Source organism: Pseudomonas sp. B28(2017), from assembly GCF_002113025.1.
Taxonomy (GTDB): domain Bacteria; phylum Pseudomonadota; class Gammaproteobacteria; order Pseudomonadales; family Pseudomonadaceae; genus Aquipseudomonas.
On record NZ_NEJH01000019.1, the window covers coordinates 1 to 57,671 of the forward strand.

54 protein-coding genes and 2 pseudogenes (1 of these 56 running past the window's edge) are annotated in these 57,671 nt (G+C 58.5%); 36 read left to right on the top strand and 20 right to left on the bottom strand.

All coding sequences use genetic code 11. The features are described 5' to 3' along the window. Positions 1–678: 678 nt before the first annotated feature. Both CAF65_RS26645 and CAF65_RS26650 read right to left on the bottom strand, forming a co-directional pair. Entirely contained in the window at positions 679–1,251 is a 573-nt protein-coding gene (locus tag CAF65_RS26645; RefSeq protein WP_085718969.1) for a DUF2214 family protein, read from the bottom strand. Between the two features lie 282 nt (positions 1,252–1,533). Continuing rightward, complete coding sequence (locus CAF65_RS26650; protein WP_085718970.1) at positions 1,534–1,965, bottom strand: glycine zipper domain-containing protein; 432 nt, start codon at positions 1,963–1,965, stop codon at positions 1,534–1,536. Between the two features lie 354 nt (positions 1,966–2,319). Here CAF65_RS26650 and gltS point away from each other — a divergent pair, with 354 nt between their 5' ends. The 6 genes from gltS (at position 2,320) to CAF65_RS26680 (ending at position 10,066) form a co-directional block, all read left to right on the top strand. Continuing rightward, positions 2,320–3,534 (top strand): sodium/glutamate symporter, encoded by a 1,215-nt coding sequence (gene gltS, locus CAF65_RS26655; protein ID WP_085718971.1) that lies wholly within the window; start codon positions 2,320–2,322, stop codon positions 3,532–3,534. Positions 3,535–3,676: 142 nt separating this feature from the next. Continuing rightward, a complete protein-coding gene (locus CAF65_RS28930) occupies positions 3,677–4,018 on the top strand; it encodes a hypothetical protein (RefSeq protein ID WP_085718972.1) in 342 nt (113 codons plus the stop codon). Positions 4,019–4,178: 160 nt separating this feature from the next. Continuing rightward, positions 4,179–5,918, top strand: coding sequence for a dipeptidase (locus CAF65_RS26665; RefSeq protein ID WP_085718973.1), 1,740 nt, complete (start codon positions 4,179–4,181; stop codon positions 5,916–5,918). A gap of 712 nt (positions 5,919–6,630) precedes the next feature. Then, positions 6,631–7,278, top strand: a complete 648-nt coding sequence (locus tag CAF65_RS26670; RefSeq protein ID WP_085718974.1) for a hypothetical protein — start codon at positions 6,631–6,633, stop codon at positions 7,276–7,278. Between the two features lie 107 nt (positions 7,279–7,385). Then, positions 7,386–7,592 (top strand): co-regulatory protein PtrA N-terminal domain-containing protein, encoded by a 207-nt coding sequence (locus CAF65_RS26675; RefSeq protein WP_057396381.1) that lies wholly within the window; start codon positions 7,386–7,388, stop codon positions 7,590–7,592. Between the two features lie 347 nt (positions 7,593–7,939). After that, a complete protein-coding gene (locus tag CAF65_RS26680; protein ID WP_085718975.1) occupies positions 7,940–10,066 on the top strand; it encodes a TonB-dependent receptor domain-containing protein in 2,127 nt (708 codons plus the stop codon). 102 nt (positions 10,067–10,168) lie between these two features. Here the strand turns inward: CAF65_RS26680 and CAF65_RS26685 are convergent, their stop codons facing one another. Continuing rightward, complete coding sequence (locus tag CAF65_RS26685; protein ID WP_085718976.1) at positions 10,169–10,999, bottom strand: oxidoreductase; 831 nt, start codon at positions 10,997–10,999, stop codon at positions 10,169–10,171. Positions 11,000–11,129: 130 nt separating this feature from the next. Between CAF65_RS26685 and CAF65_RS26690 the strand changes: the two genes are divergently transcribed. The 4 genes from CAF65_RS26690 to CAF65_RS26705 all read left to right on the top strand — a co-directional run bounded on the left by CAF65_RS26690 (position 11,130) and on the right by CAF65_RS26705 (position 16,022). Further along, the gene (locus tag CAF65_RS26690; RefSeq protein WP_085718977.1) at positions 11,130–12,032 is read left to right on the top strand and encodes a LysR family transcriptional regulator; all 903 of its coding nucleotides are present in this window, start codon (positions 11,130–11,132) and stop codon (positions 12,030–12,032) included. A 71-nt stretch (positions 12,033–12,103) separates the two neighbouring features. Then, positions 12,104–13,381, top strand: coding sequence for a flavohemoglobin expression-modulating QEGLA motif protein (locus CAF65_RS26695; RefSeq protein WP_085718978.1), 1,278 nt, complete (start codon positions 12,104–12,106; stop codon positions 13,379–13,381). Between the two features lie 164 nt (positions 13,382–13,545). Next, positions 13,546–15,099 (top strand): DUF3300 domain-containing protein, encoded by a 1,554-nt coding sequence (locus CAF65_RS26700; protein WP_085718979.1) that lies wholly within the window; start codon positions 13,546–13,548, stop codon positions 15,097–15,099. Between the two features lie 80 nt (positions 15,100–15,179). Next, a complete protein-coding gene (locus tag CAF65_RS26705; RefSeq protein ID WP_085718980.1) occupies positions 15,180–16,022 on the top strand; it encodes a DUF2950 domain-containing protein in 843 nt (280 codons plus the stop codon). Positions 16,023–16,036: 14 nt separating this feature from the next. Here the strand turns inward: CAF65_RS26705 and CAF65_RS26710 are convergent, their stop codons facing one another. Further along, on the bottom strand, positions 16,037–16,537 hold the full coding sequence (locus tag CAF65_RS26710; RefSeq protein WP_085718981.1) for a GNAT family N-acetyltransferase: 501 nt from the start codon (positions 16,535–16,537) through the stop codon (positions 16,037–16,039). A gap of 160 nt (positions 16,538–16,697) precedes the next feature. Here CAF65_RS26710 and CAF65_RS26715 point away from each other — a divergent pair, with 160 nt between their 5' ends. From CAF65_RS26715 to arsH, 4 genes are read left to right on the top strand one after another with little or no spacing between them, the layout of a single operon-like run. After that, on the top strand, positions 16,698–17,045 hold the full coding sequence (locus CAF65_RS26715; RefSeq protein WP_085718982.1) for a metalloregulator ArsR/SmtB family transcription factor: 348 nt from the start codon (positions 16,698–16,700) through the stop codon (positions 17,043–17,045). Positions 17,046–17,068: 23 nt separating this feature from the next. Continuing rightward, positions 17,069–18,352, top strand: coding sequence for an arsenic transporter (locus CAF65_RS26720; RefSeq protein ID WP_085718983.1), 1,284 nt, complete (start codon positions 17,069–17,071; stop codon positions 18,350–18,352). 29 nt (positions 18,353–18,381) lie between these two features. Next, positions 18,382–18,852: an arsenate reductase ArsC gene (locus CAF65_RS26725; RefSeq protein ID WP_085718984.1), complete on the top strand. Its 471-nt coding sequence runs from the start codon at positions 18,382–18,384 to the stop codon at positions 18,850–18,852. Positions 18,853–18,863: 11 nt separating this feature from the next. Then, positions 18,864–19,559, top strand: a complete 696-nt coding sequence (gene arsH, locus CAF65_RS26730) for an arsenical resistance protein ArsH (protein ID WP_085718985.1) — start codon at positions 18,864–18,866, stop codon at positions 19,557–19,559. A gap of 218 nt (positions 19,560–19,777) precedes the next feature. On the opposite strand, the gene merR is transcribed toward arsH, so the two are convergent. After that, entirely contained in the window at positions 19,778–20,176 is a 399-nt protein-coding gene (merR, locus tag CAF65_RS26735) for an Hg(II)-responsive transcriptional regulator (protein ID WP_085718986.1), read from the bottom strand. 148 nt (positions 20,177–20,324) lie between these two features. On the opposite strand from merR, the gene CAF65_RS26740 reads away from it, so the two are divergent. Further along, the gene (locus CAF65_RS26740) at positions 20,325–20,543 is read left to right on the top strand and encodes a GDCCVxC domain-containing (seleno)protein (RefSeq protein ID WP_085718987.1); all 219 of its coding nucleotides are present in this window, start codon (positions 20,325–20,327) and stop codon (positions 20,541–20,543) included. Positions 20,544–20,790: 247 nt separating this feature from the next. On the opposite strand, the gene CAF65_RS26750 is transcribed toward CAF65_RS26740, so the two are convergent. The 3 genes and pseudogenes from CAF65_RS26750 to CAF65_RS26760 all read right to left on the bottom strand — a co-directional run. Continuing rightward, a complete protein-coding gene (locus tag CAF65_RS26750; RefSeq protein ID WP_085718989.1) occupies positions 20,791–21,177 on the bottom strand; it encodes a YkvA family protein in 387 nt (128 codons plus the stop codon). A gap of 119 nt (positions 21,178–21,296) precedes the next feature. Then, entirely contained in the window at positions 21,297–22,100 is an 804-nt protein-coding gene (locus tag CAF65_RS26755) for an alpha/beta fold hydrolase (protein WP_085718990.1), read from the bottom strand. 217 nt (positions 22,101–22,317) lie between these two features. Next, positions 22,318–22,491: pseudogene (locus CAF65_RS26760) on the bottom strand (IS110 family transposase); the annotation flags it as partial. A 107-nt stretch (positions 22,492–22,598) separates the two neighbouring features. On the opposite strand from CAF65_RS26760, the gene CAF65_RS26765 reads away from it, so the two are divergent. Next, positions 22,599–23,024, top strand: coding sequence for an N-acetyltransferase (locus CAF65_RS26765; protein WP_085718992.1), 426 nt, complete (start codon positions 22,599–22,601; stop codon positions 23,022–23,024). 283 nt (positions 23,025–23,307) lie between these two features. On the opposite strand, the gene CAF65_RS26770 is transcribed toward CAF65_RS26765, so the two are convergent. Continuing rightward, positions 23,308–24,273 carry a LysR family transcriptional regulator gene (locus tag CAF65_RS26770; RefSeq protein ID WP_085718993.1) on the bottom strand — a complete coding sequence of 322 codons (966 nt, stop codon included), beginning with the start codon at positions 24,271–24,273 and terminating at the stop codon, positions 23,308–23,310. Positions 24,274–24,580: 307 nt separating this feature from the next. On the opposite strand from CAF65_RS26770, the gene argH reads away from it, so the two are divergent. The 8 genes from argH (at position 24,581) to CAF65_RS26810 (ending at position 33,163) form a co-directional block, all read left to right on the top strand. Next, a complete protein-coding gene (gene argH / locus CAF65_RS26775; RefSeq protein ID WP_085718994.1) occupies positions 24,581–26,008 on the top strand; it encodes an argininosuccinate lyase in 1,428 nt (475 codons plus the stop codon). A gap of 66 nt (positions 26,009–26,074) precedes the next feature. Next, positions 26,075–26,953 carry an amino acid ABC transporter permease gene (locus tag CAF65_RS26780; RefSeq protein WP_085718995.1) on the top strand — a complete coding sequence of 293 codons (879 nt, stop codon included), beginning with the start codon at positions 26,075–26,077 and terminating at the stop codon, positions 26,951–26,953. A gap of 10 nt (positions 26,954–26,963) precedes the next feature. Next, positions 26,964–27,728, top strand: a complete 765-nt coding sequence (locus CAF65_RS26785) for an amino acid ABC transporter ATP-binding protein (RefSeq protein WP_085718996.1) — start codon at positions 26,964–26,966, stop codon at positions 27,726–27,728. Positions 27,729–27,781: 53 nt separating this feature from the next. Next, positions 27,782–28,606 carry an ABC transporter substrate-binding protein gene (locus CAF65_RS26790; RefSeq protein WP_085718997.1) on the top strand — a complete coding sequence of 275 codons (825 nt, stop codon included), beginning with the start codon at positions 27,782–27,784 and terminating at the stop codon, positions 28,604–28,606. Between the two features lie 152 nt (positions 28,607–28,758). Then, positions 28,759–29,607, top strand: a complete 849-nt coding sequence (locus tag CAF65_RS26795; RefSeq protein ID WP_085718998.1) for a polysaccharide deacetylase — start codon at positions 28,759–28,761, stop codon at positions 29,605–29,607. Next, positions 29,600–30,487 (top strand): polysaccharide deacetylase, encoded by an 888-nt coding sequence (locus CAF65_RS26800; protein ID WP_085718999.1) that lies wholly within the window; start codon positions 29,600–29,602, stop codon positions 30,485–30,487. Before CAF65_RS26795 ends, CAF65_RS26800 begins: the two co-directional genes overlap by 8 nt. After that, entirely contained in the window at positions 30,484–31,833 is a 1,350-nt protein-coding gene (locus CAF65_RS26805) for an MmgE/PrpD family protein (RefSeq protein ID WP_085719000.1), read from the top strand. The genes CAF65_RS26800 and CAF65_RS26805 overlap by 4 nt, the downstream gene beginning before the upstream one ends. Positions 31,834–31,984: 151 nt before the next feature. Beyond that, the gene (locus tag CAF65_RS26810) at positions 31,985–33,163 is read left to right on the top strand and encodes an MFS transporter (RefSeq protein ID WP_085719001.1); all 1,179 of its coding nucleotides are present in this window, start codon (positions 31,985–31,987) and stop codon (positions 33,161–33,163) included. A gap of 84 nt (positions 33,164–33,247) precedes the next feature. Here the strand turns inward: CAF65_RS26810 and CAF65_RS26815 are convergent, their stop codons facing one another. The 9 genes from CAF65_RS26815 to CAF65_RS26855 all read right to left on the bottom strand — a co-directional run bounded on the left by CAF65_RS26815 (position 33,248) and on the right by CAF65_RS26855 (position 42,992). After that, positions 33,248–33,589, bottom strand: coding sequence for a DUF190 domain-containing protein (locus CAF65_RS26815; RefSeq protein WP_085719002.1), 342 nt, complete (start codon positions 33,587–33,589; stop codon positions 33,248–33,250). 293 nt (positions 33,590–33,882) lie between these two features. Continuing rightward, the gene (locus CAF65_RS26820) at positions 33,883–34,233 is read right to left on the bottom strand and encodes a copper-binding protein (protein WP_085719003.1); all 351 of its coding nucleotides are present in this window, start codon (positions 34,231–34,233) and stop codon (positions 33,883–33,885) included. Beyond that, a complete protein-coding gene (locus CAF65_RS26825; protein ID WP_085719004.1) occupies positions 34,230–37,388 on the bottom strand; it encodes an efflux RND transporter permease subunit in 3,159 nt (1,052 codons plus the stop codon). Before CAF65_RS26825 ends, CAF65_RS26820 begins: the two co-directional genes overlap by 4 nt. Further along, entirely contained in the window at positions 37,385–38,869 is a 1,485-nt protein-coding gene (locus tag CAF65_RS26830) for an efflux RND transporter periplasmic adaptor subunit (RefSeq protein ID WP_085719005.1), read from the bottom strand. Before CAF65_RS26830 ends, CAF65_RS26825 begins: the two co-directional genes overlap by 4 nt. Then, positions 38,866–40,122 carry a TolC family protein gene (locus CAF65_RS26835; RefSeq protein WP_085719006.1) on the bottom strand — a complete coding sequence of 419 codons (1,257 nt, stop codon included), beginning with the start codon at positions 40,120–40,122 and terminating at the stop codon, positions 38,866–38,868. The genes CAF65_RS26830 and CAF65_RS26835 overlap by 4 nt, the downstream gene beginning before the upstream one ends. A 99-nt stretch (positions 40,123–40,221) precedes the next feature. Further along, a complete protein-coding gene (locus CAF65_RS26840; protein ID WP_085719007.1) occupies positions 40,222–40,563 on the bottom strand; it encodes a hypothetical protein in 342 nt (113 codons plus the stop codon). A gap of 256 nt (positions 40,564–40,819) precedes the next feature. Then, positions 40,820–41,035: a hypothetical protein gene (locus tag CAF65_RS26845; RefSeq protein ID WP_085719008.1), complete on the bottom strand. Its 216-nt coding sequence runs from the start codon at positions 41,033–41,035 to the stop codon at positions 40,820–40,822. 150 nt (positions 41,036–41,185) lie between these two features. Continuing rightward, complete coding sequence (locus tag CAF65_RS26850) at positions 41,186–41,959, bottom strand: ParA family protein (RefSeq protein WP_085719009.1); 774 nt, start codon at positions 41,957–41,959, stop codon at positions 41,186–41,188. Between the two features lie 136 nt (positions 41,960–42,095). Continuing rightward, the gene (locus CAF65_RS26855; protein WP_085719010.1) at positions 42,096–42,992 is read right to left on the bottom strand and encodes a LysR family transcriptional regulator; all 897 of its coding nucleotides are present in this window, start codon (positions 42,990–42,992) and stop codon (positions 42,096–42,098) included. A 127-nt stretch (positions 42,993–43,119) separates the two neighbouring features. Here CAF65_RS26855 and CAF65_RS26860 point away from each other — a divergent pair, with 127 nt between their 5' ends. The 9 genes and pseudogenes from CAF65_RS26860 (at position 43,120) to CAF65_RS26900 (ending at position 52,563) form a co-directional block, all read left to right on the top strand. Then, entirely contained in the window at positions 43,120–43,785 is a 666-nt protein-coding gene (locus CAF65_RS26860) for an RraA family protein (RefSeq protein ID WP_085719011.1), read from the top strand. 10 nt (positions 43,786–43,795) lie between these two features. After that, positions 43,796–44,990: pseudogene (locus CAF65_RS26865) on the top strand (pyridoxal phosphate-dependent aminotransferase). Positions 44,991–45,083: 93 nt separating this feature from the next. After that, entirely contained in the window at positions 45,084–46,343 is a 1,260-nt protein-coding gene (locus CAF65_RS26870) for a cation:dicarboxylate symporter family transporter (RefSeq protein WP_085719012.1), read from the top strand. A gap of 604 nt (positions 46,344–46,947) precedes the next feature. Beyond that, positions 46,948–47,226 carry a DUF2790 domain-containing protein gene (locus CAF65_RS26875; protein ID WP_085719013.1) on the top strand — a complete coding sequence of 93 codons (279 nt, stop codon included), beginning with the start codon at positions 46,948–46,950 and terminating at the stop codon, positions 47,224–47,226. A 276-nt stretch (positions 47,227–47,502) separates the two neighbouring features. Then, complete coding sequence (locus CAF65_RS26880; protein WP_085719014.1) at positions 47,503–48,150, top strand: hypothetical protein; 648 nt, start codon at positions 47,503–47,505, stop codon at positions 48,148–48,150. Positions 48,151–48,257: 107 nt separating this feature from the next. Next, the gene (locus CAF65_RS26885) at positions 48,258–48,464 is read left to right on the top strand and encodes a co-regulatory protein PtrA N-terminal domain-containing protein (protein ID WP_057396381.1); all 207 of its coding nucleotides are present in this window, start codon (positions 48,258–48,260) and stop codon (positions 48,462–48,464) included. 147 nt (positions 48,465–48,611) lie between these two features. Further along, positions 48,612–49,064, top strand: a complete 453-nt coding sequence (locus CAF65_RS26890; protein WP_085719015.1) for a thiol-disulfide oxidoreductase DCC family protein — start codon at positions 48,612–48,614, stop codon at positions 49,062–49,064. A 239-nt stretch (positions 49,065–49,303) separates the two neighbouring features. Then, positions 49,304–51,424 (top strand): TonB-dependent siderophore receptor, encoded by a 2,121-nt coding sequence (locus tag CAF65_RS26895; protein WP_085719016.1) that lies wholly within the window; start codon positions 49,304–49,306, stop codon positions 51,422–51,424. 371 nt (positions 51,425–51,795) lie between these two features. After that, positions 51,796–52,563, top strand: coding sequence for a metallophosphoesterase (locus CAF65_RS26900; protein ID WP_085719017.1), 768 nt, complete (start codon positions 51,796–51,798; stop codon positions 52,561–52,563). Between the two features lie 5 nt (positions 52,564–52,568). Here the strand turns inward: CAF65_RS26900 and CAF65_RS26905 are convergent, their stop codons facing one another. Then, positions 52,569–53,522 carry a LysR family transcriptional regulator gene (locus CAF65_RS26905; RefSeq protein WP_085719018.1) on the bottom strand — a complete coding sequence of 318 codons (954 nt, stop codon included), beginning with the start codon at positions 53,520–53,522 and terminating at the stop codon, positions 52,569–52,571. A gap of 142 nt (positions 53,523–53,664) precedes the next feature. Between CAF65_RS26905 and CAF65_RS26910 the strand changes: the two genes are divergently transcribed. Together CAF65_RS26910 and CAF65_RS26915 are read left to right on the top strand one after the other, a co-directional pair. Next, entirely contained in the window at positions 53,665–54,843 is a 1,179-nt protein-coding gene (locus CAF65_RS26910) for a M20 aminoacylase family protein (protein WP_085719019.1), read from the top strand. A 48-nt stretch (positions 54,844–54,891) separates the two neighbouring features. After that, on the top strand, positions 54,892–56,190 hold the full coding sequence (locus CAF65_RS26915; protein WP_085719020.1) for an MFS transporter: 1,299 nt from the start codon (positions 54,892–54,894) through the stop codon (positions 56,188–56,190). A gap of 43 nt (positions 56,191–56,233) precedes the next feature. Here the strand turns inward: CAF65_RS26915 and CAF65_RS26920 are convergent, their stop codons facing one another. Next, complete coding sequence (locus CAF65_RS26920) at positions 56,234–57,256, bottom strand: GlxA family transcriptional regulator (RefSeq protein ID WP_085719026.1); 1,023 nt, start codon at positions 57,254–57,256, stop codon at positions 56,234–56,236. Positions 57,257–57,376: 120 nt separating this feature from the next. On the opposite strand from CAF65_RS26920, the gene CAF65_RS26925 reads away from it, so the two are divergent. After that, positions 57,377–57,671: the start of an HD domain-containing protein gene (locus CAF65_RS26925; RefSeq protein ID WP_085719021.1), read on the top strand. The gene runs 347 nt beyond the window's last position; only the first 295 of its 642 coding nucleotides appear in the window; it begins with the start codon at positions 57,377–57,379; its stop codon lies off the right edge, out of view.

A 57,671-nucleotide genomic window follows, 5' to 3' on the forward strand; every position in this document is an offset into this window, starting at 1 on the left:
ACCACCGCCACCGCCACCGCCACCGCCACCATCCTTGGCATAGGCACTCGAGTCATGGGAAACGGAGTCCGGTACCAAAACGATGGAAGCCGAGAGGACGCCGCCGATGGCCAGCGCCAGTAAACCTTTCTTGAAAAGCAGGTAAGCGTTCATCGTGCATTCTCCTGATGATTTGCCGCGAGCAGTGCCAACGCAGTTCACGTTGCAAACCGGGAGCGGCAAGGGAGCAACCCGTCAGACTTACAGTCTCTCTTGAATTTTTTCGCGTGGGATTTTTTCCCACATATTGAAATTAACCTTTTTTTGCTCCGGGTCAACTGGCACAAGTAAAAGCCGACCGACGGTTGGGGACACCATCGAATTATCGGGAGGCGGTCAATGGGTCATGGAAAAAGGACGAGTGGTCGAGAGGCCTCTACCACGGGCGATCACCGAGACATGGCGGCTGTGGCAACACCGGAATTGGGCGGTTGGGACGGACCTGGAACATCCCGGTGCAGTTCTTGCGCAGCCGAAGGTCTTCAAACAGGCCAAGAACTCACCCTCTCCCCCTGCTTCCCGGACGAAGGCATCCTGCGCTTACGCAAATGTCCCGTGACTGCAGCCCGATTCGTTGAAGCTCGCCACAATTCAGCAGACTTCGCACAAGCCAACGAACCGGCTGCACGTCATTGATAACTACCCAGGGACCGAGGTCTCTTGCGCACCAACACTGCCCGCCCTGCTGGCGACTGCAAGTGCCACACAACAAGCCAGCAACGAGAATGCGGCGAATGCACCCATCACATGTTGATAAGGCAACACGTGATTCCAGGCTCGGGCCACCCCCAGGAAAGCGGCGAACAGCCAACCGCTCATGGAAAGCGCGCCCAACAAGGCGAGCCGTGTGCGCCCTGCACTGCGCAGTGCAACGAATGAAGCCTTTTGCAGCAGCGGGAAGCCGACTCGATGCAACAATGCACCGTTCAGGCTAAGCAACGCGACAACAGTTACCTTGGCCCAGAGTTTCTGATTGAGCAAATACGCGTCGCCTTCATTGAGGTACCCCTGGAGCACCAGCAACATTCCGCTTGCCCAAAGGGCCAACAGGGAGAGGCTGACGATCCTCTGAGTTTCATCAATGTACTCAAGCCGCGCCTGGTCCAGTGTTTCCTTGCGCCAACTCCAAAGCTTGTGATCCGCCTGCAACACCCTCCCCAGGGCAATACATGTAGCGAGCAGATGACCGTATACGAGAAGCATTTTGAGCATTGCCTTGACCTTATTATTGTTTGGGCGCTGCGTTCCTTGCTTCGCTGATGTTGAAAACTAATGATACAAATTAGCATTTGCGTTTTCAAGACAAGCTTTCAGCAACTTGTGCTGGACCGACCGCAATGCAGTGGTCTTTACACATGGAGATGGTCATTACTGTGGAAGATGAATTGAATGTAGCCGGGTCGCTGGTCTGCGCTGTTGGCGGCAATCAGGGAGGGCGTTAGCCCGCCCCTTTTTGAAACAACTGTCTCGATAGCTCTATCTCATCACCCGCAATCAGTCGTCATGCTTGTGTTTGTGCTTATACTTATTCTTGTTCTTATGCTTGTAGTCGGAATTGTGGTGGTCGTCGTCATCGGCCATATTGTTGCCGATAGCACCACCTGCCGCGCCGCCCAGTCCGGCGCCGATCAAGCCACCGGTGGAACCGCCGACACTGTTGCCGATGATCTGACCGCCCGCTGCACCGAGACCTCCACCAATAGCTGATTCAGTCTTCTTGCCGCTCTTCGCCGTCATTGCGCCCCCAGCCGCGCCGCCTACACCGGCTCCGATCGCGGCGCCCGTGCTACCTCCCATGGCCTGGCCGACCACGCTTCCAAGGGCGCCGCCGACACCGCCACCGAGAGCCGTGTTAGTGGCTTCGCCGGCAAAGGAGTACTGCGATACAAGAAGACTTAACGCTACGACGGAAAATGATTTACGCATCAAACAGACCTATTAGAAATACACAAGAGAACAAAAATTCTGTTGGTACGAAACCGTCAGGTCAACACATTTCCGGCCGTGCATTGATAACGATCTACTCACTGTAGGAGCGAGCACTAAAGTCAAGCATTTGATTGGCCATCGCCAGCGAGATGGCGGCCTATGCCGACACATTGGGTTTTCCCATTTAGGCTAGGCTGTCCTCACTCCTGGCACACAGACGTAGCTGATAATCGGGTGCCATCTGGAAAATTACGGCTGGCATTTGCTGTATCGACCGATTCATTGATACAGGTCTAAACATTGAATGACCGAATCCTGATAATTACTTTCCAGTTTTTAGGTAGGCCTTAAATGACTTCACAGCTTCTGCAGGTTCATGGCCTCGTGAGTTTTACCCTTGCCATCCTCCTGCTTTTCCTCGGCAAAACCCTCGTCCAGCACAACGCCTTTCTCCGTCAATACTGCATCCCCGAATCGGTCGTCGGTGGCTTTGTCTGTGCGGCGGTTACGTCCTTGCTTTACTTCGGCCTGAATATCCAGCTCGAATTCGATCTGCAAGTTCGCGACACCCTGCTGCTCTATTTCTTTGCCGGCATAGGCTTGAAATCGGACATGCGCCAACTACTCAAGGGTGGGCGCCCGCTGCTGATCCTGCTGCTGCTCGCCGCTGTGTTCATTCTCCTGCAGAACTCGCTGGGCATGGGTGTGGCCGAGGCTTTTGGACTCGATCCCAAGGCCGGCTTGATGGTGGGCTCCATTTCCCTCACGGGCGGAGTGGGCACCACCCTGGCCTGGGCACCGCTTTTCGTCGAAAAACTGGGCATCGGTAACGCGCACGAACTGGGCATCGCCAGTAACACCGTCGGCCTGATTGCCGCGTGCGTCATCGGCGGTCCTATCGCCAACCGACTGATACGTCGCTATCAACTGACGCCGTCCCGGGACGCAGACCTGGAAGTCGGCATTCTCGAGCAGCAACCTAGCAAGCCACTGGACTACTACGACGTGCTCTGGGCCTGGATGTGGCTCAACCTGACCCTGATGCTCGGCTATGGGCTCAACCTGCTGCTGGTCGAAGCCGGCGTTACCTTGCCGAAGTTTGTCAGTTGCCTGTTCGCGGGCATTGTCATTCACCACCTCGTTCTCGCCTTTGTGGGCGATCAACGACTGAAAACCTGGAGCGGTGCCAGCCTGGGCCTGTCACTGATCTCCGATATCTGTCTGGGCATGTTTTTGACCATGGCCCTGATGGGGCTCCAGCTATGGCAACTCAGCGGCGCGTTGATGTTCATTCTGTGTGCATTGACCCTGCAAATTCTGCTGACGGTCCTCTATACGTATTTTGTGGTGTTCCGTTGCATGGGGCGCAATTACGAAGCCAGCGTGATTGCTTCCGGATTCGGCGGGATTGCCCTCGGTTCCACGGCGACGGCCATCGTCAACATGTCGACCGTGACGCAAAAGTACGGTGCGGCCCACCAGGCCTTCCTGATCGTGCCGCTGGTGTGTGGCTTTTTCATTGACCTGGTCAATGCCGTGATCATCAGTATGTTCAGTGGTCTATAGAGCCAATCGGACAGGACCAATGCCAAAAACACATGACTCTTTCGATTGAGGAAAAAACCAGCCGAAGCTGGCTGATGTCCTGACCGGGGCCTAAGCTGAATAGACACAACCCTGAACACGCCTCTTGAACAGGGGAACCGGGATGACAGGACAAACTGCGCGCCGACGCTCGTCATGGATCCTGTTTTCCCTGCTCGCCGCCAATCTGGCGCTGCTGGCCGGATGTTCAGGCAAAGCCAGCACGGCTACGGCTATGGCTACAGATCCAGCTACAGATCCAGCTCCAGTTCTAGTGCCAGCCTCAAACACCGGCTCAGTCTGCTTTGCAAAGGCACTCCCCACCGTCGGCGAGGGTGGCCTCGCCTGGGGTGATACTTTGGACATCGCTCGCCAGAAATCCCTGAGTAATTGCATACGCTATTCCGGCCGATCCGGCGGCACTCCGGATACCTGCAAAGTGGTGTTCTCGGAATGTAAGCATTGATCGAGCGGTTTTTCGTTTCTGCGCCGCTTTTGCATTTCTGTGCGACAGATCCCACTTCAGGGGCTCCCGCTTCACACGCTCGTGGTGTTAGCTTGCAAATGTTTCTGATCAAACGATCAGATATTTCTTACAAACCACCTGCAAAGGAATGCCCCCTGCAATGGATTTTTCACTCAAACACCTGGCTGCGACCACCCTCATGCTTGCCAGCCTTTCTTCATTCACCAGCGCTGCCCAGGCCAACATCACGCCACAACAGAGCGCATTCATCCTGAAGTCCTTCAGTGATGCGTCGGTCAAGGATTTCAGGCAGTTCCTGGAAGGTTTGACCAAGAGCGATATTGCCAAAACCGACGACCTCGGCCCAGCCATCCGTGCGTTCCTCGACGACAAGTCGCTTACCGCTGAGCAGCAAAACCGGATCCATCGTTTGCTTGGCCTCTATGCGCGGGTGAAATACGGCAGAGCGGCCACCGAAACCTTGAAGGAGCTGGTGGCCATACCGACCGTGCGTGTGGACGGCGTTGCCCAGCACGACAACCCCGAATTCATCAGGATTGCCGAGAAGATCAAGGGTCTCGCCCAGGCGTTCAACCTGAATTTTCGCAACATCGACAACCGCGTCTATGAGATCTCCCTCGAAGGCACCGGCGAAGAAGTCGTGGGCATTCACGCCCATGCCGATGTGGTGCCAGTGACGCCAGAGAACTGGGTGTTACAGGACGGCACTCGCCTTGATCCGTTCAAGGTCACCCTGGTCGGCGATCGCATGTATGGCCGCGGCACCGAGGATGACAAGAACGGCATCGTGGTGGCGCTCTACGCCATGAAAATCATCAAGGAAGAGCAGCTGTCGCTGGCCAGAAACTTCAAGCTGCTGGTCGACACCACCGAAGAAACAACGGGCGACGCGATCCCCTACTACTTCGAACGCAACCCGACCCCCAACTACAACCTGGCGCTGGATGGTGGTTACCCGGTGGTGATCGCCGAGAAAGGCTACGGCACCGTCATGGCCAGCTTCGCCAAGCGCAACGCTGAAGGCCAGGGCGCGGAAATCACCGCAATGACCGGCGGTATGGCCACCAACCAGATTCCGTCGACATCGGTCGCGACCCTGGTAAGCGACAAGCCCGCCGAACTGGTCGCCAGTCTGCAAAAGGCCGGTGCCGAGTATGCCAAGCGCAACGGCGGCAACTTCGAGGTCGCTGCCAAGGCCGACGGCAAGGACGTCACACTGACGGTCACCGGCGTGTCCGCGCACTCCTCCGAGCCCGAGTCCGGTATCAACCCGGTGGCCAGGATGCTCGACTTCATCAATAGCCTCGACGGCAAGGTAGCACTCAAGCACAACCAGATCACCGACGCTGCCCGCTACGCCGCCGACAACTGGGGGCTGGATTACCTGGGTGGCAAATTGGGTGTCGGCTTTTCCGATGAGTTCATGGGCCCCCTGACCACGTCCCTGACCTATGTCGGGACGGATGACAAAGCCTTCAAGCTCGCAGTGAACCTGCGCGTGCCGAAGGGAAAATCACCTGAAGCACTCAAATCCGAAATCGCTGCAAAGCTGGACACCTGGAGCAAGAAGACCAGGATCGCACCGACCTTCGACCTGTCGATTGCCGAACCGATGTACCGTAACCCCGAAGGTGAATGGGTCAAGGCCCTGCTCGCGGTGGCCAGCGAAAACCTCGGCATGAAACACAAGTTCGGCACCTCCGCCGGCGCCACGTCGGTGCACGAACTGCCTAATGGCGTGCAATTCGGCCTGGCCATGCCGGACGTCAAATACACCGGTCACAACGACAACGAGTTCAAGACCACCGAGCAGTTCCTGCTGGACTTGCAGGTCGTGACCGAGATGATGGGCCGCATCGGGCAATTGCCGAAACTTTGACCCCCAACGGACCCGCCCTTCCGGTGGGTCCGATTCTTGACCGGTGGCGTGTTTGAGGGTTGTTATAAATACAACTCGAATGTCTGGCCATTGGTCGATTACTGCCGGTCACAATATAAAATCATCCACTGTGGCCATGCCGAAAATGTGCTTTTTCGAGGGAGAAATGGCAGTGCTTTTAACTGGTTGGTTAACCCAACCAAGGGGTTTTTCATGACTGATTTGGTCATACCTCTCCAATTTCCCCCATGGAATCCGGAAAAAAACACGAAAAAATCAGCGGTGCTCTCGACTACCTTCCGACGCGCCGAAAAGCCAGTAACGACGCGGTCTGCGTCGCAAAAAATGGCAATACGCCACCAATCATGAACACTGCCGTTGGTCAGTAAAATTGATCAAAAAATGAACGGAGACGGGTTTTTCCGTTCAGAATACGCAGCAGGTGACACGGGCTCTGACCCTCACCTGACCCCAGAAGCGGAAGTTAAACCTCATATGCACCAAGAGTGCGAATGGGGTTTTTTATTACCTGAAAATGGAAGTATCGAATGAATAATAGTTCATTCGTGAAGCTCACTTTTATCTTGGCTGCGTAACGCCGCAAGATTAATTAATAGTAATGGATGGATCTTGACTTTAGTCAGTAACGGCAAACCCCAATCATGCCGTGCCGAGAGTCATGTTGATTCACTATTAGAACAAAGAGGCAACCATGGATCTTAGTATGTTTTCTTCGTCCACCGTGGAATATGTTCGTTTGGGCGTTGTGTATTTCCACCTTATCGCCTGCTGTGTGGCAATCGGCCTGGTCTTGACCAGTGACGTCGCAATGGTCAAGCAACTCCTGAAGGGAGATGCGTCAGGTCACCATGATGACGCGCACATGGATAGCCTGCAAAAAACCGTAGTACTTGCACTTTGGGCGCTCTGGATTACGGGCATTGGTATTGTCGGGATCGATTATGCCGGCAAGGGGATGGAGTATTTCCTTAATCCAAAACTACAAGCCAAGATCGGGATCGTTGTGCTGTTGACCTTTAATGGTTTCCTGTTGCACAGCGCTGTATTGCCGGCGCTGAAAAAAGCCGGTTCGATACTTAATCTTTCCTTCAGCCTGCGCATGCTGGCACTGTTCTCGGGCTCGCTCTCTGCCGTGTCGTGGTTCTATGCCGCCATGCTCGGTGTTGGTCGTCCGCTGGCCTGGAAGTACTCGCTGGTCGAGTTGCTGGCAGCCTATCCGGCTCTCATCGTTGGTGGATTCGCAGCGATGGTACTGCTCACCGCCTATGCAAAAAACAAAGGCACCGAAGGGCGTCTGGAACAAGACACCTGGACCGCACGAAACGCCGCCCTGGCTTGATGGTGAAGCCAGGTTGAACAGGCAGGTTCTGCTTTAGCCAATACATACCGTTATTCGTTATTTACAAATTCTAGTTATTTACCAACTCTCAACTTGAGGAAACCCAAATGAAATCCATGAAAGTTCTCTTCGTAGCCGCCGCTCTGACCGCTTCTTCCCTGGCCATGGCCACAGGTGGCGGTGATCGCACCTTCACTCGCATGGAGTCGGCCCGGAAAGTCTCGATGGAAGCCTTCCAGGTTGCCCAGAAACAGAAAGCTGAAGCCGCTGTAGCTCAAAGCAAAGCCAAGGTCGCCGATCACAGCAACAGCTGATCCGTGTAGCGCGCCCGAGGCCGTCAGAAATGTGCGGCCTCAAGCCTCAAATGCAGCACCCAAGGTGCTGCTGTGTGGGTTTAACCAGGATTCTGGTTACCAGAATCCAATGAGTGGCATCGCCCCGTTGAATCCACAGTCGTAAGCAGCCTTTCGCGAAGGGCTGCTTCACGTCCCGAATCACCGCAGCAAGAATGCGGCCTCCTCCCTCCCCCCCTTTCATGAATCTGCTGCGTTGTCAGGCCGGCATAGCCCGAAATGATTCCTGCGATTGCCATGTGTTTCCTTCGCCCTTTCTTGCGTCGCACTGTTCATTGCCCGTTGCTGTATGTCTGGAGTCTCCCCCAATGCCCTCGCCTGAATCCTTGCCCGCTGTGTTGCTGGGCCTGGCCCTTGTTTGCCCGGCCATGACCGAGGCTCAGGGCCTGGAACTGGGACAAGTGCTGATCGGGGCTGAGGACCAGAGCGACGAAGACCAGGTGATCGAGGCCGCCAAGGCTCGGCTGGCCCAGGTACCCGGCGGCACCAATATGGTCGACCTGCGCCGTCCGTTGCAGGGACGCGTGGCCAGCAACCAGGATGTGCTGGCTTACCAGCCCGGGATCTATGCCCAGTCGGCGGGCAACGAAGGGGTGAAGATTTCGATTCGCGGCTCGGGCATCAACCGTGCACCGGGTGCCCACGCCTCGGGGCTGTACACCATGCTCGACGGTCTGCCTCTGACCGGCCCTGGCGGCACGCCCTATGAATTGCTGGAACCGCTGTGGCTCGAGCATGTGGAAGTGCTGCGCGGCGCCAACGGTTTCGACCGGGGCGCACTGGCCCTGGGCGGTGCCATCGATTACGTCAGCCACACCGGCTACGACTCACCGTTGTTGCAGGTGCGCTACGCAACGGGCAGCCACGGCTACCTCCAGCGCCAAGTCAGTTCCGGGCAAGTGCTCGGCGACTTCGATTACTACGTGGCCATGACCGAGGCAAACGCCGACGGCTACCAGGACCATACGGCCAGCGAGAGCCAGGGCGTCATCGCCAACTTCGGTTATCGCCTCAATTCCGACCTGGAAACACGCTTCTACCTGCGCCACCGGCAGACCGACAACGAGCTCGCGGGACGCGTGACCAAGCACTCCATCGAGCACGACCCTCGGGCGGCCAACCCTACCTACGTGGCTCGGGACGACCGCCGCGACGAGCCCGGCAGTACGTTTATCGGCAACAAGACCACCTGGTACATCGATGACGACTCGAGCATCCAGACCGGCCTTGTCTACCACGATTATCCCATGGACTTGAGTGAGGGCCCCAACCGCCTGAAGGTGGCGTACACGGATGTCAGCGGCACGTTCGACTACAAGCGTCGCGACACGCTGTGGGGTCTGCAAAGCCAAAGCACGCTGGGCCTGCGCGTAACCAGACACCTGCCCAATGCCGGCGCCAGCGAGTTCGTGCGCATCCCCAGCGCTAACACCGCCGGCTACGCGCCGGGCACGCTGATTCGCAACTTCACCTACCAGGGTTCGGACACGGTCCTGCATGTCGGCAATGACCTGGAGATTGCCGACGACCTGTGGCTGACCACCGGCCTCGCCGCCCTCTACACCCGTCGTGAAAGCGATGTCACCTACCCGCAGGAAGGTGGCAAGACCAGCCTGCACGACTGGGACTACGCCTCGCGCGTGGGCATGCGCTACCAATTGGCACCTGACCTGCAACTGTTCGGCAATCTCAGTCGCTCGGTCGAGGCGCCACACCCGTGGTCGCTGATTTATAGCTCCAACATTCGATTCCCCGCCGGCAGCGGTGTCGCCACCGGGGCCCAGCGCGATCCAGTCAAGCTGCAAAACCAGACCGCCACCACCCTGGAAATCGGTGGCCGTGGTGACAGCACTTTGGGGCAGTGGAGCCTGGCCTGGTACTACGCCCAGGTACGCCATGAATTGCTTTCGGTGTTGCCGGATGCCAGCGCCACCACGCCCTACGAGCTCAACGCCAGCCCCACCGTGCACCAGGGCGTGGAAGCCAGCCTGCTGAGCCCGCTTTGGTCGCCGGATGATGGCGGCCAATTGAGCCTGCGCCAGAGCTATACCTTCAGTGACTTCCACTATCGCGACGATGACCGCTTTGGCGACAACCGCCTGCCGGGCCTGCCGATGCACTATTACCATGGCGAACTGCGCTACGACTGGCCACAAGGCTTCTTCGCCGCATTCAACACGCAATGGGTGTCCACAGTGGCCGTCGATTACGCCAACAGCTACTACACCGATCCCTACGCAATATTCGGCGCGACGCTGGGCTACAACGCGCCCAAGGGCGACTGGCAGACCTGGCTGGACCTGCGCAACCTTACCGACAAGCACTATGCCGCCACCGTCACGCCGGGCTACGACGACAAAGGGCTGGACGCCGCACGATCCACGCCCGGTGAAGGCATGGCGATGTACGTCGGGGTGTCGTGGAGTCTGCTCTGAGGCCGGGTTAACCGGCCGCATGATCGCCGTCATCGCACACGCAAAAACCGGGACCCGCCCGGTCTTTGCGAAACCTGTTGAACCGCACGTTACACCGCCACGTCAGACCTTGAAGTCGGTGGACAGCGCCAGCGCTTTCCATTCGGTCAGTTCCGCTTGCACAAAACGGTTTTTCGCCTCGATTCGTGTCACGGTGTCGCTGCCCAGCGCCAGGCGTTGTGGTGGCTTGGGGGCGTTGACCAGCGCGAGCATCGCTTCGGCAAACTTCACCGGATCACCAGGCTGCGCATGATTGGCGCCTTCGGCAAACTGGCGCATCTTGCCCACGGTTTCCTCGTAGTCCGACAGTTCCAGGGCGGTCTTGATCAGCGACTGCTCGTCCAGGAAGTCGGTACGGAAGAACCCGGGCTCGACAACTGTCGCATGGATGCCCAAGGGTGCCAGTTCCTGATGCAGCGCTTCGGTAATGCCCTCCACCGCAAACTTGGTGGAACCGTAGACACCCCAGCCCATGTAGGCCTGATAGCCGCCGATCGACGAGATGTTGATGACATGACCGCTACGCTGGCGACGCATGTGCGGCAGTACGGCACGGGTGACATTGAGCACACCGAACACGTTGGTGGCGAACAGACGCTCCGTTTCGCTGGCACTGGTTTCTTCCACCGCGCCCAGCACACCGAAACCGGCGTTGTTGATCAGCACGTCAATGCGCCCGAAACGCTTGATACCTTCTGCGACAGCCAGATGCGCTTCTTGCTCTCGAGTGACGTCCAGCCGCACGGCGAGCAGGTTCGGGTGATCACCCAGACGGTCAGTGATGTCTTGTGGATTGCGGGCAGTGGCGATAACCGCGTCGCCGGCACGCAGGGCGTGTTCTGCGATGAGGGTGCCAAAACCACGGGAAGCGCCAGTAATGAACCAGGTACGCATTTCAACTCCTCCTGTCAGCGACCCGTGCGACATTGCCGGGCCTTCTCGATGAGTTGATGCGACTTTAAGCTCGTGTTACTGATGCGATAATCCCAGCAAATTTGCATGACTTAGTGAAAGGCGCTCACAAATGACATCCCCCTCCACCGCCGACCTGTCGATTTTCCTGTGCATCGCCCGGCACCTGAACTTCAGTCGTGCGGCAGTGGAACTCGGCCTCACGCCCTCGGCCCTTAGTCACTCATTGCGCGCCCTGGAGAATCGCCTGGGCGTACGGCTGTTCAACCGCACCACCCGCAGCGTGGCCTTGACTGACGCAGGGGAACGACTTTACGCCCGGCTCACACCGGCCTTTCGTGACATCGACGATGCACTGGAAGACCTCAACAACTTTCGCGACAAGCCCTCAGGCAACCTGCGCATCACCGCAGGTCGACAGGCGTGTGAGTTGGTGCTGCTGCCGATTGTCAGCCAGTTCTTGCAGGCGTACCCGGATATCCACCTGGAGATCGTCGAAAGCGACGCCTTGGTGGACGTGGTCGCCGGCGGCTTTGACGCGGGGGTACGCTTTGGCAACCGTCTGGAAGCCGATATGGTTTCACTGCCCATCGGGACGAACATGCGCTCGGTGGTCGTGGGCTCACCAGTATTCTTCGAACGGCATGTCGCACCACACAAACCCGAGGACTTGCATGGCCTGCCGTGCATCCGCCATCGCTTCCCCAGCGGCGCGATGTACCGATGGGAATTCGAACGCGGCGCGATCACCCAGGAAATCGAAGTCAGCGGTCCGCTCACGCTCGGCGATGTCAGCCTGATGATCGGCCCGGCATTGCAAGGCGTGGGTTTGGCCTATGTGTTCGAGGACATGGTCAGCGGGTATCTGGCTGATGCCCGCTTGACCCAGGTGCTGGCCGATTGGTGCCCCTACTATCCGGGCCTGCACTTGTACTACCCGAGCCGCCGTCATGTGCCCGCAGCGCTCAAGGCATTCATCGACTTTGCTCGCTCGGCCCGCCAGCTCAACACGTAGCCAGCTCAACACGTAACTGCGCGCGACGACTAAGCTTTTGTAACGCCACTTCCTCCCTCAAGGAGATATCCATGAGCGCCGCCGCCCTGTCCGAGCTCGATGCCGCCCTGCCCGGCCTGACCCGCAAGATCCGCGTGCTGGATGCCCTGTCCTGGCCGGATGGGGTCGAGGAAGACTTCCTGGCGAAATGGCGCGGCGGGCGGGCTGCGTTACCCAGAGTCGAGTTGCAGCCCCGCGACCACAGCAACGACATCGCCGCCCTGGAAACCTTTATCCGCCGTTGCGATGTGGGGCATCCGGCCGGGAACTACCTCGCCATGACCGCCCGTAGCTATGCCACGGCCGGACACATGCTGGGGGCCATTGGTACCCCGGCGTTTACCCACTATTCGTCGGCGCTGTACCGGCGCCCGGATTTCTATTACACGCGCTTGCAACTGAGCATGCTCGACGCCGCCAATTTCTTCCTCAAGACCACCGACGCCCTGCTGGGCGGTGCACGGATTCCACCGAGCCCGGCCGAGATCCCGGCCAAGGCGTTCGCCGCCTGGCTTCAACCGGAGCTGGACCATTTCTTCGGTGTCGGGCAGATCACGGTCGTGCTCGATCCGAACCTGGCCGCCAAGGCCATCGCCGGATCGAGCCGCATTCGCCTGCGGGCCAGCGCACTGTTCTCGGAGCTGGACAAGAATCAGCTGCTGCAACACGAGGCCTTCGTGCATGTCGCCACGGCACAAAACGGCGCGCGGCAGCCCAACCTCACAAGCCTGGGCCTGGGAGCGCCCCGCACGACCCAGACCCAGGAAGGCATTGCCACCCTGGCCGAACTGTTCACCGGCAGCATGGACATCAATCGCCTGCGTCGCCTGGCCCTGCGCGTACTTGCCGTCCAGCAGGCGCTGGAGGGCGCCGATTTCATCCAGGTGTTCGAAGGTTTTCTGGCGGCCGGGCAGACACAAGAGGAATCGTTCCGCTCAAGCCAACGAGTGTTCCGTGGTGTCGATCTGCGGGGCGGTTCGGCGTTTACCAAGGACGCCGCTTACCTGACCGGACTGCTCGGTGTCCATACTCTGCTGCGTATTGCAATCCGCGATAACCGGCCGGAACTGATCGGGCATTTGTTTGCAGGGCGCCTGAGCCTGGCCGACACCGTACGTCTGGCGCCACTTTTCGACTCCGGCTGGCTCAAGGCACCGGTCTATCTTCCGGCCTGGGCGTCTGATCTGCGTATCCTGGCCGCCAACCTGGCCTTCTCGGCGTTCATTGCCCAGATCAAGCTGGAGGTGCTGGACCTGAAGGTCTTCATGGCATTTGCCGAAGAACACGAAAGCGATGCCAGCGCATCTTGATCGGGATCAGCGTCACACCCTTTTAAAGACAACCGGGGTTCTTGAAATGAGCTGCTAACATTAGAAAGCGGTATCGAGGCCGAGCTCTGTGGCTTGCAAAGCCGGCTTGCACCTGCCAGGGATGATCCACTCATTTCAAGCCTGCCTGACCACATGGGGGTGCAATGCACATTCCATTGTTTTACGCGTTGTCGGCCGTACTGCTATTGAGCGGATCTTCCTGCCTGGCACTGGGTACGGATGGGACCGCCGCCGCTCCGGCACCGGCACCGGCAAGCACAGCCAATGCGGCGCCCGTCACAGCGGCGGCCAAGGATCCCGTGTTCACCCAGGAACAGCTGGATCAAATGCTGGCGCCCATTGCGCTTTACCCCGACCCCTTGCTGGCACAGGTATTGATGGCCACCACCTACCCCGGGGAAGTCGGTGAGGCGGTAAGCTGGTCCAAAGCGCACCCCGACGCCAAGGGTGACGATGCGGTCAAACAAGTGGCGAGCCAACCCTGGGATCCGAGCGTGCAGGCACTGGTCGCCTTCCCGCAGGTTCTGGCAACGCTGGGTCAGGATCCCGTCTGGGTACAACGTCTGGGTGATGCCTTCCTGGCCCAGCCCGACGATGTCATGAACGGCGTACAACGCTTGCGTCACCAGGCCCAGGCTGCCGGCAACCTGCAGAGCAACCAGTATCAGAACGTGACGATCCAGAATGTCGCGGCGCCGGCCCCGGCAGCCACGACCACAACCCAGTCAGCGGCTCCAGCCCCTGCTCCGGAAGCGGCACCGGCCAGCAGCTCCACCATCATCATCCAGCCCTCCGATCCGCAGGTGGTGTACGTCCCCACCTATAACCCGACAACCACCTACGGCACCTGGGCCTATCCGGCGTCGCCGCCCGTGTACTATCCGCCGCCGCCCGCCTATTACCCCGGTCAGGCCTTGATGGCCGGGCTGGCGTTTGGTACCGGCGTGGCCATCGTCGGGGCATTGTGGGGTGAATGTGACTGGGGCAATAACGACGTCGACATCGACGTCAACCGCTACAACAACATCAACGCCAACAACCGCATCACCAACAACCAGAACAAATGGCAGCACAACCCGGTGCACCGCAATGGCGTGCCCTATCGCGACAACAAGAGCCGCGAACAGTACGGCCGCCAATTGAACGGTGCCAGTCAGCGTGAAGCCTATCGAGGGGACAATGCCCAGCGCGCCCAGGCCCGAGAAAATGCCCGCAATTCAATGGACAGACACGGTATCGAGCGACCTGCCACCAGCAACCTCCAGGCCCGAGATCAAGCGCGCAAACTCCAGTCCGGAACCTCGGGCGGCAATCGCTTACAGGCCGGTGCAGACAGACCGAAGGCGGCTGACAGAGGCCAGGGTGTTGCCAGAAACACCCGGGACAATCAGCAGCCCAGGAACGTGAATCGTCAGGCCGATCAGCAACCCAGGAACCAGAGCGCCCAGCTGAATCAGCGCAAAGAGGGCCTCGCGCAGACGCGTCAAGGAACCAACAAGCGGCCGGCCGCCAGTACCGGCAGTGCCCGCAACAATGCGTTCGCCGGCGCGCGCTCACCGTCCCAGGCCAACCTCCAGGCCAATCGTGGCCGGGCGAGCCAGGCATCCGCCCAGCGCCCCAGTGCCTCACGATCGGCCGGTCACCAGATCAGTCGGCCGTCCAGTCCACCAGCGCGTCAAAGGGGGGGCCGCCGTTGAAAAACCATCCTCGAGTGAAGGGACTCACGGGCTTGCTCCCTCATGTCCTTGCGATAGCTGTCGGCTTGGCGTGGTCGTGTATGGCGACGGCACAGCAAGCCTTTCCAACACCAGAAAAGGCCGCTGAAGCGTTCGTTGAAGCACTAGGTACGGAACACTCCGACCAGGCACGCCTGACCGAGCTGCTGGGCAGTGACTGGCACAATTACATCCCCCGTGAAGGCGTGCAGCGCGAAGATGTGGACGCGTTTTTGCAGCAATACCGCGAGCAACATCACATTGAAAATACCAGTGACCGCAAGGCAGTCCTGGCGGTCGGCAGCAAGAACTGGACACTGCCAATCCCCATGACAAAAGCAGCCGACGGTTGGCGCTTCGACATGAAGGCCGGTAGCGCCGAGATCCGTGCACGTCAAATCGGCCGCAATGAACTCGCCGCGGTGCAGTCGGTGCTGGCCTATCACGACGCCCAGATGGACTATGCGTCGGTCGATCGAGACGGAGATGGCGCCCTCGAGTATGCGCAGAAAATCTTCAGCACCCCCGGCAAGCACGACGGACTCTATTGGGCGGAAGACGATAGCGATCAGATCAGCCCGCTAGGGCCTTCGTTTGGCAAAGCCATTGCCGACGAAGACTGGCATGGTTACCGCTTCCGCATTCTTGATGGCCAGGGGCCTTCGGCACCGGGTGGCGCCTACAGTTATCTCATCGGTGACAAGATGAGCCGGGGCTTTGCACTGATCGCCTGGCCGGCGAAATACAACGACACCGGAGTGATGAGTTTCATGATCAGCCATGACGGCCAGGTGTTCGAGAAAGACCTGGGACCCGGTGGTGAAAAACTGGCGAAAGCGATGAAGCGCTTTGACCCGGATGACAGCTGGAAAGAGGTGGAAGAAGATCAAGCGCAGCAGGAATGACCGGGGGGTCTTATCTAAAGCAACAGGACAAATCGCTCCTCGTTCCCCGTGCTTTCGTTGCAGGAGTGTTGTTCCAGTTGAAATCCACACCGATCGAGGACTTTTCTTGAGCCCAGATTTTCCTTGTAGGCAAAGGCAACCAGTTGCGCGAGTCCCCAGCGTACCTGCGCCTGCTGGATAAGATGCCTCAGCGCCAACGTTGCCAGCCCCTGCCCGCATGCATGTTGAGCGATCCGATAGCCCACTTCAGCAGACCCCTTCGCCAGGTCGATACTTTTCAGATTGGCTCGACCAACGATTGTCTGACTGGAATCGACGATGACAAACGGGTGCCAGGCGCCGAAGGCAAAATCGGATAAATAGCTTTCGATATGGTCGGCGATGCCCCGCAATGAATAAAAAGCAGGGTCGCGCGCATCAATATGGGATTCGAACCATTCACGGTTTTGGACTTCGAATGCCAGCAACACTTCAGCGTCAGTCCTTTTCAGCTCGCGAACGCTAAACGATTCCATTCATCACCTCTCCTTTGTCGTGTGCCGATATGGCGCAAGTTTATCTCATTACTTGAACAGCCTTGCCGAGCCTGACCTTCCCCTTCCAGAGCTCGAATGGCTTGCAGAGAATATATGGATAAACGTATATTCGAATTTCCATATGTGTCGAGCCCCGCAAATGCTCAATCCTGCCGCCGTATTCAAATGTCTGTCCGACGAGACCCGCGCTCGGGCCACTTTGCTCATCGCCCGTGAAGGCGAGTTATGCGTTTGTGAGCTGGTCTGTGCCCTGGACGACAGCCAGCCTAAAATTTCCCGCCATCTTGCACAGCTTCGCGGATGCGGCCTGCTGCTGGACCGCCGCCAGGGGCAGTGGGTGTATTACCGGCTCAATCCTGACCTGCCGGCGTGGGTGCGTGACGTTCTCGAGACAACGTTGCTGGCAAACGCCGATTGGCTTGAAGGCAACAGCACTCGCCTGAACGCGATGGGCGACCGTCCTCTCAACACTTCCGCCTGCTGCTGACCCTTCATTCGTAGAGACTTTACATGTTGACTGCATTTAGCATTTTCCTGCTCACCATGGTGCTGGTCATCTGGCAACCCAAGGGCCTGGGCGTCGGCTGGAGCGCCTCCCTGGGAGCCGTTCTGGCCCTGTTTGCGGGCGTCGTGACGCTGGACGATATTCCAGTGGTGTGGGGCATTGTCTGGAACGCCACCGCGACATTCATCTCGCTCATCATCATCAGCTTGTTGCTCGATGAGGCCGGATTTTTCCAATGGGCCGCGTTGCATGTGGCGCGCTGGGCCAAGGGTGACGGCCGTCGCCTGTTCGTATTCACGATACTGCTGGGGGCCGGCGTATCCGCGCTGTTTGCCAATGACGGTGCAGCGCTGATCCTGACCCCCATCGTTGTTTCAATACTGCTCGCGTTGCGTTTTTCGCCAGCGTCTACCCTGGCGTTCGTCATGGCGGCCGGCTTTATCGCCGACACGGCGAGCTTGCCCCTGGTGGTGTCCAACCTGGTCAACATCGTTTCGGCGGACTACTTCGACCTGGCTTTCAGCGAATACGCCTCGATCATGGTGCCAGTCAATTTCGTTGCCGTGGCGACCACTCTTGCGGTGCTGTACTGGTTTTTCCGGCGTGACATTCCCAGGCACTACTCACTGGAAGACGTGCTGGATCCGCGACGTGCCGTGCGAGACCCCCTGACCTTCCGCGTCGGCTGGATTGTTTTGGTCTTGTTGTTGATCGGGCTGTTTGCGCTGGAACCCTTGGGCATTCCAATCAGCGCCATCGCAGCGGTCTGTGCCGCGATGCTGTTCGCCGTGGCTGCGCGCGGGCATGTCATTTCCACCCGACGAGTGCTGCGTGAAGCGCCCTGGCACGTCGTGATCTTTTCGCTGGGCATGTACCTGGTGGTTTTCGGGCTGAAAAACGCCGGACTGACCACCTCCATGACAATGGCCCTGAACTACATGGCCGAATTCGGCATCTGGGGCGCCGCGTTGGGCACGGGCCTGCTCACGGCTTTGCTGTCATCGGGCATGAACAACATGCCCACGGTGCTGGTGGGCGCCCTGTCGATTCAAGCCAGTGACGCCACGGGTGTGGTACGTGAAGCCATGATCTACGCCAATGTCATCGGCTCTGACCTGGGCCCCAAAATCACCCCCATCGGCAGTCTGGCCACCCTGCTCTGGCTGCATGTTCTGGAGCGCAAGGGTATCCGCATTACCTGGGGTTACTACTTCAGGGTCGGCGTAGTCCTGACGCTGCCGATTCTGCTCATCACCTTGTCTGCCCTGGCCATGCGCCTGAGCGTTTAGCCCCTGAGCCATTGCAAAGAGGAGTCACCATGCGCGTTCTGTTCATGTGTACCGCCAATAGCTGTCGCAGCATCCTGTCCGAAGCCATGTTCAATCATCTCGCCCCGGAAGGTTTTCAGGCGATCAGTGCCGGCAGCTTCCCCAGGGGACAGGTGTTGCCCCGCAGCCTGAGCACGCTGCAAGAGGCCGGCATTGCCATCGACGGCTTGAGCAGCAAAGGCAATGACGCGTTCGAAACCAACCCTCCGGATATCGTCATTACGGTCTGCGACAAGGCCGCCGGCGAGTCGTGTCCCGTGTACTTCGGACCGGCACTGAAAGCACATTGGGGCCTGGAAGACCCATCGGACATAAAGGGCGATGAAGCAACGGTATCGGCGGCGTTCCACGCAACCCTGGCGCACATTGAAACGCGCTGCCGGGCATTCATGAACCTGCCTTTTGCCCAAATTGACCGCGATGCGCTGAAGCGGGAACTCGACCGCATCGGCACGCTGTAACCGGAGCCCCCATGACCCATCCGCTGCCCAATCTCGACACCTCACTGACTCAACCCATCGCCAATGGACGCGACGACCAGCACAAGCCGCGCATCCTGTTGCTATACGGCTCCACTCGTGCACGGTCGTTCAGTCGCCTGTTGGTCGAAGAAGCCGCCCGGTTGCTCGAACACTTCGGCGCCGAGACGCGGATCTTCAATCCTTCAGGCCTGCCACTACCGGACGACGCGCCCACCGATCACCCGAAAGTCCAGGAACTGCTCGAACTGATGCAGTGGTCTGAAGGACAGGTCTGGTGCTCGCCAGAACGCCACGGATCCATGTCCGCCGTATTCAAGGCACAAATAGACTGGGTACCGTTGGCGTTGGGGGCCATTCGTCCAACCCAGGGAAAAACCCTCGCGGTCATGCAAGTCTGCGGCGGTTCCCAGTCCTTTAATGTGGTGAATCAACTGCGTGTGCTGGGGCGCTGGATGCGCATGTTCACAATCCCCAATCAATCATCCGTGCCAAAGGCTTTTCTGGAGTTTGACGATGCCAACCGCATGAAGCCATCGTCGCTGTACGACAGGGTGGTGGACGTTATGGAGGAACTGGTGAAATTTACCCTGCTGCTACGGGATCGCCCCGATCTGGTTGACCGCTACTCGGAAAGAAAAGAGTCAGCGCAGGAACTGACTCTGCGCGTGAATCAACGGTCGATCTGAATGTAGAGATCTTCCCCTTGGCTCGATAGCCGAAAAAGTCGCAAACCCCAACGCTTCAGGGCTTGCGACTCTTTGCCGATATGTCCCTCAGACTCCCGGGACGTTTTCCACGGGTATGCCTGCCGTGCTCATTGCACCGGGTGCAGGCCTGGTTCTCTACGATTACAGGGTACGGGGTGCTGGCCTGACGCCTGTGCATGATGCCCGGCAACCGGGCATCACTCCCTATTCAGCACATCGATGATCGGGCAAACGGCCCCGCCGTCGCCTTCATCGCATTTCTGCACCAGTTCGCCCAGCACCTGCCGAATGGCGGCAAGGTCGGCCATCTTTTGCTCGATCATGCCCAGCTTGCGCACGGCCAGTGCCCGAGTCTCGCTACAGGTGCAGGCCGCATCAAGTGTCAGCAGCATGCCCACCTCATCCAGCGTGAATCCCAGTGCCTGCGCCCTCTTGATGAAGCGCAATCGTTTGACCTGCTCCGGTAGATAGTGCCGATAACCACTGAGCGGCTTTGGTGGTTCATCCAGCAAGCCGCGTCGCTGGTAATAACGAATGGTCTCGATGTTCACCCCGGCAGCTTCCGCCAGCTTGCCGATACTCAGCCCTGTCGCCATCACGCGCCCCTTGATTCTGTACCCGGGTACGGAGTGTAGAGTGACTCTAGGTTAGATCGATTCAATGGAGAAGACGATGGCTCAGGCTCCAGCAGAAAACCGTCAGGCTCGACATTCAGAACCCCAACCATGCACAAGTGAGGCAAGCATGAGCGCCGTCATCCTCGAGTCCGTGTTGACCTGCCCGCATTGCGGTTTCGCCAAGCAGGAGGCCATGCCCACGGACGCGTGCCAGTTCTTCTATGAGTGTGGCAGTTGCAAAACCCTGCTACGCCCGAACCCCGGTGACTGCTGCGTGTTCTGTTCGTTTGGCACGGTGAAATGCCCGCCGATTCAGGAGCAGCGCGGATGCTGTGGTACGGGTTGACCCATGTTTATTCGGTTTATCAGACGCCCCTGACGCGCCTCAAACCGCGATTATGGGAGGTTAGTGTCATGTGGAATTACGCTCTGATGCTCGTGGTGGTCTACCTGATCATCACCCTCAGCATCGGCTGGCTGTATACCATTGCTCTCCTGCATTGGCTTTGATTCGATGGATAAAGTGTTGCTGCAACCATTCACGGAACTGGACGACAGCTTCACTCCCCCCATTTCTATCGATTCTTTGTCAATCACCCCCACGCTCGCCACGCACCAATCGCGGCAATGAACCACGTCAGTACGATGAACACCGCAGCAAGCTTGTTCACAGGGCGCTGCAAGTCTCTAGCCTCCCACTCCGCCGCTTTGAGCTGACACTCCTGCAGCACTGCTGTTGGCATCAGCCGGATAGCAGCCAGAATGCCAAGCGGCAAAATAATCACGTCATCCACGTATCCAAGCACGGGAATAAAATCGGGAATAAGGTCGATTGGGCTCAGCGCATAGGCCACGACAAAAACCGAGATCCACTTGGGTAGCCAGGGTGTTTGCGGATGCTGATAACAAAACCACAGAACCATGGTTTGCCGTTTCAGCTTTCGGGCCCAGCTTCGCAGGCAATAAAGAAGGCGGTTCATTTCGTTGTCATCAGAATGTGAGGGATGCGATCACCAGCGTAGCGCCATTGGAAAGAGGGTGCGATGGGTTGGTTGCAGCCCTTGGTGACAGGCAGCCATTGCCCAGAATCAGTCACTCATCAATGGCTGATCCGAAGGAGTCGACCGACTGCATCCAGAACGACATCGGGGGTCTCTCGATGGGGGACATGATGACAATTTTCCAGTATCAGGTATTCCCCGGGCACCGTCGCAAGTCTGGCGATACGCATGGGGTGCAGAACGGATCCGTACTCGTCTTGCTCTCCATGAAGTGCAAGCAGCGGGCAGTGAATAGCGTCAATGGCGTCTTCAATCGTCCAGCCGCTGAATGCCTCCGACAGCCAGGTATCCGTCCAGGCAGACAGCACCCACTGCGCTTTATCGCCATGATATTTCTCAAGACGCGCCATTTGCCCTGGCACCTCAAACTGTGCCTTGGCATCCCGAATGCCGCGCAGCGTCTGCTCTTCAACGAAGGCTTGTGCTGAAACGGTGATCAATGCAACGCAGCTCTGCGGGTACAAGGAGGCGCAGTTCGTTGCCATCGCGCCGCCAACACTATGGCCAAAGGCGACAAACCGATCGAATTGGAATTCGGCCCTTATGAATGCGAAGAAACGCTCGGCTTCGTCGCGAATGAAATGCATGGGCAAGTTCCCCGGGTACGGATCCGACTGCCCGAAGCCGAGTCGGTCGTAGGCAATCACCTCGCGCTTTGTGGCCTGACAGAGTCGCTCAGGGAAATCTCGCCACAATTCGACGCATCCCAGGGAATCATGAAAAAGAATGATCGGCGGTTCTACCTGACTGTATTCCACACCCGCCGGAAACCAGCGTCGGGTAAACAGTCGCCCATGGGGCGTATCGATCCATAGCGTTTCGGCACAGACAAACGATGACATTGGAATCCTCGACTGATCATTCAGGCGGATAAGAGTAAACGAAGTGTTGCGGTCGTGAGGACAGCGACCAACACGACCGGAAAAATCGGCAACAGGCTATCGATCATGATTTCGCCCATAGATAAGCGGCGACAAGCCCATGGCCCAGCTCTCGTCACATATGAAGAACAGAGACGGCAGTGTTTTTTTCAATGGCAAATGCTGGAGTTAAGGTGCCAGCGCCACAACTTTCCATGCCGATCTCACAGCCGGGCTCGATCTTCTCCAGCACCGTTTGCAGCCAGCGATCGCGAGGTAAACGCTGCCGCCAGACTGGCTGCTCATGACGATCCACGCCGTGAATCTGAAACACGTTCTTGGCCAGGTCGACCCCAATGCGCATAAGCTTCATGTGTGGACTCCTTCTCACGGTAGGTTGATGCATTTACTGATTCACCATGGGGTGACAGAAATGGGCTACCTTGTTGTACCGGTTACTCACAGCTCAGGGAGAGCGCCATGTCTGTAGAAATCCATCTTTCGGAAAATGCGACTGAAGAAGAGCGGTCAGGAATTCTGACCCCGTTGCTGGCCCATAACCTGGCCAACGGTGGGGACGATGCCCATGAAACATTTGCCCTGTTGCTACGAGATCCTGACAGCAACGAAGTCATTGGCGGGCTGTACGGCAAGGTCTCTTATCGATGGCTACTCATCGATCTTGTCAGCGTTCCCGAGTCGATGCGTGGCCAGGGTATCGGAGAACGGCTAATGCGCATGGCCGAAGAAGTCGCGCAGAAAAAACACTGCATTGGTATCTGGCTGGAGACCTTCAGCTTTCAGGCACCCGGGTTTTACCAAAGACTTGGTTACTCCGAATTCGGACGCCTGGCAGATTATCCACCGGGGCATACCCGGTTCTATTTCCAGAAGTCGTTGTGCTGACAGCGTTTTGGGTATTGGCCCGATAGCTGCGCCGTAGCAGGCAGCTATCGGCCCAGAGTGTGTAAATACGCTCTGAACTCATTGTCTTGGTCATCGACGTTCTTTCTCTGAGCGATTATCGCGCTCTTCACTGCACGGCATTGGGAACACTACAACCAGTATTGAGCCGACGTTTCGAAAAAAGGTTTCGCGTTGCTGTAAATACTGAAGCTTTAAGCCTGGTCCAATCATCCCCCCCATTGGCCGCCAGTGTTCGTTAGTTAGTGTTCAACGCGGTAATCAATCAAGCTGAGGCTTTTAAATCCACGCCCAGTGCCTGGGTAAATGCCTTCACCAACGGGCTGCGTACAGTGTTATGGCGCAGGATCAGACTGAACGGCGTGACGATGTTGATCAGGTCCGGGCACACCGCGCGAAACTCTCCCCGCGCCACCATCGGCGCGGCGTAATGCTGGGGCAGGAAACCCACGAAACGACCAGTCTTGATCAGCAGCGCAACGGCCTCCACCTGGGTTGCCGAGGCGGAAAAGCTGTCGTAGCGGGCAAAGTTGAGCTTATCCCGGTGGATCGCGTAGCGATGGTTGATGCACTCGTAATCCTTGAGCACATTGCCAGCCATTTCAGCGTCTGCCATGGAGAACAGGGGGTGGCCGACCGCGCAATAAACCTCCGAGCGTTCTTCGTATAGCGCGTAGTAATCGAACTCTTCGCGTTTTTGATAAACCGGCACAATTCCCGCGACTAACCGCCCCTCTACAACACCCCTTTCCACCTCATCAAGTTGCGTTGCCTGAAGTTGAAATCGAACCTTGGGCGACTGTTCGTTAATTTTTCTAAGCGCGGCAACTAACGGTGAATTGGCGTCAGAGATGGTGTTATCAATAACCCCCACACCAAGATCACCGATAAGTTCGTTTTGCGCTGAACTAAGGCGATCGCGGAAGTTGTCAACCGAGGCAAATAAGTCTATCGACGCCTGATACACCAGACGCCCTTCTTCCGTCAGATGAAAACCCTCTCGCCCACGCGTGCAAAGGCGCATGCCGATACGGATTTCCAGGTCGGAAATCTGTTTGCTGATGGCTGCCAGCCCCACGTTCAGCTCATTTTGCGCAGCACTGAAGCCTCCAGCCTCGACCACGGCCTTGAACACTTTGAGCAGTTTGAAGTCCAGCCCACTAAGGGCCAACGGTGCCCGTTGCAGCGTTTTCGGCGGCGGGTTTCCGGAATTGGAAAGTGGGGTTTCCATAATGCTTATTTACCTCTTGCGCCGTATTCAACAACCTGTGTCCAACAACAAAAACATAGCTGGCCTAATAATAATGAACACAGAAAACCAGACTTGGCAACCGCCAAAAAATCCCGAACATCAGTGCCAACTCACTGATCTCAAAACATTAAAAGCTGACACTTCGATCAGCTCTCGACTTTTTGCAACTGCCCTCTTGAAAACTGCTCTGGCCTGATTCCGTCCGCTGCTATTGGCTCAATAGCGCAGCGGCGATTACGGCCCGGCACTCCGATTTCAGTTCGCGTTACCGACGAGGAAAACAACAATGTCTCAAACCACCGACCGTCTCTGGGGTGCTCGCTTCAAAAGCGGTCCGTCCGAAGCCTTGGCCGCCCTGTCCCGTTGCCCTGAGCGCTACTTCCGCCTGACCCCGTACGACCTCGCCGGTTCCAAGGCCCACGCCCGGGAGTTGCAGCGCGCCGGTCTTTTGAGCGGGCAAGAAACCCAGACCATGCTCGACGCCCTGGAACGTATCGGCGCTGATTTCCGCGCTGGCAGCATCGCCCCGACCCTGGACGACGAAGACGTCCACACCTTCATCGAGCGTCTGCTGACCGAACGCCTTGGCACCCTCGGTGGCAAGCTGCGCGCCGGGCGTTCGCGCAACGACCAGACGGCCAACGATCTGCGTCTGTTCTTGCGTGACCACGTGCGCACCCTGACCGTTGAAGTGCTGGCCTTGCAGCAGGCGCTGGTAGATCAGGCAGAGCAACATATCGAGAGCATCTGCCCCGGTTTCACCCACCTGCAGCAGGCACAACCGATCGTGTTTGCTCATCACCTGCTGGCCCACGCCCAGTCGATGCTGCGCGACGTGCAGCGTCTGGTGGACTGGGACGCGCGTGCTTCACTGTCGCCACTCGGTGCGGCGGCCATGGCGGGCTCGGCCATCGCCCGCCTGCCACAGCAATCGGCAAAAGAAATGGGCTACAGCGGCGTTTGCGAAAACTCCATCGACGCCGTCGCCAGCCGCGATCATGTCGCCGAGTTCCTGTTCATTGCCAGCATGCTCGGCATCAACATTTCGCGTCTCGCCGAAGAGTTTTGCCTGTGGTCGTCACGGCAATTCCGCTGGGTCGCGCTGGACGATGCCTATGCCACCGGCAGTTCGATCATGCCGCAGAAGAAAAACCCGGACATCGCCGAACTGGCACGGGGCAAGGCCGGGCGCCTGATCGGTAACCTGACTGGTCTGCTGTCCACCCTCAAATCCTTGCCACTGTCCTACAACCGCGACTTGAGCGAAGACAAGAACGGCGTGCTCGACAGCGTCGACACCCTGCTGCTGGTGCTGCCGGCCATGGCTGGAATGGTCGCGACCATGAAGGTCAACGTCGAAGAGCTGCGTCGTCAGGCACCACTGGGGTTCACCCTCGCTACCGAAGTCGCAGACTGGCTTGCCGTACGCGGCGTGCCGTTCAAGGAAGCCCACGAAATCACCGGTGCACTGGTACAGGCCTGCGAGAAACACGATATCGAATTGTGGGAAGCGTCACCGGCGCTGTTGGCCGAGGTGGACCCACGCCTGACTCCCGAGGTCCGCGACAGCCTGACCCTGGAAGCCGCCATCGCTGCGCGCAGTGGCTGGGGCGGCACCGCGCCGCAACAGGTGCGCGAGCAGATCGGCCGGTTGAAAACCGCCCTCGCCGCCCAGCAAGCATGGACCGAAAACTATCAGGGCTTCCGTCTCTGAGCCAAAACACAAAACTCCTACAAGGGATAAGTGTTTGACCCGAAATAATGTGTACGGAGAACCAACATGAGCCAGACACAGGCAGAACGACTCCAGACGGAGCGCAAACTGGCGGAAAACCAGTTCGACATCACCCAGTACCAACATGTGCCACGACGCTACTACGGTCGCATTTTCTTCGCCACGGTGATTGTCATTGCAATCCTGGGCCTGGTGCGGGCCTTCGCCGAAGGCAAGATAGAATGGTCGTACATCGGGCAGTTCCTCACTTCCCAGGCGATCATGTGGGGCTTGCTCAACACCATCGTCATGGCAGTGCTGGCCATGGCACTGGGCATCGTGTTCGGGGTGATCACCGCGATCATGCGCATGTCGGCCAACCCGATCCTGCGCTACGTGGCAGTGACCTACACCTGGCTGTTTCGCGGCACGCCGTTGATCCTGCAACTGCTGTTGTGGTTCAACCTGGCGCTGATCTTCCCCACCGTAGGTATCCCCGGCCTGTTCGAACTGGACACTGTGAGCCTGATGACGCCGTTCGTGGCCGCCCTGCTCGGCTTGAGCATCAACCAGGGTGCCTACACCGCCGAAGTGGTGCGCGCCGGTCTGCTCTCGGTGGACACCGGACAGTACGAAGCCGCCAAGTCGATCGGCATGCCGCGTCTGCAAGCGTTGCGCCGGATCATCCTGCCGCAGGCCATGCGGATCATCATTCCGCCGGTGGGCAACGAGTTCATCGGCATGGTGAAAATGACCTCGCTGGCGAGCGTCATCCAGTACTCGGAACTGCTCTACAACGCACAGAACATCTACTACGCCAACGCCCGCGTGATGGAACTGCTGATCGTCGCCGGTATCTGGTACCTGGCCACTGTCACCGTCCTGTCCTTTGGTCAAAGCCGTCTGGAGCGTCGTTTCGCCCGCGGTGCCGGCAAGCGTTCCTGAGGAGCCCCACATGAGAAGCATCGTCAAGGCCGTGAACCTGAACAAATATTACGACCAGTACCACGCGCTCAAGGACATCAACATCGAAGTCGAGCAAGGCGAAGTGCTGTGCATCATCGGTCCGTCCGGCTCCGGCAAAAGCACCTTTCTGCGTTGCGTCAACCAGCTGGAAAAGATCGACAAGGGTGGCCTCTGGGTCGACGGCGAACTGGTCGGCTACCGTGTTGTCGGCAACAAGCTGCATGAACTCAACGAAACGCAGATCGCCCGCCAGCGCCTGTCCACCGGCATGGTGTTCCAGCGTTTCAACCTGTTCCCGCACATGACCGTGCTGCAAAACATCATCGAAGGGCCGTGCCAGGTGCTCAAGCGTTCGCCCAAAGAGGCGCACGAAGAAGCCCTGGAACTGCTCGCCCGCGTCGGCCTGGCCGACAAGTGCAACAGCTACCCGATCGAGCTTTCGGGTGGTCAGCAACAACGCGTCGCCATTGCTCGTGCATTGGCCATGCGTCCCAAGCTGATGCTGTTCGATGAACCCACTTCGGCACTCGACCCGGAACTGGTCGGTGAGGTGCTGTCGGTGATGCGCGATCTGGCGCAGACCGGCATGACCATGATCGTCGTCACCCATGAACTGGGCTTCGCTCGCGAAGTATCCAACCGCATGGTGTTCATGGACGGCGGGCAGATCGTGGAGGCTGGAAGCCCCGAAGAAATACTAATAAGTCCGCAAAACCCTCGCACCCAAAGCTTCATTTCTGCCGTTCGAACCTAAGGGCCGTGCTTGGAAAACAAGAGCCGCCTCACAACACTCATAAGAGAACGACCATGAAGAAACTCGTTATTCCAGCAGTACTCGCCGGCGTTATGGCATCCGGCTTCACCTTCGCTGCCGAATTGCCGGCCAGCATCAAGGCCAAGGGCGAAATCGTCGTAGCGATCATGCCGAACTACCCGCCTATGGATTTCAAGGACCCGGCCACCAACACGCTCACCGGTCTGGACTATGACCTGGGCAATGCCCTGGCCGAACGTCTGGGTGTGAAGATCAAATGGCAGGAAACCGGCTTCGAACAAATGATCAACGCCCTGACCACCGACCGCGTGGACATGGTGCTGTCGGGCATGACCGACACTGCCGAACGTCAGGCCAGCGTGACCTTCGTCGACTACTTCACCAGCGGTCCGCAGTTCTACACCCTGCAGAAAAACAAGGACACCAACGAAATCGTCGACCTGTGCGGCAAGAAAGTCGGCACCAGCCGCCGTACCACCTTCCCGGCGGAAATCGCCGAGTGGAGCAAGGCCAACTGTGAAGCAGCCGGCAAGCCTGCGATCAATGTGATCGGCACCGAAGGCTCGGCCGATGCCCGTGCGCAACTGCGCCAGAGCCGTATCGACGCCGCCATGCAGGGCAGCGAAACCCTGCCTTACCTCAAGACCCAGGAAAAGGATATGTACAAAACCGTGGGCCTGCCGATCTCCGAGCAGTACACCGGGATGGGTGTGAGCAAGAAAAAACCTGAGCTGAGTGAAGCGGTGAAGGTTGCGCTGCAGAGCATGATCGACGACGGCAGCTACCAGGCGATCCTGAAGAAGTGGGACCTGGAACTGGGTGCGATCAAGACTGTGACCATCAACGCCGGGAAATAATCGAGCAGGCACCCCGTATCAACTGTAGGAGCGAGCTTGATCGCGATGGCGGTGGCTCAGTCGACGATGATGTTGAATGTGATGACCTCATCGCGAGCAAGCCTGCTCCCACAGGGATTGTGTTTTACCCATAAATAAATGGAGCACTAACGATGTCCTCCTCACCCCAACCCACCTGGCCCGACCGGCACAAAGCCTGCCTGGCCCTGGCCTTCGACCTCGACGGCCCTACCGGCGATGCCATGCTCAATGGCTCGATCTGGCACAAGCCCGAGTATTTCGGTTTCGGTGGTTACGGCCCGTACCGGGCGCTGCCGCGGATTCTCGATCTGCTCGACGAGTTCCGTCTGCCGACGACCTTCTTTGTCCCGGCCTGGGTCGTGGAGAACTGGCCGAAACAGTGTCAGGCGATTGTCGAGCGCGGGCATGAGGTGGCTTATCACGGCTACAAACACGAATCCTTCTACGCCCTGACACTGGAACAGCAAAAGGACGTGATGAAGCTGTCCCGCGAGGTGTTCTGGAAGCACCTGCACATCCGCGCCGAAGGTTTCCGCACGCCGTCCGGCGATTGGCGGGCCGAAACCCCGGCGATGCTGATGGAGGCCGGCGTGACTTACTCCAGCAGCATGCGCGGCGATGACCGGCCGTACCTGGTCAATGTGCCGGGCCATGCCACTCCGCTGGTGGAAATCCCCGGTCGCTGGGAAATGGACGACTACGCCTCCATCGCCTACACACGGGCCCCGGACTTCCCGTCCGGGCTGGACCGCACCGCCAGCTACGCCCTGACCCTGGACAACTGGTGCCGTGAATACGACGGCGCCATGGATGAAGGGCTGTGCCTGACCACCCTGTTCCACCCCAAGATCACCGGAAAACCAGGGCGCATCCTGCTGCTGGAAAAACTCTTTGAACACATGCGCCAACGCGACGACGTGTGGTTCGCCACCTGCCGCGATGTCGCCCAGTGGTGGCTGAAGGAGCATCACCATGGCTGATTCCACTGTCTGGCCCAAGGGCTATCGCTGCGCGGTAGTGCTGACCGTCGATTACAACGACGTCCACGGTATCCTCACGCAAGCCCCGGAAGTTGCCGGGCGTGACAAGACATTGTCGGTATGGCGCTACGGTACCCAACGCGGGGTCGAGCGATTGCTCGCTTTGTTCAAAGAGCTCGGTGTTTCCAGCAGCTGGTTCGTACCCGGTATCGTCGCCGAGGAAAACCCCGAGCATATTCGTGCGATCCAGGCAGACGGGCATGAAATTGCCTGCGCCGGGTATCACCATCAGAACTACGACACCCTCGACCTCGCTGCGCAGAGCGCCGACATCGCCAAAGGATGCGCGGCGTTGACGGCGCTGACTGGCCAGCGTCCGACCGGTTTTCGCCTCCCGGCCGGCAACGGTGCCCCCGGCTTCATCGAGGCATTGAAAGATCAGGGCATTCGCTGGTCATCGTCATGGCGCGGCGATGATTTGCCTTACGCGCATCCGACGGCACCGCAGGTGATCGAATTGCCGTTGCACTACGAACTGGAAGACGAACCCTATTTCGCCTTCAACCTCAGCCCGGCGGTGCCGCCTGCGCAATCGCGGATCGCATCCTATAGCCACACCTTGGGCAACCTGCAAATGGACTTCGCCGGATTTCATCGCTTCGGCCTGTGCTATGTGCTGCGCCTGCACCCGGAGATCATCGCCACGCCGGGACGGATTGGTGTTTTGCGTGAATTGCTTGAGGGAATTTTGCAGCACGATGACGTGTGGATCGCCACAGGTACCGAGGTTGCCCAGTGGTGGGACCAGTCGGCTGCGCCAGTGACCGAGGATCATCCGGCGTCAGTGTATGAGCGGCACTACCGGGATTATCTGCTATGACCGAGCGCATGCAACGACTGGCGAAATTTTGCGTGGAGACACAGTTCGAGGACCTGCCGCCCGCACTGGTGGAGCAAGCCAAGCGTCACATCCTCGATACTTTCGGCGCGACCCTCGCCGGGGCAGACAGCGAAGTAGCGAAAACGGCACGGCAGGTATTCGAAGACGAAACGGGCGGCACCTTGGTCTGGAGTACTCGCCAGCGGGTCGGCGCCGCTCAGGCAGCCATGCTCAACGGCATCGCCGCCCATGCCCTGGAACTGGACGACACCGGTGGCTGCGACCACTCAGGCGCCGTAGTGCTGCCGGCGGTCATGGCGGCGGTGTCGATGGCCGGGCAACCGGTGAGCGGCCGCGAGTTCATCACGGCCGTGGTGATCGGTTACGAAGTCGGACGCCGGGTGCTCGAAGCCTGCGGCGGCTACTCAGCCCATAATGGCGCTGGCTGGCACTCCACGGCGACCTGCGGAGTGTTCGGCGCGGCAGCCGCCAGTGCACGGATTTTTCGATTGAATGCCGGGCAAACCTTGTCGGCCCTGGGCATCGCCGGCAGCTTCAGCGGCGGCTTGTGGGCTTTCATCCACGACGGCTCGCAAAGTAAAAAACTGCACAGTGGCCGGGCCGCCGAAGGCGGTTTGCTGGCGGCGCGGTTTGCGCAGCAGGGCATCAGTGGTCCAACAAGGTTGTTCGAGGATGTCTGGGGCGGCTTTTTGCAGACACTTGCCGCCACCACCTCAACCCCCGAAGCACTGGATGCAGATCTCGGCACCGTATGGAAACTTGCCCGCTGCTCGATCAAGCCCTACGCCTCGTGTCGCGGCACGCATTCGGCCATCGATGCGTTGGGGCTTTTGCTCGACCAATTGAATGTGCCAGTCGATCAGGTCGAAGACATACAGGTTTCGCTGTGTGGTTTTCTCCAGAACATGTGTGGCGGCCAGGATGTCGGCACCCTCGCGGCGGCGCAGATGAGCCTGGCCTATGCACTGGCGGCACGGCTGGTACATGGCCATTGTCGATTGCAGGCCTATGACGATGAAGCGCGTAACGATCCACGCATTGTCCAGTGGATGTCACGCATTCGCCTTGAAGCGGACCCGCAACTGTCCGAGGATGGCGAGCCCGTAGTGACACTGCGGACCGTGGACGGTCGGCAAGCGAGCCTGTGCGTTGAAGTGCCGTTGGGCGCGCCGGGTAATGCGCTGAGTGATGTCGCGCTGGAGGAGAAGTTTTTCAGTTTGGCCGAGCGGGTTATGCCACGGGGGCAGGCTGAAGAGTTGATGGGGCAGTTGTGGCGGCTCGAAGAGCTTGAATCGGTTCTCTCACTTGATCGGTGGCTGACCTGATCATGATGTCGCTCGTTCCGGCCTCTTCGCGAGCAGGCTCGCTCCCACATTTGGAATGCGCTCCCCTGTGGGAGCGAGCCTGCTCGCGAAGGGCGCGACGCGGTCTATCGCCGAACATCACAGCATCTGAATAAGGACATTTGCACTCACCGTGACCACTTACTCGCTCATTATTCGCCGCTTGATGATCGTTTCACTGACCATCGTGGTCAGCCGTGCCATTACCAGTCCGTTGCTCACGCTGTTCCTGAGCAACAAGCTGGGCCTCAACCAGCAGGACGTCGGTTTGCTGCTCGGTATCGCGGTGTTCATCGCCACCCTGCTGGCTCTGTATGGCGGCTATGTCATCGACCGCCTGGAAAAGCGCCGGCTGTTGATCCTGGCGATGCTCTCCAGCGCCATCGGTTTCGTACTGCTGACCTTTGCCGAAAACCTCTACCTGACCACCATGACCCTGGTGGTCACCGAGACCGCGTCAGCGCTGTTTCTCATCGGTTCAAAAGCGATCCTCAGCGAAAACCTGCCCATGGGCCAGCGCGCCAAGGTGTTTTCCTTGCGCTACACCCTGACCAACATCGGCTATGCCACCGGTCCCATGCTCGGCGTGGTGATCGCCGGGGTCTATCCGATTGCGCCGTTCCTGATCGCCGGCGGCATCGCGTTCTTCAGCATCTTCCTGATGATAGGCATCCCCAGGGATGCAGCGCAGACACCGGCCATTGGCCAACCGCAAAGTTTCCTCAAGACTCTGGTGACCCTGAAAAACGACCGTACCCTGATAATGTTCACTTGCGGCTGCCTGCTCAGCACTGTGGTGCACGGGCGCTTCACCCTCTACTTGTCGCAATACCTGCTGGTGACCCACGACTCCAGACGCGCCCTGGAAATCATGGCCGCCCTGCTCGCCTGCAACGCCATCAGCGTGATCCTGCTGCAGTACCAGATCGGCCGGTTCCTCAATCGCGAGAAGCTGCGCTACTGGATTGCCGGGGGCACCAGCCTGTTCATCTTTGGCCTGATCGGCTTCAGCCTGGCTGACAACATGGTGAGTTGGTGCGTGGCGATGTTCATTTTCACCCTCGGTGAAATGATCATTTACCCGGCCGAATTCCTCTTCGTCGACACCCTGGCCCCGGAAGAGCTGCGCGGTAGTTACTACGGCGCCCAGAACCTGGCGGCTCTCGGTGGCGCCCTGAGCCCGGTGATTTGTGGCTTTCTATTGATGCACACCCCCGCGCCCACGATGTTCTATGCCTTGAGCGCACTGACCGCGATGGGTGGGTTCCTGTGCTTCATGAGCGGTCGTCGGATGGCTGTAGTGCAAAAATAATGCACTGAAAATTAATTGGCGACCGAGCGCTTTGGGCCAAAAGCCGGCGTTCGATTGCAGCAACCCACCTGTTTTTCTCAGATTTCAAGGCTGGTGATCGGGTTGGTTGGCCTGCCTGCCGACAGCTCCGAATTCAACCGGGGTCTTTATGTAAAACAGGGAGATATCTTCGGCCTCAAGTCGCTCAAACAGCCGAACGGACTCTTCTTCGGTAATTGCCATATGGACTTCGGTAGGCTGATCGGCCAGCTCAAAAAAATGCGAGGAATGCAGTTTCCCTGAGTGCCCGAAGCCTTCGATACCGGTTGCCAGGGTGGCACCGCGTAACCCCATCTCTTGGGCCAGGTCGACGAGCCAATCGCCCAGCATTTTCCCGCGATGTCGACGGCTCTGTTGGGTAATGAAAATCACCAAAAAGCCTTTCATGACTCATCACCTCTCTAGCACGTGCCAATCAATTGAAACGAAACAAGCCCTGCAACGCTCATCGCTAGCGTTACCAGGCCCCCGAGGGATGCGCCGATAGCGATAACGAGTAGTGATTTCAGCATAGCTGTCCATCTTCTTGGGGCATCCTGTATCAGCCCCGCGAAAGGATTCCAGATGGTCATCCGATTCGTACGCACATGCACTCGCCGCTTCGGATGACCTTGACTGTTCGCATTGAGGTCGCAGCCCTTCGCAAAAGGCAACAACCGACCACAAGCAACATCAGTGCTTCATTTTTTTATGGAAACAATCGTGGCTCTACCGCCCTCCAGCTGAAAGGAAAACGATACATGGTCTCCCACCTTCAGCCCTTTCATCTGATCTTGAGTCACTGAAAAGGCCATGGTCATCGGTGGCCATTGCACCGCTGGAACGGCGCCGTGAGCGAGGGTCACCGTATGCGTTGCAGTATCCATGGCCTTGATCGTTCCCTCGGCGTTGGCGACTGGTGCTTGCTTCGATTCCTGCTTCATCTCCATGCCCTCCATACCGTCCCTTTTCATTCCCGGCATATCCTCCGCGTGGGCAGAAAGCGATAGCGCAAATACGGTGCTTGCAACTGCAATAAGGGTCAGTTTCATACGAGTTTTCCTTGAGTGGTGTTGGGTTCAAGCTGGACGTGCCGGCGACGCATCAGGCGATAGGCTGCCGGAATGACAAACAGGGACAGTAAAGGTGCCGTGACCATACCGCCGACCATGGGCGCGGCGATGCGGCTCATCACTTCGCTACCCGTACCGCTGCCCAACAGGATGGGTAACAGGCCAGCGATGATGACGGCCACGGTCATGGCCTTGGGTCTGACACGCTGCACAGCACCTTCACGAATCGCCGCCAGCAGCCCGCGTTCAGTGCTGTCACCGAGGTCTTCACGTTCGGCCCAGGCGTTCTTCAGGTAGAGCAGCATGATCACGCCAAACTCGGCAGAAACACCGGCCAAGGCGATAAAGCCAACCCCGGTGGCGACCGACAGGTTGAACCCCAGCAGGTAGAGGAACCATGCCCCGCCAGTCAGCGCGAACGGCAGAGTAGCCATGATCAGCAAAGCCTCGTCGAAGCGGGCGAACGTCAGGTACAGCAGCACGAAAATGATCAACAGCGTGGCCGGCACCACCAGTTTCAGGCGTGCGTTGGCCCTTTCGAGAAACTCGAACTGCCCGGAGTAGCTCAGGCTCATGCCCGGTTGCAACTTGACCTGTTCATTGGCGACCCGACGCAAATCGGCAACCACCGAAGCAATGTCCCGCCCCCGCACATCGATGTACACCCAGCCCGAAGGTCGTGCGTTCTCGCTCTTGAGCATCGGCGGACCGTCGCTGACCTTGACCTTCGCCACTGTGCCCAGGGTGATCTGACTGCCCAGCGGGGTATAGATCGGCAGTTGCTCCAGGGCGCCGAGCGAGTCGCGCCACTCTCGTGGGTAACGTACGTTGATCGGAAAGCGAGCAAGCCCTTCAATGGTCTCGCCGACATTTTCACCACCAATGGCACCGGCGACGATGGACTGCACATCGGCAATGTTCAGTCCGTAGCGGGCGGCGGCTTTACGGTCGATATCCACATCGATATAGCGGCCGCCGGTCAGCCGCTCGGCCAACGCCGAACTGACACCGGGCACGTCCCTGGCCACCCGCTCGACGGCCTGGGTGACCGCATCGATTTGCGCCAGATTGGGGCCGGCAACCTTCACACCGATCGGGCTCTTGATGCCCGTCGCCAGCATGTCGATACGGTTTCGAATCGGCGGTATCCAGATGTTGGTCAAACCTGGAACGTTCACCACACGATCCAGTTCCTCCACCAGTTTTTCCTGGGTCATGCCCGGGCGCCATTGTGCATGCGGCTTGAATTGAATGGTGGTTTCGAACATCTCCAGCGGTGCCGGGTCGGTGGCACTTTCGGCACGACCGGCTTTACCGAAGACATGTTCGACCTCCGGTACGGTCTTGATCAAGCGGTCGGTCTGTTGCAGCAGTTGCGCCGCTTTCTGCGCCGACAACCCCGGCAGGGCCGAAGGCATATACAGCAGGTCGCCCTCGTCCAGCGGCGGGAGAAACTCGCCCCCCAAGCGAGACATTGGCCACAGCGCACTGGCAAAAACCAATAGCGCCACCAGCAGCGTGATCTTTGGTCGACGCAGGACTGCATCCAGTGCTGGCTGATAGATCCGGATCAACCAGCGGTTCAATGGATTCTGTTGCTCACTGGGGATTCGTCCACGAATCCAGTAACCCATCAGCACTGGCACCAGAGTCACCGACAATCCAGCCGCTGCGGCCATGGCGTAGGTCTTGGTGAACGCCAGCGGACCGAACAGACGCCCTTCCTGCGCCTCCAGGGTGAACACCGGAATGAACGACAGGGTGATGATCAACAGACAGAAGAACAGGGCCGGCCCCACCTCTGCCGCCGCTTCGGTCATGACGTGCCAATGACGCTCCCCCTTCAGTTCTTCCCCGGGATTGGCCAGGTGCCAGGCCTCGATCTTCTTGTGGGCGTTTTCAATCATCACCACGGCGGCATCGACCATGGCGCCGATGGCGATGGCAATCCCGCCCAAGGACATGATGTTGGCATTGAGGCCTTGGTAGTGCATGACGATGAAGGCGATAAGCACCCCCACCGGCAGCGAAATGATCGCCACAAGCGATGAGCGCAAGTGCCAGAGGAAGATCCCGCAGACCAGCGCGACAACAATGAACTCTTCGAGCAGCTTGTGACTGAGGTTCTCCACAGCGCGGTCGATCAGCTTGCTGCGGTCGTAGGTGGTGACGATCTCCACGCCGGCCGGCAGACTGCCTTTCAGCTCGTCAAGTTTGCTCTTGACCGCCGCAATGGTCTGGCGAGCGTTCTTGCCGCTGCGCAAGATCACTACACCGCCGACCGTCTCCCCTTCGCCGTCGAGTTCGCTGATGCCGCGCCGCATTTCCGGTCCCGACTGGATCGTGGCGACATCGCCGAGGGTCACGGGCACGCCACCCGCAGCGAGCTTGAGCGGGATCGCCCGAAAGTCATTGAGCGACTTCAGGTAACCGGAAGCTCGCACGATGAACTCGGTCTCCGCCATCTCCAGCACCGCGCCACCCGTTTCCTGGTTGGCCTTGCCGATAGCCTCGCTCACCTCAGCCTGAGTGATGCCGAGGCTGGCCATTTTGAGCGGATCCAGTTGCACCTGATACTGCTTGACCATCCCGCCGACCGTAGCCACCTCGGCGACGTTCGCGAGGGTCTTGAGCTCGAACTTGAGGAACCAGTCCTGAAGTGCGCGCAGCTGTGCCAGGTCGTGCCCGCCACTGCGATCCACCAGTGCGTACTGGTAGATCCAGCCCACCCCCGTCGCATCCGGCCCCAATGCCGGCTTGGCACTCGGCGGCAAACGGCCTTGTATCTGACTCAGATATTCCAGGACCCGCGAGCGAGCCCAGTACAGGTCGGTTCCATCCTCGAACAGCACATAGACAAAGCTGTCGCCAAAGAACGAGTAACCACGCACCGTTTTGGCTCCCGGCACCGAGAGCATGGTGGTGGCCAACGGATAGGTCACCTGGTTCTCGACGATCTGCGGTGCCTGTCCAGCAAATGGGGTACGGATGATGACCTGAACATCAGAGAGGTCCGGCAATGCATCGATGGGCGTGTTCTGCACCGACCAGATGCCCCAGGCCGTGACGAACAGCGTCGCCAACAACACCAGGAAGCGATTGGCCACTGACCAGCGTATGAGGGCGGCGATCATGGCTGGCCTCCGGTTTTTTCCAGGCGCTCGACCCGCAAGCCATCGTCAGTCTGGCTCACCGCGACGCGAACCCTGTCGCCCGGCTTGAGGCCTTGCGTCAGCGCCGGATTGGCGAGTGGAAACGTCATGGTCATACCCGGCATGCCCAGCGTCTTGAAAGGACCATGGGCGAGCGTGACTTCCTTGTCGTTGATCTCGACGATCTGCCCATCCGCTTCATGAAAGCCGGAGGCTGCTGTGCCGGGTGGCGACGCGTTCTCCGGGGTTGCAACAATGCCCTTCAGACTGGCCTCCGAGTCGAGCAGGAACTGGCCGGACGTAACGACCTGCTGGTCAACTTCCAGACCTTGCAATATCTGCGTTTTGCCATCGCTTTCCTGTCCGGGTTGCACTTCCACCGGCCGGTAGCGGCCCGCGTCTTCGGCAAGCATCACCAAGGCACGCCGGCCTGTGCGGATAACGGCCTCGCTCGGTACCCACAACACACTGTGCTGCGTTGAGCGGTTAAGGCGTACCTGCGCGGTCAAACCCGGCCTGAGGCGTCCGTCCGGGTTGGGCAGATCCACCCGCACACGCAGGGTACGGCTGTCCGGATTGGTCTCCGGCAGAATTGCACTGACCTTGCCACTTAGCTTTATCCCCGGGAAGGCCGGCAGTTGCGCTTCAACTGTTTGCCCCACAGCGATGGTTCCCGCCTCCGACTCTGGAACGGCCACGGCCATCCAGACACTGCTCAAACCGTTGACGCGAGCCAGCGTCTCGCCCGCCGCAACGGTCATTCCCGTCCGGACATTCAACGCTTGCAGCACACCACCAATGGGGCTGGTCAGCGTCAGGTAGGGTTGGACCTTACCGCCCCGCTCCACCTGAGTGATCAGTGCTGCCGGCATCCCCGTGAGCTGCAGTCGCTGGCGTGCCGCAGCCAGCAAGTCCGCATCGCCGTTGCGCTTGAGTGCAAGGAACTCGGTCTGGGCGGCAACCCACTCGGGCACCAGGATATCCGCCAACGCCGCGTTGGCTTTCAACACATCACCTGGAGCGTGGGCGTAGACCCGCTCCACAAAGCCAGGAGTGCGGGCCTGTATCACGGCGACATCCCGTTCGTTGAATGCCAGGACACCACTCACATCTAGGCTGGAGTCAAAGATCCCGCGACTGACCGTCGCAAAACGCAGACCGAGATTCTGAGTCAGGCCTGGATCGATACTGACCGTCGCACGGTCGCTATCGCCACTGGCGTATTGCGGGACCAGTTGCATGTCCATGAAGGGAGACTTGCCCGGCTTGTCGAACATTTGCTGCGGGTACATGGGGTCGTACCAATACAGCGCCTTGCGTTCGTCCGGTGCATTGGGGCTCAGCTCCGGGGCGGTAACGGGTACTTCGCCCATGCGCTGGTGAGCGAACCAATAACCGCCGGCAACACCCAATGCCAGCGAGATGCCCACCAACAATGCCCCATTCCATTTTTTCAGGATCATTGGCCGGCCTCCCCATAGGCAAAATAGAGTCGCGCGCTGGTCAGCGCTCGCTGCTCTTCCACGTCGATCTGTTTGAGGCGGGCTTCGATAAGTTCACGACGGGCGGCAACAACGGCATTCAAATCACCTTTGCCAGCACGATAACTGGCCATGCTGAGTTCGACCTTTTCCCTGGCCAGCGGCAACAGGCTTTGCCGGTTTCGCTGTACTGCACGATTCAGGCGTTCGTAGTCAGCCAGTTCGCTTTCCAGTTGCTGGGTGTGCTCACGTGACAGGGCTTCGCGCTCGGCCTCAAGCTGGCTGAGTTCAGCCTGTTTAGCGGCGATTCTGGGATTTTGGCGAGCGTCAGGGAACAGTGGCAGATCCCAGGAAAACTGCACACTGACCATGTCGCCGAACTCACGACCACGGTGCTGGTAATCCACTTCCCAGCTCCAGTCCGACCGTTTCTCCGACACGGCTTCACGAACCTTGGCTTGCGCTTCGCGGGTCATCGGCGCAAACGCTGCCAACTCGGGATGGTGTTGCAGTTTATGGGTGTAGCTTGAGGTATCGACAGGCCATTGCGGCAGGCTGCCCGCTGGCTTGTCGTTGGCGGCGGGACCGATCCACCGCTTGAGCGCCGCTCGTGCTTGCGTTCTCTGGCGAATCAGATCGTCCTGTTGCTCCGCCAACCGAACTGCTTCCTGTTTGGGCGTCACCGCGTCCGCGGGTTGAGCGCGACCACCGGCAATCTGCGCCCGGACGGTCTCGGTCAGCAGGCGATTTTCTTTGTAAAAGTCCTGGAATAGTGCGTCTTTACGCTCAACCGAGTAGCTATTTATCCAGGCCAATGCCGTGGATTGGCGAACGTTCAGACGTTCGACCCGACGCTCTGCCGCAGCGCGATCAACGGCGGCGCTGGCGACCTCGATACGCGCTTTGCGCTTGTCGCCGTTGGGCATCTCCTGCCTGACACCGACCATCTGCATGGTCATGAAGTCCTGGTCGATGCTCCAGCGATCCGGACCACCAACGGGGTAGTTCTGCACACCCAGCAGCAGTTTGGGGTCAGGTAGTTCACCGGCTGGAATAGCTGCGCTGCTGGCAGCCTGAATTTTCGCGTCTTGTGCCGTCAGTGACGGCGCATTGTTTTCCGCCAGCCGCAACGCTTCGTCGAGTGTCAATGCGCCAGCGAAGCTCGGCAATGCCAGTACGCTTGCCGCCAGACCGGCCACGAGGGACCAGCCTGTGCAATAGCACTTGGAGTTCATGTTTACGATTCCTGTGATCATCCACTGCACGCATCAAAGGACACGCGCACAGCCATGCCATCCCGCCAAAACGGAATGACGCTCAATGTGGGTCAGGAATCAAACGCGGGGCGGTCGCCATACCCCGGTCGGGGTCGATACAGGTATGGAATCGCTGATGAGAGAAAGCACTACAGGACTGTACAACGTAACAGGAGGCTTGGAGATCGACACTTGCAACATGCCACCCGTCTTGCATTCCTGGCCAGGCTTGCAGGGTTTGCCGTGCTCGGTCGGGCTTTTCATATCGTTGCAGCAGTCCATCCCCATGTCGTCCATCATCGCCATGCCCATTGTCTTCATCGGGCACGGTTCTGTCGGCGCCTGAACGCCCGCCATCCCGCTGAGGGGAAGCGCCAGGCTGATCAAGAAAATGAGGCAAAACCGCAGGTAGCGTTTCATGGGGATGGAGTGTAGCCGCCAGAAATAGTGCTAACAATCAATTGAACACACGCTCTCGGTTGCCTTGCGTAAAGCGCCGATTGCGCGCGATATCAGCGAACCAGAATTAAGCCAGCATTACTGACAGGAAAATGGTTCGTCAGCCCACCATCGGCAATGGCGTGGAAAAGGATCGACAGTGCGCCTCCGCCAGGGCCGATGACCGTTTCGGCCTCGCGGACCCGAAAGAGCGACTTGGAAACGCTTCCCTGACCGATCAGGCGAGCTTTATGGCACCGCCCTGGATATCGTCGCGCGCCATTCGCAAATCATTGGCGTCCTGGTTGAGCCGGTGAATCATGTTGAGCAATCGTTGACGAAGCACCTCGTCCTGGAGCTGCTCTGCTGCGCGCATCACTTCGAGCGCCACTATCTCATTGTGAGTGGCGACTGAGTCGAGCAGTTTGCGCATGCTTCTTGATGGCCGATTCATCTCCAATCCCCTGGGTTTCGGTCACGCGAATCATATGGCTGGAATGTTTCGTCAGTGTTTCAGCTGCACGAGCTGCCTTTGAATCACCGGCTCCGGCCGATTTGACGCGCTGGAGGGACGGCCTTAAGGGTCGCCCCCTCAGTGATGACGCTAGGCCGCCCGCTCCAAGGTATCCAGCAATCCAAAAAACTCCCGCGAAAGCTTATGCCGAGGAGCCAAATGGATGATGGGCACTGAAACTTCGTGAGATTCGCGCATCTTGACGGAGCTGCTCAGGTAAACCGGCAGCACAGGTAAACCTTCGGCCAACAACTCATCAACGAGATTCTGGTGCAAGCCGGTATGCCCGGTGAACTGGTTGACCACTACTCCCTCTACTATCAGTGATTCATTGTGATCAAGACGTAGCTCCTCTGCCTGAGCGATGACGCGGTACAGCGCCTGGCGCGAAAAGCTGTCGCAATCGAATGGGATCAGCAATCTGTCCGCCGCCACCAGCGCACTGAATGTGTAGAAGTTCAGTGATGGAGGTGTATCGATATAGATGCGCTCGTAGTCCTCGGACAGTTCAACCAGCAGCTTGCGCAGTTTATTGATCTTGTATTTGGACTCGAGTTTTGACTGGAGGTCAGCCAGGTCGGAGCAGGCAGTCACCAAGTGAAGGTTGTCGTAAGAGGTCTCGGTGATGACCACTCGATTCCTTCTGCCTTCGAAGCCGCCGGATAGTGTCTGTCTGAAAAAGTCAGCGATGCCCGTTGGAATGCTTTCGTTGATCAGGCCTGTCAGATAGTGAGTCGAATTGGCCTGGGGATCGAGATCAACCAGCAGCGTTCGGTAGCCTTCGGCAGCACTCGCTGCGGCAAGGTTGCAGGCAATGCTGGATTTCCCAACGCCCCCTTTCTGATTGAACACAACACGACGCATAGGGTTTTCTCATCCATGAAAACGGCCAGAGGCCGACTTGAGGAAATGTAAGCTCTCGTGTCAATTCTATGACCGATATATTTCAGTTTTACGACAATAACCAAGCGGTTCGAATGTCAGCGCCTTGGCACTGCGCTTAAAGCAACAAGCGAGAAAAATCGCAGCATTGCAACGCCAGCTGCGCCACGTTTTGATTCAGCCCAAACTGCCGATCGGTACGGTACAGGGCGGCATAGCGAATTCGTGGTAACCCTGGAGTCGTGACCAACGCGCGCAACGCTCCACGCTCGATCAGGTGGGATAGGCAAGCCTTGGGCAGGTAACTCACACCGACCCCGGACAAGGTCAGCCCGACCTGCACCAGCAAGTTATGGCTGGTGATTGTCTTGGGCATCTGCACGTTATGCGAAGCCAGCCAACGCTCATAGATCAAACCAGTGCCGGACTGAGAGCCTTGGGTCAACACAGTGCAATTGGCCAAGACATCGAGACTGACCGGATCCGGGTCGGAGATCAGACTCGGTGCGCACATCCAGGCATTCTCGACACTTTTCAACGGCGTACTTACGAATCGAGCATCATTGTAGACGTCGGGAACGATGACCAGATCAAGCTGATCATTTTCCAGTTTTCGAAACAACTCACTGCTCAGTTCAACCGACGGTTCGATCTGCACTTTGGGATAGGCCTGGCGCAGCGCTTCAACCAATGCAGGCAACCAGGTCAATGCAGTGAGCTCGGTGACCCCGAGTCGAAATCTTCGCACCAGCACTTCACGCGCACTGACCCGTTCCAGCAAATAGTCGCGGCGCTCCAGCAAATCCTTGGCGTAATCCAGCAGTTCACCGCCCTTTTCGGTCAGCCGTGCGTTGCGCTTGCTGCGGTCGAAAATCTCCACATCGAAGGTTTCTTCCAGCTCCTGGATACGCTTGGAAATGGCCGACTGAGACATGTTCAGCTTGTTCGCCGCCGCTTCGAAGCTACCCAATTGGGCTATCCAGTACAGCGCGTCAATCTGCTTGAAGGTGATCATCACAACACCACATGAAAAAAAGCGATGCTAACGCATAATAAAATATCGCTAAAACTGTTTATTAATCACTCCTAAGATCGAGCCACAGCCCAGATCGGCTGCCAGCTCATACCTCAGGAGATCAGTCATGTCCTTGCCCGGTTCACGCATTCTTCCCAATTCGCCTCTCGCCACTGCCGAAGTCCTCGAAGCCTTCGCCAGCGTGGTTACGCCGCACATCAGCGACAACCTCGGTCGCCACATTGGTGCTCGCGGCCTCACCCGATACAACCGTAGCGGAAAACTGGTGGGCACTGCCCTGACCGTCAAAACCCGTCCTGGCGACAATCTGCTGATCTACAAGGCCATGAGCATGTTGCAACCCGGCCATGTGTTGGTAGTAGACGCCCAGGGCGACACGAACAACGCAGTGATCGGCGAGCTGGTCAAGCTTTACGCCCAGCAACGTGGTTGCGTCGGCTTCGTCATCGATGGCGCGATTCGTGATGTCGCCAGTTTCGACGACACCCCTTGCTACGCCCGGAGCGTCGTCCACTGTGGCCCGTACAAAAGTGGCCCTGGAGAGATCAACGTTCCAGTGTCCATCGGCGGCATGTTGATTAACCCAGGTGATCTGCTGGTCGGTGACGAAGATGGCCTTGTAGCGTTCGCCCAGGCGGATGCTGCTGAAGTCCTACGCCGCGCCGCGCAACACGCCGCTCACGAAGACGAGGTGAAAGCCGAAATCGCTACCGGGGCTGTCCGCCAAAGCTGGATGGACAAAGTCTTGCAACAAGCCGGCCTGGCCGATTGAGGGGAACAGCATGAGCACTGCATTTTTGTCTGATCGGGTACTGGGCATCGAGCCTTCACCGAGTATTGCTGCCAACGCACTGGTGACTGAGTTACGCGCCCTGGGCCGGGACATTGTCAACTTCACTGTGGGCGAACCGGGAGCATATTCTCCACGCTGCAAGTGCCGCGATGCACAGCGGTGACACGCACTACACGGCCACCACCGGCACGCTCGCCTTGCGCAAGGCTATCTGCCAAAAGCTTGAGCGCGACAACGGGCTGGCTTACGGACTCGACGAAGTTGTCGCCGGTTGTGGCGGCAAACACATCATCTATCACGCCCTGGCCGCGACCTTGAACCTGGGTGATGAAGTCATCGTGCACACACCGTACTGGGTTTCCTACCCGGACATCGCCCGACTGAACGACGCCACACCGGTGATCATTGCGGGGGACGAAACCAACGGCTTCAAGCTCTCGCCTGAAGCTTTGGAAAAGTCCATCACACCACGCAGTAAATGGGTCATTCTCAATACCCCGAACAACCCAAGCGGCGCGGTCTACAACGAAACCGAACTGCTGGCTCTTGCCGCTGTGCTGCGTAGACACCCGCACGTGCTGATCATGGCCGATGAAATATACGAACAATTCGTGTACGGAGATGCCCGGCATGTGTCTTTGACACGGTTCGCACCTGATCTGAAGGCTCGTACGTTGATCGTCAACGGGGCCTCCAAAGGTTATGCCATGACCGGTTGGCGACTGGGTTTCGGTGCAGGCCCTGCCTGGTTGATCTCAGCCATCGGAAAGCTTTTGTCCCAAACCACCACTTGCCCAAGCTCGATCAGTCAGGCGGCTGCCGTGGCGGCGTTCATTGGAGATCAGGCCCCGATTGCCGGAATGCGCGAGATTTATCAGCACCGCCGGGATCGCATGCTGGAACTGTTGGCGCCGATCACAGGGCTGAGTTTCACGCAGCCAGATGGAGCGTTCTATGTGTTCGCCAATGTCAGCGCACTGATGGGCAAAATCACACAAAGTGGCGAAGTCATTCAGAACGACTCGGAACTGGTCGCCCACCTGCTCAAAGAGCACGGACTGGCCACGGTCAGCGGTGCGGCGTATGGCATGTCACCCTACATCCGACTGTCATTTGCCAGCTCACTGGACGTCATCGAAGAAGGCTGCCGTCGCCTCAAAGAAGCGTGCCAACGATTGCGCTGACGGAATATCGCGACACCCGACAGCCACCGGACGGCTGCTCATTGACTGCCTAGAACAACACTCATAATCATTGTCATCAAATGAGGCATCCCCATGCACAAGCCCCGTATCGCGCTGGTCTGGCAAATCATGATTGGCCTGCTAGCCGGCATCGCCATCGGCGCCCTGCTGCACCGTTTTCCTGAATCCCGCCCCTGGCTGGTCGACAACCTGCTGCAACCGGCTGGCGACATCTTCATCAAACTGATGAAAATGATCGTCGTTCCCATCGTATTTTCCTGCATGGTGGTCGGTATCGCCGGTCACGGTGACGGTAAATCCCTTGGCCGTATCGGGGTCAAGTCGCTGAGCTATTTCTTCAGCATTACCACCCTCGCGATCATCGTCGGACTGGTGATTGGCAACCTGCTCGAACCCGGAGCCGGAACAGATCTGGCAAGCCTGAAGGCCGCCGCAATTACCCTGCCTACCAGCAATGGTGCCGGACATAGTCTTGGGCAGATTATTGTCGGGATCATCCCTGACAATGTGATCAACGCCATGGCCCAAGGGAGCCTGCTTTCCGTGTTGTTCTTCGCCGTGATGTTTGGCCTCGGCGTCTCCAAATTGAGCAATGAACGCAAGGAACCGGTGATCACGCTACTGCGTGGTGTTTCGGAAGCGATGTTCAAGGTCACTTCAATGATCATGGCCTACTCACCTATCGGCGTATTCGGAATGATCTCCGTGACTGTAGCCAACTTCGGTTTCAGCTCTCTTCTGCCTCTGGCCAAGCTGATTATGGTCAGCTACGTGTCGATTGCCTTCTTCGTGCTGGTTGTTCTGAACCTGGTGGCGCGATTCTGCGGGATCAACCTGTTCGCGCTGATGCGCCATATCAAGGATGAACTGATCCTGGCCTTTTCCAGCGCCAGTTCGGCAGCGGTCATGCCGCAGTTAATGAAGAAGCTTGAAACCTACGGGGTGCCGCCCTCGCTGGTCAGCTTCGTAGTGCCGGTTGGCTACTCGTTCAACCTTGACGGTGCTTCGCTGTTCCTCGGCATCGGCACCTTGTTCGTGGCACAGCTGTATGGCATCGACCTGAGCTTTGGCGATCAGGCCTTGCTCGTGGTCACAATGGTTCTGACATCCAAGGGCGCTGCCGGCGTACCGGGGTTCATGTTCGTGATTTTGTCAGCCACCCTGGCCAGTGCCGGTCTGCCCTTGGAAGGTATTGCATTCATTGCCGGTGTCTACCGATTAATGGAAATGCCAACGACCGCTCTGAACGTACTTGGCAATGCCTTGGCTCCGTTGGTGATTGCCAAATGGGAGGGCCGAGCCGCGCATTGCCTGAAGGCTATACCAGCCTGAGCTGAGAAACCCTGCCCAGGGCACTGTCTGCACGAAGTGCCTGAGGCTTCTCTTGATTGATCCACACGTTTCGGAACGCCAAGCGCCGGGTGATTTGCAGATTTCACTGACAAAGAAAAAGCCCTTCTTTGCCGCAATGCTGTTCATTCAAGACAATTTTCAGACGAGCAAGAAACCTGTGACGAGGGGCTTTTTATGGACGTTGCAAGGCTCCGGCCCGCACCACAGGAAGATTCGAACCGCTTGCACTGATCGGAATCTTTATCAGAAATGAGCGAGCTGCAATCGGCCAATACCCGATATTTCTCCCCCTGGCCCGATAGCAGTCATTTTCGGTCCATGTGCTGTCACATCCAAGCGTGAAATCTTGCGCAAAAATCTGTCATGACATGTCATGACCTCATCCAAAAACGGCGTTTGGCCCAACAAATACGGCGTTTAATGGACGAATGGTCGTAAGGCGTCAAGCACGGGGAATTCCCGGGAGCCTGAAGCCACTACAGGCGACTCAGGTGGGTACGTTCGTCGCGGTTTAGTGAACTTCGCTTTCATCACGTGTCACATTAGGTCCTCGTCAAGCGAACTTCAGAAGAGGTAAAGCCTAATGAACATCGCCACAGTAGTAAGTGCCGTAATTTCCAGTCTTGCCCCAAGTGTCTTTGACCAGAATGGCCTGCAAGAACCCGGCGCGCATGTCTCGGCCGTCGAATACCACTACGGAATGGAAATCGATGTAAAGCGGGTACTGCAGCGCACCGATACATCCGACAAGACCGGTATGGTACCGGTGACCCTGGTCTACGAAGATAGCGAAGGTGAGGTCCACAAGATCCGTTTCCTCGAATGGGGCGGAAGTCCTGCCAGTCCAACCAACATTGCCTGATTCGCTCGCCGCCAGGGTTCTGGGCCACGCCCGCCCCCACAAGCGCAAGTTGAATCTTATATGCACCCAGTGCCAATTGATGTTTTTGTAACCTGAAAGATTACATGACCGAATGATTAAAAGTTCATTCGCGAAAATCGCTATTATCTTGAGCGCATAATGCTGCCAGATTAATAAATAGTGATTACTGAATCTTAATTGCAATCAGCAACGGCAAACACCAATCAAGCCGTGCCGAGAGTCATGCTGATTCACTATTGAAGCCAAGAGGTCACCATGGAACTTAGTATGTTTTCTTCGTCCACCGTGGAATATGTTCGTTTGGGCGTTGTATATTTCCACCTAATCGCCTGCTGTGTTGCAATTGGTCTGGTCTTGACCAGTGACGTCGCAATGGTCAAGCAACTCCTGAAGGGAGATGCGTCAGGTCACCATGATGACGCGCACATGGAAAGCCTGCAAAAAACCGTAGTACTTGCACTTTGGGCTCTCTGGATTACGGGCATTGGAATTGTCGGGATCGATTATGCCGGCAAGGGGATGGAATATTTCCTCAATCCAAAACTGCAGGCCAAGATCGGGATCGTTGTACTGTTGACCTTTAACGGCTTCCTGTTGCATAGCGCTGTATTGCCGGCGCTGAAAAAAGCCGGTTCGATACTTAATCTTTCCTTCAGCCTGCGCATGCTGGCGCTGTTCTCGGGCTCGCTCTCTGCCGTGTCGTGGTTCTATGCCGCCATGCTCGGTGTTGGTCGTCCGCTGGCCTGGAAGTACTCGCTGGTCGAGTTGCTGGCAGCCTATCCGGTTCTCATCGTCGGTGGATTCGCAGCGATGGTACTGCTCACCGCCTATGCAAAAAACAAAGGCACCGAAGGGCGTCTGGAACAAGACACCTGGACCGCACGAAACGCCGCCCTGGTTTGATGGTAAAGCCAGGTTGAACAGGCAGGTTCTGCTTTAGCCAATACATACCATTATTCGTTATTTACAAATTCTAGTTATTTACCAACTCTCAACTTGAGGAAACCCAAATGAAATCCATGAAAGTTCTCTTCGTAGCCGCCGCTCTGACCGCTTCTTCCCTGGCCATGGCCACAGGTGGCGGTGATCGGACCTTCACACGCATGGAGTCGGCCCGGAAAGTCTCGATGGAAGCCTTCCAGGTTGCCCAGAAACAGAAAGCTGAAGCCGCTGTAGCTCAAAGCAAAGCCAAGGTCGCCGATCACAGCAACAGCTGATCCGTGTAGCGCGCCCGAGGCCGTCAGAAATGTGCGGCCTCAAGCCTCAAATGCAGCACCCAAGGTGCTGCTAGCGCCGGTTTAACCGAGATCCTGCTGACACAGAATCCTGTGTGTTGAATCCCCAGGCCCCTTGGAACCACGCTTATGCCAGCCTCGCATATCCGCCCCTCACCCGCGCCACTGCTCAAACCAGGAGAGACGGTCGTCTTGTTCGACGGAGTCTGCAAGCTGTGCAATGGCTGGGTGAGGTTCCTGATTCGCCATGACCGCCAGCGGCGCATGCGGTTGGCGGCGGTTCAGTCACCCGAAGGGCAGGCTCTGCTCGCGTGGGCAGGTTTGCCCGTGGATCAATTCGACACCATGGCGGTGATCCGCGACCGACACTACTGGGAACGTTCGAATGCATTTTTCGAAATCGTCGCCCAGCTTCCCGCACGTTGGTGCCCCGTGAACCTGTTGCGCATCTTCCCTCGCAAGCTTCGAGACTGGGCATACGACCGCATTGCGCTCAATCGTTATCGGCTCCTGGGGAAATACGACACATGCCTGTTGCCGGATCCTGATCATGAACAGCGCTTTTTGAAAACGCCCCTCTGACCCCCCTCAAACGCATTGACTGGATCGCCCGTGGTCGGCTGGCGTTCATGTCTGGCTACCACGGTCGGATTCCTGCGCACGACGCCACCCACCGACCATTCCTCTGAAAATACAGGCGATAGGCGAAATTGAGACGAATGTTCTGATTCGTGTCAGCCGCCTGTATAGAAATGATATGTATTTACTTACAAAAGATAATCGTTATTATTCGCGCGAAATTCACACAAAAGGTGTCCACGGTGGCTTTATCGCGCATTTACCCAGCCTCTCTGTCATTGCTGGGCGTTCTGGTCGTACCTGATCTACAGGCAGAAACCGAGCCAGCTCTGACCCTGCCGGCAACCGCTGTAAACAGCGAGTACAACGAGCAGAGCTATATGTCGACCGAGAGCAGGAGTGCGTTGAAGATCGATGCCCCGCTACGTGATATTCCGCAAACGGTGAACGTGATTCCCCAGAGCGTGATCAAGGACCAGGGCGCACAGTCGATGGAAGACGTGCTGAAGAATGTCCCGGGGATCGGTCTGTCCAATGGCGATGGCCAGCGCGATCAGGTCACCATTCGCGGCTTCAGTGCCATCGGCGACATGTACATCGATGGCATCCGTGACGACGCCCTGTACTTCCGCGATCTGTCCAATGTCGAGCGCGTGGAAGTGATCAAAGGGCCCGCAGCAGTGCTCTATGGCCGCGGCTCATCCGGTGGCCTGATCAACAGCATCAGCAAAAAGCCCAACTTCGCCCCCAAACAGGAAGTGGGCGTCAGCTTCGACAGCGAGGGTAAAAAGCGCACGCAGTTCGACGCTGGCTGGGCCGATCAACAGCAGTACGACAAGGCATTCCGGGTGACCGGTGCGCTGGAAAACAGCGACACCTTCCGCGATGACGGCTATATCGACCGCAAGGCCATTGCACCGTCGGCCTACTTCAAGCTCTCCGACGATCTGGAACTGAACCTGGGTGCCAGCTATCTGTATGACAGGCGCCTGATCGACTTCGGCATCCCGGCACGAGGCAATCGTCCGGTCGATGTGGACCGTGGCAAACGCTTCGGTGCTGCCGACCCGGACGACGACTACACCCGCAGCGAGGTGTTTTCGTTCACGGCCGGTGTCGACTACCGGATCAACGACGACTTCAGCCTGAGCAACACCAGCCGCTACTACCACTACGACCTGGATCGCAACAATACACTCGCCGATTCCAGCCCGACACGCTTCGTCACCGCTGCCAACGGCGAACTGCTGGTGAAGCTCAACCGTGGCAATGTGCAGCGCAAGGAGGATGGCTGGTTCAACCAGACCGAGCTGAAGCAACAGGCTACGCTCGCCGGGATGAACCACAACCTTCTTTATGGCGTGGAACTTGGGCGCCAGGTCAAGGATCAGTCCGTGTTCAGCCAGAACAACGTAGCGCAGGTTCCGGTGTACCGCGATGGCCTGGTCGACGTGCCGTTCCAGGCCAACCGGCAAACCGCCAAGGGCACCAATACCCAGGACACGGCCGGTTTCTACGTCCAGGATCTTATCGAGTTGGCGCCAAAGTGGAAGGCGCTGGTGGGCGTGCGTTATGACGTGTTCGACCAGGAATATTCCGACGACCTGACGCACAGCTCCCTGTCCCGAACCGATACCACCTGGAGCCCGCGAGTCGGCCTGGTTTATCAGCCTGATCAGGTTCAGTCCTATTACGTCTCGGTGAGTCGTTCCTACCAGCCTTCTGCAGAAATGTTCGCCCTGAGTACGACGAACCAGGACCTGGAACCAGAAGAGACCACCAACTACGAGATCGGCGGCAAGTGGGACCTGCTCGACAATCGCCTGGCGTTGACGGCGGCGCTGTTCCGTCTGGAGCGCACCAATATGAAAACCACCGATCCGGCGAACCCGAGCAAACTGGTACTTGCGGGTGAGCAGCGTACCGATGGTCTCGAACTGACCGCCAGCGGACAGTTGAGCGACAAATGGCAAGTCTATGCCGGTTACGCCTATCTGGATGCCGAGATCACCAAATCCAATAGCCGAACCAACGGTGTCGCCAACGAAGGCCAGACTCCGACCCTGACCCCGCGCCACAGTGCCAATGTGTGGTTGGTACGTTCTTTGACACAGGAGTGGCGTGTAGGCATGGGGGCGAACTATGTCGATGACCGTTACACCGCCCTGGATAACCAAGTGGTCATGCCGGCCTACACCACGGTAGACGCAGCCTTGCTCTACAACCTGCCGAAATGGGACATGGCCCTGCGTTTGCGTAACGTCTTCGACAAGGACTATTACGCCTCGGCGCATGGTTCCGTGGATCTGATCACACCCGGTGCACCACGGACTCTGGAGTTGAGCACCAACTACCGATTCTGAGTGCTGTCCTGATAACAAAGCCCGGTAGTGCGACACTGCCGGGCTTAATGAGGGTTCATCACGGATTACCGGGGAAGATTGGCGTTGGCGTTGGTTTTGTGAGTTGTGAGCTTATCCATTTGCCGAGGTGATTCAGCGCCACACTGGCAAATGGATAAGCTCGCAGCACTCACAGCTACAGAGCAAAAAAACTTTCCCGACAATCCGAGAAGAACCTAAATGAGATGGTCAGCCTGACCGAGAAGCCCTGCAGGTTTACGCTTGCAGGGCTTTTCACGTTTTCGTTTGGCTGACCAGCAGGCGCTTGTGACAACGGGCTATCAACGCGTAACTTGAATGACCTGCCCTTCGAAACCAGCCGGAGTTGATCAATGCGCATCGCCTTGCTGTCCGACATGCACCTGTCCGTCAACGCAATTCCTTTTCCCGTCGTGGATGCCGATATTGTCGTGCTCGCGGGGGATATCGCCCGGCCGGCCAAGGCCATCGAGTGGGCCAAGGCATGCCCGGTTCCGCTGGTATACGTGGCGGGCAATCACGAGTTTTACGGCAGTGACCTGGTGTCCACCTACGAACAGTTGAACAGCCTGGCGCAAGGCACGCAGATCCACGTTCTGGAGCGTTCGGAGTACGTCCACAATGGCGTGCGTTTTCTCGGTTGCACATTGTGGTCTGACCATCGTCTGCTCGACAGCGCTGAAGACCGGGCGCTGGGTATCGATATGGCGACCCGACTGATCCGTGACTTCAGCCACATCAAGATCGCCCCCGATTTTCCAGACCTGTTCACGCCCGCCATTTCTCAGCTGGTGTTTCTGCAGACGGTCGCCTGGCTGGAGGACTGCTTCACCCGCGACAGCCGCATCACCACGGTGGTGGTCTCCCATTTCGCCCCGACACGGTCGAGCATCGGTCCGGCGTTTGCCGGCTCGCCGATCAACTCAAGCTTTGTCTCGGACCTCGAAGCACGAATCAAGGACTGGCAGCCGGCACTGTGGCTGCATGGCCATACCCATGGCAGTTTTGATTATCGGGTGGGCAACACCCGCGTGGTCTGCAACCCCCGGGGCTATGCCAGGAATGGCATCAACGAAAATCCTGATTTCAATGACACCTTCGTGATCGATCTGGCGCTCTGAGCCCCTCAGATCAACAGTTCCAGCGTATCGAACAGCTCGACATCCTCCGGCCGTGCCGACCGGGCGCGGCGCCGGATGACCTGGAACAGGCAGTCGACGAAGCATTGTGCGGCCACACCCAACTGGGCGTTGCGCCCGGTGACGATTCCGATGGTGTCGGTGGCAAAGCTCTCCTCCAGAGCCAGGCGCCTTACCCGTTCGCGGTAGCCCGGGATGGTGAGCATCGGCTCCGGAAAGTAACTGAGCATGTCGGTCTGCTCGACCAGTGCAAGCGTCAGCTGCGGTGAATGCGCGCGGTGGATGTGCTGCATGTCGATCTGCGCGCCGTGCTGCCAGAACAGCTCAGTCATCAAACCTTCGTGGTTGGCATCCGGGTAATTGACCACCCAATCCTGGTCGAGCAATTCGTGGATGGAGCGGCTTTCACACAACGGATGCCCATGGCGGGCGACGACGGCCATGCGATACGAAAAAATCTGCTCGCTGACAAACTCCGGGCGCGGCAATAACGAAGACACCAGCCCCACCGCAAACTCCATGGTGCCGTCGCGCAAACGTGGCAACGTCACCGCCATCAAGCCTTCGAAAATCTCCAGGCGTACCCGTGGCATGCGCTGGCGGAACAGCGTCACGACTTCGGGCAACAGGGTCATGCCCATCCACGGCGAAATGCCGAGGCGCAACTGCCCCTCGGCCTGATCGCTCAGGTGTGCCAGTTCCAGTTGCGCGCGTTCGAGTTGGCTGAGCATCTGCCGCGCATGCTGCAACAGCGACAGACCGTAGGTGGTCAGCACCACACCGCTGGCATTGCGCACCAGCAGCGGCAGGTTCAAGTGTTCCTCCAGCTCGCGCAAAGCCTTGGCCACTGCCGTCTGCGACACCCCCAGTTGCCGCGCCGCCGCACGGATGCTGCCGCAATCGGCAATCATCACCAGCGCCCGCAATTGATGCAGCTTCATCCCTTCCTCCTGATGCACCGGGTGTAAACCAGCGGTTTTCAGCCCAGCTTTTTTGCGACTGCCGCGGCATTCGCCAACTCATTAGCATCGCAGGGTATCAGTCCAACAGCCGAAAACGACCAATAAAAACGAGGAAAATCTGATGATCGATTTGCCCGCCCTGCCCGGCATTAGTGCGCTCGAAGAAGAGATGATCGCCCTGCGCCGACACCTCCACGCCCACCCGGAATTGAGCTTTGAAGAGTTCGCCACCGCCGACCTGGTGGCAGGCAAACTCCAGGCCTGGGGTTATCAAGTGCACCGGGGCCTGGGCGGCACCGGCGTGGTCGGGCTGCTGCGCCGAGGCACCAGCGGCAAGACGATCGGCCTGCGAGCGGACATGGATGCGCTGCCAATCATCGAACAGACCGGTTTGCCCTACTCCAGCCGCCACGAGGGGGTGATGCACGCCTGCGGTCACGACGGGCACACGGCAATGCTGCTGGCGGCCGCCCGCTACCTGGCCGAGAGCTGTGAGTTCGACGGCTCGCTGGTGGTGATTTTCCAGCCCGCCGAGGAAGGCGACGGTGGTGCCCGGCGCATGCTCGATGACGGTTTGTTCGAGCTGTTCCCCTGCGATGCGGTGTTTGCGATGCACAACATGCCGGGGCTGCCGACGGGCAAACTGGGTTTCCTCGCCGGTCCGTTCATGGCCTCGACCGATACCGTGAGCATTCGGGTCGACGGCGTCGGCGGTCACGGCGCCATGCCGCACAAGGCCGTTGACCCGGTGCTGGCCGGCTCGGCCATCGTCATGGCGTTGCAGAGCATCGTCTCGCGCAATGTCGCGCCGCTCGACACCGCTGTCGTCACCGTCGGCGCATTTCATGCCGGGATTGCGGCCAATGTGATTCCCGATCATGCCGAGTTGCAACTGAGCGTGCGCGCACTCAAGGCGCAAGTACGCGACGAGCTGATTGCACGGATCACCGCCGTGGCCGAAGCCCAGGCGGTGAGCTTCGGCGCACGCGCCACGGTGACGGTCGATGAGGCGCAACGTTTTCCGGCACTGTTCAACCATCCCGACAGTACCGGGTTCGCCCGGCAGGTAGCGCTCGATTGGGTAGGCGAACAAGGCTTGATCGCGAACATGCAGCCACTGACCGGCAGCGAGGATTTTGCCGTGATGCTCGAGCACTGCCCAGGCTGTTACCTGCTGATCGGCAACGGTGATGGCGAAGGCGGCTGCATGGTGCATAACCCCGGCTACGACTTCAACGACGACTGCCTGGCGACGGGTGCGAGCTACTGGGTGCGGCTGGTCGAGGCCTTCCTGGCCTGATCCCTCAAAAACCTGCCGGTATCGCCCTCGTCTTAAGGAGTTCGCCCCATGTCCACTCCCCTTTCTACTGCCCTGCCCGGTGCCACTGCTGCCCGTCGGCCGATTGGCGCAAAAGCCATCGCCGCCATCACCATCGGCTCCGGTCTCGAGTTCTATGATTTCTCCGTCTACAGCTTCTTCGCCACGCTCATCGGTCGCCAGTTTTTCCCGGTCGAGAGCACGCTCGGGCAATTGTTGCTGTCGCTGGCCACGTTTGGCGTCGGTTTCGGCATGCGCCCCATCGGTGGCCTGGTGCTGGGGGCCTATGCCGACCGGGCCGGACGCAAACCGGCGATGATGCTGACCCTGTGGCTGATGGCACTGGGTTCGCTGTTGTTCACCATAGCCCCCACGTATGCGCAGATCGGCTTCTTCGCGCCGCTGATCATTGTGCTGGCACGCTTGATTCAGGGCTTCGCCATCGGCGGTGAAGTCGGCGCCTCGACGGCGATGCTGATGGAATACGCCGATGACAAAAGCCGTGGTTTCTATGGCAGCTGGCAGCTGTTCAGCCAGGGTTTGAGTTTTCTGCTGGGGGCACTCGTGGCGCTGGCCCTGAGCTCGACCTTGTCTCCCGAGGCGTTGGAGAGCTGGGGTTGGCGGGTGCCTTTTGCCTTGGGAATGCTGGTGATTCCGGTCGGCATTTACATCCGTCGCCACCTCAAGGAAACCTCCGCCGAACCAGGTCACGAAGCCGTATCCAGCATCCGGGTGATCTTCAGCGACTATCGTCGCCTGATCGTGACTGGCGTGCTGTTGGTGATCGGCAGCACCGCGTCCAGCTACATCGTGCTCGATTACATGACCAACTACACGGTCACGGTGCTGCACCTGCCGATGACCATGGGCACCACCGCTGCTTGCCTTGGTGCACTGGTGCAGATCAGCCTGTCGATCTGGGCCGGCCGGCTCAGCGACCGGATCGGCCGGCGCCGCACCATCGCCCTGGGCAGCATTCCCATGCTGTTGCTGATCTACCCCGTGTTCATCCTGATGAACCGGTTTCCGACACTCGGCATGTTGCTGGCCGTCTCGTTGCTCACCACCTTGTTGCTGGTGTTGATCACAGTGCCAACCCTGGTGTTGATCACTGAACTGTTCCCGCGGGCGATTCGTGCCACCGGGTTGTCGATCATCTATTGCCTGGGCGTCTCAGTGTTCGGCGGCTTCGCGCAGTTCTTCGCTACCGGGCTGATCGGCTTGACCGGCAACAACAACGCCCCGGCGCTGTATGTCATGGCGTGCCTGTGCCTGACCCTGATAGGGCTGGCGCTGGTCAAGGAAACGGCCAGCAAGCCCCTCGACTAGGCCGCAGGTTACGGGAAAGCCCGGTGCGAAAGCTTCGGGCGCTCTACCCCGCGTCTGGCGCGAAACGTTGCGCGTACTCTCTGGGGCTCACGCCAAGGCGCCGGACGAAAACCTTCCTCAGCACGTCGACGCTGTGATAACCGCATCGGCGTGCGACCTCTTCCATCGAGCGCCCGCCCAGTTCGAGCTCCCGGCAAGCCGCTTCCAGCCGAACGTCTTCAACGTACCTGGCCGGCGTGGTCTGCAATTCCCGCTGGAAGGTCCGTATCAAGGTTCGGACGCTGGTGGCAAAGCGATCCGCGAGGATTTCCACGGTCAGTTGTGAACCCAGGTGTTCGCTGATCCAGTGGCGCAGCTCATCCAGATTTGAACCGGGGACCTGCTGCGATTGCAGGGCGACACTGAACTGCGCCTGCCCACCAGGACGGCGCAGGAACAGCACCAGGTTTTTCGCGATGTCCAGCGCGGCGTCATCCCCCAGGTCTTCGCTGACCAGTGCCAGGGCAAGGTCGATGCCCGCCGAGATGCCGGCCGAGGTATAGACGTTACCGTCCTTGATCCAGATCGGATTCGGATCGACCTGCACCTTGGGATAACGCTCGGCCAGGTCCCGCGCCATGCGCCAGTGAGTCGTCGCCCGGCGCCCGTCCAGCAGGCCTGTGCCAGCCAGGGCAAACGCACCGACACAGATCGAGCACACCCGACGTACGCTTTGTGACCTCGTGCGAATCCATTCAATGGCCGCCCCGTCCAGTTGATCGATGGCCTGCCAGCCCGTCGCCACGATCAGCGTGTCGATGGACTTGTTGGCACGGCGCTCGTGATCAAGGGTCGTGTGGGCCATGAGCCCGATGCCGGTGCTACTGGCCATCTGCGGGTCGCCACCCGCGCAGACCAGCTCAAGTACATAGGGTGCGAACGCTCCCTCGTGCAGAGTGTTCGCCAGGGAAAACACCTCGGCCGGGCCGATCACATCGAGCCCGTCCACGGGTGGCAGGCCCAGTATCACGATGCGTTTTGGCGTGTGGCCAATCGATGGCTGGCCGGGTTTTGTCTTGTGGGTCACGGCTGACTCCTGCACGTTCAAGGCGCCAATATTGGCACAAATCATCTGGAAATAGTCAATTGTGCCACCCGGCAAATCCCTAGAGTGAACGTCAAGTCATCTTCATCCCCGGGAGGCAACATGAATACACCCATCAACATCGGCGGCTTCAGCGCGCCAGACTCCGAGCTGGCCCGCAGAGCCGCTGCGCTCGTGGAGCGCGTCCACTCCAGGGCGCTTTTGCATCATGTGCACCGGACGTGGTGGTTTGCCGAATTCCTCGGCCAGCGCCGGGGCTTGCAATACGACCGGGAAACGGTCTACCTCGCGGCACTGCTGCATGATCTGGGGCTGACGCCCGAGTTTGCCGCCGACCAGCGCTTTGAAGTCGATGGCGCCGATGCCGCCCGTCGTTTTCTCCTGGCCAACGGTTATG

Coding starts and splice junctions, on each gene's coding strand:
- CAF65_RS26875 (WP_085719013.1), top strand. CDS start 46,948: ATGAACATCGCCACAGTAGTAAGTGCCGTAATTTCCAGTCTTGCCCCA.
- CAF65_RS26785 (WP_085718996.1), top strand. CDS start 26,964: ATGAGAAGCATCGTCAAGGCCGTGAACCTGAACAAATATTACGACCAG.
- CAF65_RS26840 (WP_085719007.1), bottom strand. CDS start 40,563: ATGAAACGCTACCTGCGGTTTTGCCTCATTTTCTTGATCAGCCTGGCG.
- merR (WP_085718986.1), bottom strand. CDS start 20,176: ATGGCGACAGGGCTGAGTATCGGCAAGCTGGCGGAAGCTGCCGGGGTG.
- CAF65_RS26665 (WP_085718973.1), top strand. CDS start 4,179: ATGGATTTTTCACTCAAACACCTGGCTGCGACCACCCTCATGCTTGCC.
- CAF65_RS26690 (WP_085718977.1), top strand. CDS start 11,130: ATGACATCCCCCTCCACCGCCGACCTGTCGATTTTCCTGTGCATCGCC.
- CAF65_RS26685 (WP_085718976.1), bottom strand. CDS start 10,999: ATGCGTACCTGGTTCATTACTGGCGCTTCCCGTGGTTTTGGCACCCTC.
- CAF65_RS26845 (WP_085719008.1), bottom strand. CDS start 41,035: ATGAATCGGCCATCAAGAAGCATGCGCAAACTGCTCGACTCAGTCGCC.
- CAF65_RS26910 (WP_085719019.1), top strand. CDS start 53,665: ATGATCGATTTGCCCGCCCTGCCCGGCATTAGTGCGCTCGAAGAAGAG.
- CAF65_RS26880 (WP_085719014.1), top strand. CDS start 47,503: ATGGAACTTAGTATGTTTTCTTCGTCCACCGTGGAATATGTTCGTTTG.
- CAF65_RS26670 (WP_085718974.1), top strand. CDS start 6,631: ATGGATCTTAGTATGTTTTCTTCGTCCACCGTGGAATATGTTCGTTTG.
- CAF65_RS26835 (WP_085719006.1), bottom strand. CDS start 40,122: ATGAACTCCAAGTGCTATTGCACAGGCTGGTCCCTCGTGGCCGGTCTG.
- CAF65_RS26900 (WP_085719017.1), top strand. CDS start 51,796: ATGCGCATCGCCTTGCTGTCCGACATGCACCTGTCCGTCAACGCAATT.
- CAF65_RS26850 (WP_085719009.1), bottom strand. CDS start 41,959: ATGCGTCGTGTTGTGTTCAATCAGAAAGGGGGCGTTGGGAAATCCAGC.
- CAF65_RS28930 (WP_085718972.1), top strand. CDS start 3,677: ATGACAGGACAAACTGCGCGCCGACGCTCGTCATGGATCCTGTTTTCC.
- CAF65_RS26860 (WP_085719011.1), top strand. CDS start 43,120: ATGTCCTTGCCCGGTTCACGCATTCTTCCCAATTCGCCTCTCGCCACT.
- CAF65_RS26645 (WP_085718969.1), bottom strand. CDS start 1,251: ATGCTCAAAATGCTTCTCGTATACGGTCATCTGCTCGCTACATGTATT.
- CAF65_RS26715 (WP_085718982.1), top strand. CDS start 16,698: ATGCTCAATCCTGCCGCCGTATTCAAATGTCTGTCCGACGAGACCCGC.
- CAF65_RS26725 (WP_085718984.1), top strand. CDS start 18,382: ATGCGCGTTCTGTTCATGTGTACCGCCAATAGCTGTCGCAGCATCCTG.
- CAF65_RS26795 (WP_085718998.1), top strand. CDS start 28,759: ATGTCCTCCTCACCCCAACCCACCTGGCCCGACCGGCACAAAGCCTGC.
- CAF65_RS26720 (WP_085718983.1), top strand. CDS start 17,069: ATGTTGACTGCATTTAGCATTTTCCTGCTCACCATGGTGCTGGTCATC.
- CAF65_RS26825 (WP_085719004.1), bottom strand. CDS start 37,388: ATGATCGCCGCCCTCATACGCTGGTCAGTGGCCAATCGCTTCCTGGTG.
- CAF65_RS26675 (WP_057396381.1), top strand. CDS start 7,386: ATGAAATCCATGAAAGTTCTCTTCGTAGCCGCCGCTCTGACCGCTTCT.
- CAF65_RS26700 (WP_085718979.1), top strand. CDS start 13,546: ATGCACATTCCATTGTTTTACGCGTTGTCGGCCGTACTGCTATTGAGC.
- CAF65_RS26680 (WP_085718975.1), top strand. CDS start 7,940: ATGCCCTCGCCTGAATCCTTGCCCGCTGTGTTGCTGGGCCTGGCCCTT.
- CAF65_RS26755 (WP_085718990.1), bottom strand. CDS start 22,100: ATGTCATCGTTTGTCTGTGCCGAAACGCTATGGATCGATACGCCCCAT.
- CAF65_RS26765 (WP_085718992.1), top strand. CDS start 22,599: ATGTCTGTAGAAATCCATCTTTCGGAAAATGCGACTGAAGAAGAGCGG.
- CAF65_RS26800 (WP_085718999.1), top strand. CDS start 29,600: ATGGCTGATTCCACTGTCTGGCCCAAGGGCTATCGCTGCGCGGTAGTG.
- CAF65_RS26695 (WP_085718978.1), top strand. CDS start 12,104: ATGAGCGCCGCCGCCCTGTCCGAGCTCGATGCCGCCCTGCCCGGCCTG.
- CAF65_RS26740 (WP_085718987.1), top strand. CDS start 20,325: ATGAGCGCCGTCATCCTCGAGTCCGTGTTGACCTGCCCGCATTGCGGT.
- CAF65_RS26750 (WP_085718989.1), bottom strand. CDS start 21,177: ATGAACCGCCTTCTTTATTGCCTGCGAAGCTGGGCCCGAAAGCTGAAA.
- CAF65_RS26830 (WP_085719005.1), bottom strand. CDS start 38,869: ATGATCCTGAAAAAATGGAATGGGGCATTGTTGGTGGGCATCTCGCTG.
- CAF65_RS26885 (WP_057396381.1), top strand. CDS start 48,258: ATGAAATCCATGAAAGTTCTCTTCGTAGCCGCCGCTCTGACCGCTTCT.
- CAF65_RS26915 (WP_085719020.1), top strand. CDS start 54,892: ATGTCCACTCCCCTTTCTACTGCCCTGCCCGGTGCCACTGCTGCCCGT.
- CAF65_RS26905 (WP_085719018.1), bottom strand. CDS start 53,522: ATGAAGCTGCATCAATTGCGGGCGCTGGTGATGATTGCCGATTGCGGC.
- CAF65_RS26780 (WP_085718995.1), top strand. CDS start 26,075: ATGAGCCAGACACAGGCAGAACGACTCCAGACGGAGCGCAAACTGGCG.
- CAF65_RS26710 (WP_085718981.1), bottom strand. CDS start 16,537: ATGGAATCGTTTAGCGTTCGCGAGCTGAAAAGGACTGACGCTGAAGTG.
- CAF65_RS26820 (WP_085719003.1), bottom strand. CDS start 34,233: ATGAAACTGACCCTTATTGCAGTTGCAAGCACCGTATTTGCGCTATCG.
- CAF65_RS26650 (WP_085718970.1), bottom strand. CDS start 1,965: ATGCGTAAATCATTTTCCGTCGTAGCGTTAAGTCTTCTTGTATCGCAG.
- CAF65_RS26705 (WP_085718980.1), top strand. CDS start 15,180: ATGGCGACGGCACAGCAAGCCTTTCCAACACCAGAAAAGGCCGCTGAA.
- CAF65_RS26890 (WP_085719015.1), top strand. CDS start 48,612: ATGCCAGCCTCGCATATCCGCCCCTCACCCGCGCCACTGCTCAAACCA.
- CAF65_RS26805 (WP_085719000.1), top strand. CDS start 30,484: ATGACCGAGCGCATGCAACGACTGGCGAAATTTTGCGTGGAGACACAG.
- CAF65_RS26855 (WP_085719010.1), bottom strand. CDS start 42,992: ATGATCACCTTCAAGCAGATTGACGCGCTGTACTGGATAGCCCAATTG.
- argH (WP_085718994.1), top strand. CDS start 24,581: ATGTCTCAAACCACCGACCGTCTCTGGGGTGCTCGCTTCAAAAGCGGT.
- arsH (WP_085718985.1), top strand. CDS start 18,864: ATGACCCATCCGCTGCCCAATCTCGACACCTCACTGACTCAACCCATC.
- CAF65_RS26770 (WP_085718993.1), bottom strand. CDS start 24,273: ATGGAAACCCCACTTTCCAATTCCGGAAACCCGCCGCCGAAAACGCTG.
- CAF65_RS26815 (WP_085719002.1), bottom strand. CDS start 33,589: ATGAAAGGCTTTTTGGTGATTTTCATTACCCAACAGAGCCGTCGACAT.
- CAF65_RS26790 (WP_085718997.1), top strand. CDS start 27,782: ATGAAGAAACTCGTTATTCCAGCAGTACTCGCCGGCGTTATGGCATCC.
- gltS (WP_085718971.1), top strand. CDS start 2,320: ATGACTTCACAGCTTCTGCAGGTTCATGGCCTCGTGAGTTTTACCCTT.
- CAF65_RS26870 (WP_085719012.1), top strand. CDS start 45,084: ATGCACAAGCCCCGTATCGCGCTGGTCTGGCAAATCATGATTGGCCTG.